A 57,671-nucleotide genomic window follows, 5' to 3' on the forward strand; every position below is an offset into this window, starting at 1 on the left:
TGATGCCTAAACTTTTACAAGATCTCTCCTTTCCTGCCATCATGGCGGGTTTTATTACCTGCATGATTGGGATCAGCGTATCCGCCGTACTGGTCATTGAAGCAGCCCAAAGCCTGGGTGCAAATGCAGCGCAAATCAGTTCCTGGTTATGGGCACTCGGTATAGGTATTGGGGTTTCCGGCTTGCTGCTTTCCTGGAAATATCGCTATCCGATTTCCACCGCATGGTCGACAGCCGGTCTGGCGTTAATTATTGCCTCCGCAGGCCATTACAGTCTGGCCGAAGCGATTGGCGCTTTTCTGATTTGCGGCATCCTGATTGCCTGTCTGGGATTTTTCGGAATATTTGACCGGATTTTTCAGTTTATTCCGCAAAGCTTGACCAGTGCCATGCTGGCTGGTGTCTTGCTGAAATTTGGTATTTCAGTATTTGGCAGCCTGCAACAATCCTGGAGCTTTGTGCTTACCGTACTGGCCATTTATCTCATTTCCAAAAAACTGAGTACCCGTTATAGCATTGTCATTACTGTGCTGCTTGCAATTGCACTCTGTCCGTTCTTTATCGATTTTACGCTTCCACATTTGGACTGGAGCATCGCTCAGCCTGTATGGACCACACCAGAATTTAGCCTGCAAGCTATTTTAGGACTGGCTCTTCCGCTGATGGTGATTAATCTGGCATCGCAATATTTACCAGGCCTGGCTGTAATTAAAAGTTATGGCTATCCACCCAAGGTGAATCCAATTTTAGGCTGGACGGGCCTCACTCAGGCACTACTCGCTCCCTTTGGCTGTTTCAGTGTTAATCTTGCCGCGATTAGCGCAGCAGTCAGTCTGGATGCACAGGCACATCCTGATCCGGCTAAGCGTTATATCGCAGGTATGAGCTGTGGTCTGTTTTATATCCTGATGGGTTTCTTCGCTGCGACCCTGACCAGCTTATTGATGGCTTTTCCAGGTATTCTGATTACGGTTCTGGCTGGCATTGCCCTGTTTGGCACCATTGGCCATAACATCGCACTGGCTTTTCAGGACAGTCATGACCGGGAAGCCGCACTGATGACCTTTCTGTTCAGTGCATCCAATATCCAGTTTTTTGGAATAGGTTCAGCTTTCTGGGGCCTACTGCTTGGTTTGATGGTTTATTTACTATTTAGGCTTAAACCTCAGCTGGCTTAGACTTATATCTATCTCTTTTAATGTCCTGCCGTTTGAGAAAACAGATTAATGACCACTACACCGGAAATAATCAGGGCAATACCAATAAAAGCAGGAAGATCCAGCGCCTGCTTAAATACAATATAACCGACAATGGCCGTGAGAATGATCCCGACACCGGCCCAGATCGCATAAGCAATGCCTAAAGGAATCACCTTAATCACCTGAGACAGCAAATAAAACGCGATACAGAATAAAACAACCACCGCTAAAGAAGGCCACAAACGGGTAAAGCCTTCAGATTTCACTAGAAATGTAGATCCAGTGACTTCAGCAATTATAGCCAAACCCAATAAGAGATGTGCCCAAGTTGCAGGATTCATTTTTTCACTCTCCAAATTTATCTTTCCTAGACCAAAACTTAGTTATGGTCTTAAGAAATAAATTTTTTATAAGTTTATGTTGAGGGGCGAAAGCTGATGCAAAAAATCCAGCGTCTTGATAAAAGTCTGCTGACTTTCTTTCTTGCCCATAAAGAACTGATATTCATGAATCAGCCAAGCTTTAGATTCGGGATAAAAAACTTCTGTTACTGGAACCTGCTGCGCTTTTAAAGCTTTGATAAAAGGCAAGGATTGGGTGTCGGTCAGAAAATCCTTGTTGCCCCCGCTAATGAATACTGGCGGATAAGATGGCGTAATATACTGGATTGGAGAAATACGTTTTAGAAACTCGGTATCATTTTTACGATCCCCTGTATAGGCCTGAATCAGGCTATATACTCCCCACTCTACGATCTTCATTTCATCAGGTGCGGTACTGGCAAATGACTCCAGGTCATAAATACCGCAGTGCAGAATCAGACCTTTAAGCTGGGATGGTTGCAGATAAGGCTGAAAATTAGATTGTTTGGCGAAGTCTGGATTTGTTAGAAGCGCAGCATAATGGCTGGCCATATTCGCTCCGGCAGAATCTCCGGCCAGATATAAATTTTCGGCATCAATCTGGTATTCGGCTGCATGTTGAGTAATGAACTCCAAGGCCTGATCAATCTGATGTAACTGGCTTGGATAAATGGCTTGAGGTGCAAACTGATATTGGACCGATACCACGTTATAACCTTGCGCAGCCAGAAGTTTAAAATAACCTCGGGCATGTTCTTTTGAACCAGAAATCCAGCCACCACCATGAATCCACACAATAGTTGGTTGAGGGCCAATACTTTCGATATTTTGTGGTTGATACAGATCCAGAGATAGTTTTTGCTGCGGTTCATAGACAATATTCTGATGCACGATGACCGAACCTGGTGCATAGCGATCCATCACCTTTTGCTGCATCCCTGTGGTCAAATTAAAAGCACTGGCAATGACCCGGCTGTTCTGTACAGTATTTTGACAGCCTGCCAGAATAATTGAACAGAACAACAATAAATGAATAGCAAAAAACCTCAAAACCTTCCCCCTCGATCAGCCCAAAAATAAGCTCAGGCAGTTTAAACCATCCCCAGAAAAACAGCGTCATTTATCCTGTTATTTTTGATCAATAAAACCTGAATCCCTAGTTTTTTGCTCTGTTTTTTCTTTCATCAAATCTCTGCATTTATGTGAAAATACCTGTAATTTAAAGATTTTTTGCCATTTTTCAGCTTTTTGCAATTGCACCCATGGGTACATTGTGCTATCAATAAATCAGAGCGTAAAAAACACACAACATACGGAGAAAAATCATGGCTTACCAACATATTTTAGTCCCAGTAGACGGTTCAGATATTTCCTTTTCTGCAGTTCGACATGCAGCCAAAATTGCCAAGGCATTTGGCAGTAAACTTTCCCTGATTAGCCTGATTGCAGAAGACCCTTTTACTGAAGCTGACTTCTACTACAGTTCAACGATTATGAAAGAGTATTTTGCTCAGGCTCATGCCAATGCAAAAAATGCCCTAAAAGAAGCCACTGCAATTGCAGGCAGTGAAGGTATAGAAGCAGATTCCCGCATTGTGACTGGCCTGGTGAATGCCGAACATATTGCTGAGACTGCAGAGGAAACCCAGGCTGATCTAATCGTCATGGGTTCACACGGCCGTAAAGGCTTCCAGAAAATGATTCTGGGCAGCTTTGCACAGGATGTTCTTGGCGCCAGTCAAATTCCGGTGTTAATCGTTAAAAAATAATCTGATTTGCGCATCTTCAAGGTGCGCAATTTTTTCAGGCAGTGTTTCTGTCTGAACCCTTCTACAGTAAACCTCCATTTTCTAAATGATCATTTCACTGCATATTCTAAAAATGAGGAAGCACCATGCAAAACTATGAACATATTCTTGTCGCACTCGATGAATCCTCGATGTCCTATGCTGCAGCTGAACATGCCCGTGAGCTGGCCAAAGCTTTTAATAGTAAGGTGACATTGGTCAGTATTATTGCTGTAGACCCATTTAAAGGCGTGGACTTTTATAAGGTTGCTCCCGCAGTCACTGACTATTTCATGCAGGCAGAACAACATGCACTGGATCTTTTAAATGAGATCAAGGCAAATTTTGTGCATGATGGTACCCAGGTCACGACCAAGATCATTCATGGTATGGCACCTTCTGAAGGAATTCTTCAGGCAGCGCAGGAAGTTCCGACCGATCTGATTATCATGGGATCACATGGCCGTAAAGGTCTGCAAAAACTGATGCTGGGCAGCGTGGCACAGAATGTCCTTTCCCAGTCCGAGATTCCGGTATTGATTGTGAGACCTTAACGTAACCCAGACAACAAAAAAGCCTGCGATGCAGGCTTTTTTTAGCGAACTTTTTGATTCAGTTCGTTCAGGAAGAGTTCAGCATCCAGCTGGCTATTAAATACTTTTTTGTATTCTCCAGCTTGCTGAATAGAATGCGGTGTATATTGAAGGGAGATTTCAAACAGACCAGTCGCAGCATTTCTGCTGACATGAACCGCAATAATATGCCGAGTATTTAAATAAAAACCATCTTCGATTTTCACTAACATCTTGAATAAGACCTCTAGTATATCAATTTGAAGATTTCTTCATGTTTAATAGAAAAGTATAGTTTTACTTTCCTGTCTAGCCTCTTACTGTAAACCTTTTATGTGACTGATTTCACATTATAGTATTTTAAATGCGATTAAATTCACCATTTAAAATAAGTCAATAATAAAAAGCCGGATCAGTTGATCCGGCTTTTTACATAACGATCTTATACGCTTAACATGCTGTTCAATGTCTCTGAGACATTTTTCGATTTCACCTGTGGTTTTAAAGCTTCAAGTTGTGCTTTGACTTCACTGCGTTGTGGTTCAATCAGGGTATACCAGCGTGAAAGCACCTGAAGTAGACGTGAACCGACAATCGGGTTTTTCTGATCCAGATATTTCGCCAGCTCGATATAATGCTGCACACCAAAGCTCCAGGTATTGACCGGATTGGCATTCAAACCGCCACTCACCGCACGGATACGGTTTGGCACTTTCAAGTCATAATCCGCATGCTCAGTGAGTGCTTTAATTGTTTCTGCAGTCGCTTTTGGATGAGCTGCTTGCAGCATGAACCATTGATCCAGTGCCAGTGCTTCATCTTTAAAGCGGTTATAGAAATCATCCAGGAATGCTTTAGCTTGAGGTGCATCATTCCATACCAATACACGCAAGGCCCCCAAACGTTCAGACATATTGCCTGTGTTTTGGTATTGCTGCTCTGCCAGTTCAAATGCACTTTCATCACCTTGACGTGCAATCAGCATTAGCATGATATTTTTCAGTGCACGAACACCCATCGCCTGAGAGAAATCTGACTGCAATTCAGGATCCAGACCCAGATAGATTTCTTTAGCTGTTGCTCCAAAAGCACGTGCCAATTTATGCAGCAAGGCATCACGTTTTTCTTGGATCATGGCCGGATTGTAGTCTGTATCAATCCGGCTACCCAGGTAACCTTCTGCCGGTACATCAAATAAGCGTGAAGCCAATAGCGGATCTTTTTGAATCAGATCAGGTAAGGTATTCAGCATTGCCTCGATATAGATTTCAGAAGGTTGATCATCCAGCAGAATGCGTTCTAATAAAGTCTGGGTCGCTTGCCACTGGTTAAAACCATTGGTTTCATATTGCAACAGGAACGCCAGTTCTTGTTCAGAGTAATCGAAATGAAGATCAACGGGTGCAGAGAAGTTACGCAGTAAAGAAACAATCGGCTTGCTGGTTATACCGCTAAACTCGATGGTCGCTTCATCTTGATCAAACAGATATACCCCATCTTTGACGCCATTTTCAAATAAGGCATCAGAGTTCAGGCTCAGCTGCTCGCCTGTAGCCGCATCAAACAAGGCCAAAGCCACTGGAATCGGAACAGCTTTCAGATTCGGATATTTCGGATGAGCTTTCAGGCTTTGCTTAAAGCTAAGACGATAAGTTTGTGCATCTGCATCATACTCACCTTTTGCGACCAGTTTCGGTGTACCTGGCTGGTTATACCAAGTCAGGAAGTTCGATAAATCTACCCCTGAACCGGCAGTCAAGGCAGCCACCCAGTCTTCAACCGTTACGGCCTGACCATCATGACGGCGGAAATACTCATCTGTACCTTGACGGAATTTTTCTTTACCGAGCAAAGTCGCCATCATACGGTTAATTTCTGCACCTTTTTCATACACGGTCGCCGTATAGAAGTTATTAATTTCTACAAAATGATCCGGACGCGGTGGATGCGATAAAGGGCCAGAATCTTCCGGGAACTGATGCGCTTTCAGGACTGCAACATCATCAATACGTTGTACGGCAGCAGATTGTAGATCTTCAGAAAAAGACTGATCACGGAATACGGTCAAACCTTCTTTCAGACACAGCTGGAACCAGTCACGGCAAGTAATCCGGTTACCCGTCCAGTTATGGAAATATTCATGGGCAATCACTGATTGCACACGCATGATGGCAGCATCAGTTGTATATTCTTCATCAGCCAATACACATGAGGTATTGAAGATATTCAGACCTTTGTTTTCCATCGCACCCATGTTAAATGCGCTGGTTGCTACGATCATATAATTATCAAGGTCGTATGGCAGACCATAATGCTCTTCATCCCAACGCATGGAATGTTTCAACGCTTCCATCGCGATTTTGCATTTTGGAATGTCTTTTTCTTCAGCATAGATTTCTAGTGCCACATCACGACCCTCTGATGTGGTATAGCGGTCTTTCATCACTGCCAGATCACCGATTACGCAGGCAAATAAATAGCTCGGCTTTTTGGTTGGATCTTGCCAAAGTGCATAGTGACGGTTTTCATCCACTTCGCCGGTTTCGATCAGGTTACCGTTAGCCAGTAGAACCGGATACTTTTTGTCAGCTTCGACACGAGTGGTAAATACAGACAATACATCTGGGCGGTCTGGATAGAACGTAATTTTACGGAAACCTTCCGGTTCGTTCTGAGTTACGAATAAATCTGAACTGGCCTGATACAGACCTTCCAGCATGGTATTGCTTTCTGGATGAATCTTGACCACTGTTTCAATAGTCGCCTGATCTGGAGCATTGCTAATCACCAGTTGCTCAGCATCCAAAATATAATCTGATGCATTTAGTGGCTGACCATTTAACTGGATCGATTGCAGTTCCAGGTCACGACCAAGCAATACCAGATCACCTGCTGTTTGGCGCTGCATCTCCAGTTTGCTGCTGACCAGCGTATGATCGTCATAGACTTGAATATTCAGGTCGATTGAATCTACAACAAAAGAAGGTTTTTGATAGTCTTTTAAATAAATGGTTTGATCTGCTTCGATCACCGGATTCGCCGCGATATTCATATAATGTCCTGATCCTTTATTGCACAGCTTCTAAGGCAAAAGATTGTCAATGCATTGATCATACGCCTTGATCTTGAACCTGTCTGTGCGTTTCATTTGTATTGTATATGGGAATAATTACTGATCTTTTCAATTGAGCTACATCAAAATATACGATAATCGCCTTATATTTGCCCGATATCTAAAATCCCCATCTCTAAAACAACTTAAAGATAAAATAAAAAAAGCTTTCATCTGCACTGTATGATTCCTCTATGCATGATTCCTGCACATGCAAAGTATTATTCCAATATGAAAAATTACTGCCTGGGTTCAGGACAACCTTATATCTAATTTAGATGCTGGGCGCTGCAAAACCTGACTTCTAAAAGATTAAGTTCTGGTTAATCTGCGTTCCAAATTTCATTTTAAATGCACAAATGACATGCACCAGTTTGAATGCATTTTGCATCACCCAACAGCAATGGCAGGATTCAAAGAAAGATATATGCCAAGTTTTCGGCTAATATCATATTTTTTTACATTTTCTTATGTGCTTGATTTAAAAATATATAATTTATGATTAATAGCAATTCCGAAATATTGATTAAAAAATGAGCATAGTTTTTGCTACAGTTTAAGTGTGTTTTCTCCAAGCGCAAAGACTCCAAGAATAACGACAACAAAGAAATTGAGGTGAGCTATGTATTTAAAACAGCATGTGGTACGGATTGAAAATCTTAAAACACTTCAGGTTCTGGATCAGGCCAATATTGATCATAAAGTTATTGCCCTGTTCATGAGTTCTGAAGGCGTTCAGCTACAGGCGCATGAGGTCAGTGCGATTCTGAATACTTATGATGCACTCGGTGCCAAAAAGGTTCCATCCAAAAAAGTGCAGGCGTTGATTCAAGCGAAACATCAAGGAGAGGAAGACGAAACATTACCCTGCCCCGTTTAAAAACGATGATCCAGTTTTCTTGAATACAGGGCTACTTCGGTAGCTCTGTTCGTTTAAAGGCTCTCTTCTTCTGAAATCTGCTTTATTAAAAATATTGTCAAATGACGCGTGACTTTGATGAGCTGTGTATAATCGCAGTTTCTCTTTATTCTGGAGTTGTGCGCAATCATGGTATTCAACGTTCTGCAAAAACAGCTTGATGAAAGTACGCAGTGCCCACTATGTAAGGCCTCCATGTACTGGATCGAGGCAGAACAGTATGATCAGGACATTACTTATCATGAATGCAGCCACTGCCAGCATCAGCTCTATACCGACCAGAAACATAACTGTTATTGCGATCAGTGTCTGGCTCAGCGTAAACGTATGCTGAAAGAAGTCCGTTTACAGGAAAACCGGAAATTTCATAAAAAACAGGATCGGCATGAATATGAGCTCAATCAGCTCAGCTTTATTAATAAACTGTTTCTGCTCTCGATTCTGGATGAACAGGTTCAGGAACATAGCCAGCATCAGGAATATATTGACTGGCATGCCATTAAATATTATTCCATCAGCCCGAATTACCTGTATCAACATGGTCTGGTCAAAAATCTGCTGAAAGACCAGATTCTAGTTCCTAGAGATATTCAACAAGAGAATCAGCAGTACTATATTAATGTACGTCTGGATGGCTATTCTGAGCCAAGCCTGTTTAGTATTACCCAGCAATTGCGTTACTGGTTCTATGAAAATCTGAGCAAAGGCGTACCTTTTAAAAGTGCGGATGAAGTCAAAGATGCACTGTATTGTCTGCTGTATCAGGAAGTCATTCAATTCGCTCAGTTCTATTGCCGTAGCTGGGGTATCCAGATTGCGGGCAATCAAAGTTTTCAGGCTTTCTGCTATCGCCTGCTCGATGTTTTGGCTGTGGGACAGATTTATTATCTGGTGCAATCGGCCCTCGAATATCTGTATCAGCAGAAAGCTTTAAAACCACGAAATGAAAATTTCATTAATACCAATTTACTGAAAAAGACCCTACAGCAATATCGGGAACGTTCAGTGAATGAAAAATGGGAAACCTCTATCCTGCCTCGCCCACCGCAATTGCCTTTGAGCAAAATGAGCAGCATCCTGTTTTTCCGTTTCCTGGGTTATGATGAAAATATTTTCTTCCAACCGGTCTGGCGTTCATGGCAAAAGATTGAACCACGCCTGAAATTTTATTCACAAAAACGCTGTATGCATTGCGGCTCACAAGAGCTTACTGTTGAATATGATGCCAGCGATTATGTCAGCCTGTTATGCCGTAACTGCAAACATCAAGACCATTATTTTACCCGCTAAGCATTTAGCAGCCCTATTCATATTTGAAAGATCAGGATGATGAATACTTCCGTGCAACAATTACAAAATACTTTTCTCGATCAGATCTGTGAAGCCTGGTCATTGCTTCAAGAGCAGCAACCCTTGGTGCATGTGATGACTAATGCGGTGGCCAGCAACTATGTGGCCAATATCTTGCTGGCTGCGAATGCTTCGCCCGCCATGATTGATAATCCTTTTGAAGCAGAGGGTTTTGTCAAAATTGCCGGGGCACTCAGTTTAAATTTGGGAACGCCGACTACTGAACAGGTTGAGGCAATGCAGATTGCTGCTAAAACAGCACACAGCATTCAAAAGTCATGGGTACTAGATCCTGTTGGTTATGGAAATGTACTGCATTGGCGTTCAGGTGTTGTGGATCAGCTCATGACCTATCAACCCACAATTTTACGGGGAAATGCTTCAGAAATTGGTGCCTTGGCAGGGAAAAATATTGAGTCCAAAGGCGTCAATAGCACTGTCGATAGCTCGGAAGTTTATCTACAGGCGCAGTCCTTACTGGAACAATGTGAATGTATTGCTATTTCAGGTGAGTCTGATTACATCATTTCCAGAGATTATCCGGTGATTCAGGTTTTAGGCGGTTCATATTTACAGCCGCGCGTCACAGCAACTGGATGTGCCCTAGGGGCCCTGATTGCAGCGTATAGTGCAGTAAGTTCTCCTGCGATCGCAGCGCTCTCTGCTCATGTTCATTTTGCAATCGCCGGTCAATTGGCTTTTGCCAAAGCACCGACCTTAGGCCAGTTTAATGCTGCATTTACCGATGAGATCCATCAATTGAATATAGAAACGATCCGTCAATATGCAGACTTTCGGATTTTGGCGGATTAAGCATCAGTCGGGTGTTTTATAATGAACACATAGAACACCCTATTACACTATTCAACTTATTTTTAGATAATTAAATTCAGCCCTAATCTGGCAAAAATAATTTTTCAAGCGCTCAAGCTGAGTATTGTGTAAGCTTTGGATGAGCTTTTGTATCTCGAATTTGACTAATATCTTTCAAAATTACGTGAAATATATATTTTACCACTTAGTCAAATTCACACTTATTTTTAAACTTTATTTAAATTTGTTTAATAATTCTAAATAAAGCATGTCTGGATTTTGATACTTCAGTAAGATTTATTACTTCTAAACCTGTAAAACCTATTACGCATTCTTGGCTTCCGAAATATTCAATACTCCATTTAGCCTGAAGAATAAGCTTAGGTGAGCATTAATATCTAAGTCATAAATAATATTCAATAAAAAAGTCAGTTGCCCTTAAGCAACTGACTCAAAAAAATAATCAAGACAGGCGATTAACCCTGATAATGGATACTCACCGACTTAATCCGGTTATTTTCGATTTCCATTACCTTGAATTGAATACCTTGGTAGTTCAGTTCAGTGCCTACCTCGACCACACTATTGGTTTTATCCAGAATCAGACCGGCAACACTGATATAGCCTGCATCTTCATCAATCAGATCCAGCATACCGAGCTCAAGTTCTAACTGGTACAAATCCAGCATACCAGATGCAATCCAGTGTGTATCATCAACTTTGACCAGATCCAGCTGCTCATCGGCATCCGGGAATTCACCGGCAATTGCCTCAAACACATCTAGCGGTGAAATCAGACCTTGTACATGACCAAATTCATCGCTCACCAGCACCAGAGAGCCTTTTGAGGTACGTAAGGTATTAATCGCGTCAATCACCTTCATTCTTTCAAAGATATAGATAGGGCGATGACGCTTGATCAAAGCTTTTAACTCTTCCGGTTCATCCAGTACATCTAACAGCTCTTTGGCACGAACGATGGTAATCACCTTATCCAGACTGCCCCGACAAACCGGAAACAGGCTGTGGGGTACAGACAGGATTTTTTCACGGATTTGTTCCGGACTATCCTCCAGATCGACCCAGGAAATCTGACTTCGTGGGGTCATGATCGATGCTACAGAACGCTCTGCCAAGGTCAATACCCCGCCAATCATATAGCGTTCTTCATCCGCAAAGGTTTCCTGTGCTTCATGCTGAGTAGTACTGGTGGTTTCAAGCTTAGCGCCCATCAGTTGGAGAATACTGTTAGCAGTGCGATGACGCAACGGAATCTTGGCTTCATGTTTCGCAGCATTGCGCTGACTAAACTGGTTAAAGGCTTCAACTGCAATTGCAACGCCAATACCAGAATAGATGTAGCCTTTCGGAATATGGAAACCAAAACCTTCTGCCATTAGGCTGATCCCGATCAGTAACAGGAAGCTCAAACACAGAATCACGACCGTAGGATGACGATTCACAAAGTTAGTCAATGGTTTAGACGCCAATAACATCACGGCCATCGCGATAATCATCGCCGCCATCATGACATAGATATTATCGACCATACCTACAGCGGTAATCACCGAGTCCAGTGAAAATACGGCATCCAAAATGACAATCTGAGCCACAACTGCCGTAAAGCCCGCATATGCCACCTTGGTCGTGACCTGTATTTCAGGCTTGCCTTCAATTTTTTCATGAAGTTCGGTGACAGCTTTATAAAGCAGGAATAAACCACCAAAGAGCAGAATCAAATCCCGTCCAGAGAAAGTCCAGTTAAATAATTGAATAAGCGGTTGAGTCAAGGTGACTAACCAAGAGATCGCAAACAGCAGACCTAAACGCATTAGCAAGGCCAAGGATAGACCAATCACACGGGCCTTATCACGCTGTTCAGGGGGAAGTTTCTCAGCCAGAATGGCAATAAAGACTAGGTTATCAATACCTAAAACGATTTCGAGAATAATAAGAGTAATTAAACCAACCCAAATTCCGGGATCTAATAAAAATTCCATTAGAACACCATCCCGTTTGAGTATGTAAGCAACGAATATGGAAGATCAACGCACGGCGAGGGATCCATTTAATTTAACCTTTTCGACTTAAGATGTATCCATTATGCATAAACTTATGATTTTTGAACAATAAAATTTATGAAAAACTGTTGCACCGCTTTGCCTCTCCTTATTCTAAAATCTTTTAATTTTCAAATCATTGGCCGAAATCTGTCATGTTCTACATAACTCATTACAAATTAAAGAAAATTTAAGCTTCTTTTTGACTTTAAGCACTTTAAATCTATGAGATAGAAGCCTGAGATATAAATTACTGTTTCTCTTAATATTCGTATCTATTCATACATCATAAAATATTGAATGATCCACTATCCTGCTAGGTCCATTAAATCCACTTATCTAAAGACATATTTTAAATATGGATTTTTTTATTAAAATGGTTCATACACGTTATGAATAGTTAGTCGTGAGATCAAAAAGATGCATAAGTTTCTCATCCAAAACGGTTTTATTCGATGAGTGACCAATTTAAATGTACTCGCTCTAGCTTTCGGTCAGATTTGAGAAATCCGCATCTGCATCGTGCTACAGATTAAAAATGTATCAGAGCATTCATTTAAACAGCATCGATTTTGAATTGTATTTCCGCATACTCACCAAAAGTAAGATATGCGCAGGTCGGCCATTTATCCATATGGTTTGCCAATCCAGCTCTTATTTAGACTCTAAACCTAATCTGGAGCCTTAAGATTTGCATGTCATATCAATGCCATTCATCTGGATAAAGACAGTTACAATTTGCCCCGATTGAGCTACAACATGTAAATCGCCTGATTTTTTGATGTTAAGAAGATCTAACAAATGCAATCTCGTTAACATTTTAAAAATAAAGGTTGAAACATGTATAAACTTTTACATAAAATGTCAGTGCCCTAGAAAAATAAATAAAAGGAACATTTCATGACTAAAAAATATGCAAAATTTTTACCTTGTGCAGAAGACTTTAATTTAGAAAACTTTCCATACTACTGGGTGACTCAAGTCCATGCCCAATATGTCCTAAATGTAGATCATGCACTAAAAAAGTATGGTGTCGATAATTCACGTCGCCGTATCTTGCTTGCTCTTAAAGCCAAACCACATGCCAGCGTTTCTGACCTGTCAGAAATGGTCGTATCTAAAATGTCGACAACCACCAAGATCGTTTATCGCTTAAAAGATGAAGGTCTGGTTGAAACCTATTCCTGTGAAGACGATGCTCGTATTACCCGTGTCGTGCTGACTGAAAAAGGAATGGAAATGACACATAAAATTAATGACCTGACCAATGTTGTACTGGAACAGTCATTTGAAGGGCTAACCCCATTACAAATTGAAAAAACTATGGAAAGCTTACGCCATATCTTTAAAAATTTGGCTCGTTAAGTATTTTTTCAATTTTGAATTTAGCTGGCGAGATCAATAACACCTTTTATAATAATTAACGATCCGCCATTGCTTTCTAGGTTTTAGGAATCAAAAAAGTTCAGCTGTGGACTGGCTTTTTTGATTCTTTCTTTTGGTACATGTGAACATTCGAACTCCTCCACTGGAAATCCCTGTACAAAGCTACGAATATTCGGTTGCGTGAGATTCAACCATTCATGTATACGCTCATGCGGAATCACAATGACTGAACGTTTAATATTTCCCGGCTCATGAAACTCTTTCATCATGGGATGGTCTATTGCATCCATCGTAATCATACTGGCTGAACGTACGATTTCATCCTGCACCCGTGCAATTTCATACAGTGCCGCAATAAAGGTCGCCTTTCCATCTTTACGTCTGACGCCCCAGCGTTGTGGTTTATTATCAAAATACTTTGACTCATAAAATTCCGAGACGGGAATTACCCCAAACTTGCATTTGACTGTCGCTTCTACAAAGGTTGGTTTTTGCAGCAAAGTTTCATTTCTGGCATTGTAGGTTTTTGTCCCAATCGTTTTATCCTCTGCCCATTTGGGAATAAAGCCAAAGTTAACCGAGCGCCATTCCAGACCTTGATCAGATTGAAATAACAAGGGGGTAGCATAATTCGGATAGACTTCTTCCGGATATTCAAAGGGAATTTCCGGCAAGCCCAGATCATGTATTTGCTGTGAAGTTAAAGGCTTAAAGTTGGCACACATGCTTAATCAGACAGATCACTTGATGTTCTGATTATAGCTTGATGCCAAGCTTAAAGCTGTATGGATTATGGATAAGTTTCTATCATTTAATATTATTCACTGGGTACAGTCAGCCAGTGAGTACGGGTGAATTCCTCAAAAATCCAGCGTCCATTAAAACGCCCAAGCCCAGAGTTTTTCTCTCCCCCAAACGGAGCATTAGCCTGATCTGCCACACTAATACCATTGATATGAGTCATACCGATATCCAGCTGTTCTGTAAAACTGATACCACGTTCAATATTCGAAGTACAAACCGCACTGGATAAGCCAAAACGGGTATCATTGGCCAGCTTTAAGGCATGTGCTTCATCACGAGCTTTCAGTACTGGCAGAATCGGTCCAAAACTTTCTTCCTGAGCCAGTGGAGATTCAGGTGCTACCCCAGTAAAGATATGTGGATAAACCAGATTACCTTCTATACCCCCTTCATATACCAGCTCTGCACCCTGCTCTTTTGCACTCTGAATAATCTGCTGATGTTTTTTGACCTGACTCTGATTGATGATCGGCCCAATGATGGTCTCTTCCAGATTTGGATCACCCACAGCAACAGTTTTCACTCGCTCTAAAAGCTTTTCCACATAGGCATCATGGATGGATGCATCAACAATGACCCGATTGGTGCTCATACAGATTTGCCCCTGATGCATAAAGCGTCCCATGATTGTCAGTTCTACTGCCAGCTCAAGATCAGCATCATCCAGAATCACCAGTGGCGCATTTCCGCCCAGTTCCAGCGCCAGACGTTTAATTCGAGGGCTGGCTAAGGCTTTACTTCCTACATTCTGTCCGACTTCAGTAGAACCCGTGAATGAGATCATTTTTGGTATCGGATGTTCGACAAAATAGTCACCAATTTCACTGCCTGCACCTGATACCACATTGAGCACACCTGCAGGTAAGCCAGCTTCTTCAAAAAGTTTTCCTAATAAGGTTCCACCTGTCACTGGCGTATCACTTGCTGGCTTGAGTACCACACTATTTCCACAGGCAATCGCTGTTGCTACCGAACGCATGGATAAATGAAATGGAAAATTCCATGGGCTAATGACACCAATCACACCCAAGGGTTTACGCAGTACCAGACTTTTACGTTGGGGATCTTTGCTCTCCAGCTGTTCAGTCTTGATCTGCTCCGGAAATTTCTGACTTTCCTGAATAATGGATAAAGCAGCGCCAACTTCCAGATCCGCTTTAAAACGGGTACTTCCAGACTCAAGAATTAACCAGTCAATAATTTCATCCTGGCGTGCCTGAATCACCTGTTGTAGTTTTTGCAGGATTTGCTGTCTTAACTCAACTGATTTAATAGCACCCTGCTGAAAGGCTTTATCAGCTGCAGCATAAGCCGCATCCACATCTGCTGTACTGGCAGACTGCAAAGTAAAGATCGTATCTTGGGTGTAGGGATTCAGATTCTGAATCATTTTCTGGGAACGGCCGGGTTGCCACTGACCCGCAATAAACTGCTGATCCAAATGTTGATATGCCATGCTGTTCTTCCCTGCAATTTATTGATTTGCTTTTACTTTAGCAGAGCCATTTCAGGATGGAAGTGACAGCGACGAATTGTTACGCTTTTATCTTTAGCTTTATAAGTAAGTGGAACTTACTGATGCATGATTCTCTTTTATCGCAGTTTAAATCTTCCAGTACATCAGCCAAAATACGATTCTTAGAAATTAAAAATTGCGAATTAAACTGAGTCTTAAATGTCATGATCCAAAGCTCTACAGCTACCCAGCATGAGGAACTGTAAACGTTCATAGGAATAGCGATTGGCAGATATAAAGCTACTGTTTAACAGATAATTATTATTAAAATTTTCTTCTGTGACATTGTTCTGTTTTAGGTGTTCAGTCAGTTAGTTTACCTTCCAAAAGAACATTTTTAACCTTAGAGATTATTTTAGAGCAATAAAAAAAGCCTCCGAAGAGGCTTTTTTTTAAGTTACAGGATTAGTCACCTGTATAACCTTTAAGTTTTAAACGCGCTGCGTGTAGAAGCGGCTCTGTATAACCTGATGGCTGTTCACCACCTTTGAAGATCAGATCAGAAGCAGCCTGGAATGCAATGCTGTTGTCAAAGTCAGCAGCCATTGGCTTGTACAGTGGATCATTCGCATTTTGCTCATCCACAATTTTCGCCATGCGTTGCATTACTTCTTCAACCTGTTCACGCGTTACAATTCCATGACGTAACCAGTTTGCAACATGCTGAGAAGAAATACGTAAAGTTGCACGGTCTTCCATCAAGCCCACATCATTGATGTCTGGAACTTTAGAACAACCTACACCCAGATCAACCCAACGAACCACATAACCCAAGATACCTTGACAGTTATTTTCAAGTTCTTTCAGTTTCTCTTCTTCAGTCCAATTGGTATCTGCTGCAAGTGGTGGTGTCAACAAATCATCAAGTGGTAATGCTTCAGTCGAAAGAAGTTCTTGCTGACGGTTTGCGACATTGATTTGATGGTAGTGAATCGCGTGAATTGCAGCACCTGTTGGCGATGGAACCCATGCACAGCTTGCACCTGCTTCAGGATGTTCAGTTTTGGTTTTGTACATGTCTAAAAGCATGTCTGGTTTTGGCCACATGCCTTTACCAATCTGTGCTTTACCACGTAAACCTGTTTGTAGACCAATCATCACGTTACGGTTTTCGTACGCTGGGAACCATTTTTGACCTTTGATTTCACCTTTACGAACGAATGGACCTGCTTCCATGAAGGTATGGATTTCATCACCAGTACGGTCCATGAAACCTGTATTAATGAAGATGGTACGATCTTTAGCTTGTGCGATACAGTTCTTCAAGTTGACAGATGTACGGCGCTCTTCATCCATAATCCCGATTTTAAGTGTTTTCGCAGGTAAACCAAGCGCCTGTTCAGCACGTTCAAACAGTTCAACCGCAAATGCAACTTCTTCCGGACCGTGCATTTTTGGCTTAACGATGTACATAGAACCGGTACGTGAGTTCTTGATCGTGTTCTCACCACGGATATCAGCCACAGAAAGCAATGGAGTGACCAATGCATCCATAATGCCTTCATAAATTTCTTCGCCATCTACAAGGATCGCCGGGTTTGTCATCAAGTGACCAACGTTACGAAGCAGCATCAATGAACGACCATGAACCTTGGTCTCACCGCCTTCAACATTTTTGAAAGTACGGTCAGCATTGAGTTTACGGGTAATGGTCTTGCCATTTTTCTCGATAGACTCTTCAAGCGTACCTTTCATCAAGCCTAACCAGTTACGGTAGCCTTCTACTTTTTCTTCAGCATCAACTGCTGCAACAGAGTCCTCCAAGTCTTGGATTGTTGTTACGGCTGCTTCAAGCACAACGTCTTTTACGCCTGCAGCATCTGTTTGGCCAATTGGGCTGTTTGCATCAATCTGGATGATCGCATGCAGGCCGTTATTTTTCAGTACGATTTCAGTCGGTGCAGAAGCTTCGCCATTGTAACCAACGAATTTAGAGCTATCCGCAACAGTTGTGGTAGAGCCGTCTTTCAGCGTTACAACCAGTGCATTACCTTCAACTGCATATTTGGTTGCATCAGCATGTGAACCTTGTGCCAGCGGGAATGTTTCATTTAAGAAGTTTTTCGCGAATGCGATAACTTTCTCACCACGTTTCGGGTTATAGCCTTTACCTTTTTCAGCACCATCTTCTTCAGAGATCACGTCGAAGCCGTATAAAGCGTCGTATAAAGAACCCCAGCGTGCATTCGCTGCGTTCAGGCAGTAACGTGCATTACGTACTGGAACTACCAGCTGTGGGCCAGCCAATAGTGCAATCTCTTCGTCTACATTTTCAGTGCTGATCTGGAAATCCTCTACTTCTGGTAATAAGTAGCCAATTTCAGTCAAGAAAGCTTTGTAAGCTTGTAATTCAAATGTGTTATTGCGATGCCATTCATCAATTTTAGCTTGAATATCATCACGCTTAGCCAAAAGTGCTTTGTTTTTAGGGCTAAGATCAACAACGACTTGTTCAAAGTTCTTCCAGTATGTTTCGCTGTCCAAACCAGAACCTGGTAGTGCTTCATTTTCGATAAAATCGTAAAGTTCTTTAGCAATCGCTAACTTGCCTTTTTGAATACGTGCAGTCATTGTCTTTCCTGATATTGCTACTTTTTATACAAGAGATTCTAGTATACCGATTAAAATCTAGCTGAATAGTACTATCACACCGCAAAATAATGAGCATTTTTCTAATAAGAATACCCTCATATTCTTATTAAATGATGTCACACACGATGCAATATCATCCTGCTAAATACCCTCATGACAGTGTATAAAGTTTTTGAAATGTAGAAATTAGACTTAAGTTCAGATTTTTGAATAAAAGTTGTCCGTTCTTTTTATACAAGGTCATATTTAGATCAAGATTAAGCCATGTTTGTGTGAACTTGTCGATCTTTGATGTAATGAAATGCATAAAAAAGCGCCGGTCATAACCGGCGCTTTTTGTATTTATTCAGGCTCGCTTGAAGCTATTTTCTCGATCTGGCGATGTTCAGAATGCAGATATTCATCTGATTGCATCTCTAGCAAACGTGAACGAGTCCGTTCAATTTCAAAAGCCAGTCGCTCACCTTTATAAAGATCAACGATATTATCTTCCGAAGTTAGCAGCAATTTGACTCCACGGTCATAAAATTCATCGACCAGATAAATGAAACGACGTGTGGCATCATTCAGGAAATCGGTTAAATGCGGCACATTGCTGACCAATACCGTATTGTAAATATTCGCAATTTCAATGAAGTCAGCTGGGCTACGCGGTTTTAGACATAGTTCAGAGAACTCACACCACAAGACATCTTCAGTATGAGCCACAGTTTCAACAATGCGGTTATTGATGATGATTGGTTCTTGAGAAGAGGTTTGGGTTTGAGTCAGTGCGGTATAGCGATGTGCCAACCAGTTTTTATTATCATGCGTTAGTGGATATTTGAATAATTGCGCCTGCTTTAAGACACGTAAACGGTAATCCACACCAGCATCTACATTCAGAATGACACAGTTTTTCTTGACCATTTCAATGGTTGGCAGAAAACGGTCACGGTGAATCCCGTTTTTATATAAACCATCCGGTGCAATGTTCGAAGTCGCTACTAGCGTAATGCCACGTTCAAACAGCTTCTGGAACAGATCACTCAGAATCATGGCATCTGTCACGTTAGATACAAAAAATTCATCAAAGCAGATCACCACAGCATCTTTATAAATCTGATCCGCTACGAGATCCAGCGGATTACGCTGACCTGAAAGCTTGTTTAACTCACGATGCACATGCTGCATAAAATGGTGAAAGTGCATACGGGTTTTGCGGCGAAATGGAATCGACTCATAAAACTGATCCATGAGCCAGGTCTTGCCACGACCTACTCCGCCCCACATGTATACACCCTTCGGCGAAGTCTGACGGCGGAAACGGCGAAAGGCTTTCTTAGACGCTTTAAAGCGCTGAATTAATTCCAGCCAGGTACGATTTAGCTCATGTACTGCCATGGCCTGTGCATCATCAGGCATAAACTGTCCTGAAGACAAAGCCTGTGCATAACGTTCTGCAGGAGAGATCGGACTAAAAGCGGTGCTGTGCTGTGAATTAAAATCGGACATAGGTTTCGTACTATTCAGGATCTGTTTAATTATAGCGGAGTTTAGAACGCACACTATAACACTTTGGCATTAACTAACTTAGGCTATTTTATATATTGCCGAGGACTTTGCCCAAACCAACGCTTAAAGGCATGGTTAAAAGCAGCCGGTTCGGAATAACCCAATAACTCTGCAATCATTTCAATCGAATACTGTTTATATTCAATGAGTCGCAAAGCTTTATCTTTAATAATCTCTTCGCGAATCTGTTTATAACTGGTATCGAACTGCTGTAATTGATGGCGTAAAGTACGTTCTGGAATATTCAGAGCCTGAGCCGTTTCAGCCATACTCGGCATCAAACCGGTTTGCAGCTCCAGATAATCCTGTACTCGCTGTACCACAGTCGGGACATCAGCATCTTCCGCCAGACGTTCCAGTTCAGCCAGACACTTTGCTTCATAGACTGCAAAGGTCTCCGCATCTGCTGAAGGAATCCGGATATCCAAAATGGCCTCATCAAACCAGAATGCAGCTCTTGCAGCACCCAACTGTACCTGTGTTCCATAATAATCATGATAGATTTTCTGGGTAGCAGGTTGTTCCGGTGCGGCGAAAGGCAGTTCAATCTGCAAGTCAGGCTTGGACAAACCCATCATCTTGTAAATATCGCGAATGAACTTGAAAGTACCTGAAATCTCAGCTTGCGCGACCAGCATTCCCAGATGATCTTCCGTTTTCTTGGGATAATAGCAAAGCGCACTGCGGTACTCACTTTGCTCCACTCCCAACTGACCGGTAAGATGCGTCAATTGCTGAAAACGAATCACCTGATGCATCGCATCACGTACGGTTGGACTGGTCACCAGCAACATCAGCAAAGGCCCATAACCTGCCAAAGCATAATGCTGGCCGATCAATAAACCCTGTTCTGGCTGGATATCCTGACCCACCACCTTGAGCACATCATATTCCACGCTTGGGTGAATAATTGAAGTCGGATCAAGCGCATCAATACGCAAGCCGATATTTTGCAGTTTTTGATCGACCTCTATGCCAGCCTTGCGCATGCCCTGGATCAGATACATCAGACTGAGAACAGAACGTTTCATAACCATACAAATACAATGTGATAGCTCTAGTTGTACTATAAAAATAAACCGTCGGCTATTGCCGTTTAGATCAATTTTATATCTAATAGCCAGTTAATAAATCAAGATAATTATCCATTATTAAAATAAGCAAGGAATGCGAAGATACTGGACAATACAAGCCCTACCCACAATCATCCTTATACCAAAGTGGCCATTATCGGTGCCGGTTTTGGCGGGATAGCGATGGCAATACGTTTACAGCAGCAAGGCATCCATGATTTTATTATTATAGAAAAAGATAGCGATTTTGGTGGAACCTGGCGCGATAATCAGTATCCGGGAGCGGCCTGTGATGTGCAATCACACATGTATTCCCTTTCTTTTGCCCCCAAAACTGACTGGTCAAAACGCTATGCCGAAGCACCGGAAATTTTTAGCTATATTCAAGATTTAGTCAGTGATTATAATCTTCGGGCTTTTGCTCGGCTGAATACCGAAGTACTTGGGGTTCATTACCAGCAAGACCGATGCTTATGGCAAATCCATCTGCATGATCAAAGCATTCTGGAAGCCCAGTTTGTAGTATTTGCCTCTGGTCCTTTACATGTTCCTCAAATTCCTCATATTACGGGCATTGAAAAATTTAAGGGTAAAATCTTTCACTCTTCTCACTGGGATCATCATTATGATCTCAAGGGAAAAAATGTTGCATCGATTGGGACTGGTGGCAGTGCAATTCAATATATCCCTGAAATTGCACCCGAATGCAAACAGCTCTATGTCTTGCAACGTACTGCGGCTTGGGTTATTCCACGGGATGAGCGCCTATATCATGACCTGGAAAAAAAGCTATTTTCCAAATATGAATGGTTCCGCAAGTTACACCGGATTCGCCTGTACTGGTCCAATGAATCACGCGTGGTGCCTATCGTTAAACCAACTGTCATGAAATATGCTCAGAAACTGGCTGAAGCTTATATTCGCTATCAGGTCAAGGACAAGGAAACTGCCAAGAAGTTAACTCCAGGCTACATCATGGGCTGTAAACGGATTCTGGTGTCTAATCAATATTTCCCTACCTTTAACCGTAAAAATGTGGAACTGGTTACTGAAGGCATTTGTGAAGTGACTGAAAACAGTATTATTACAGTAGATGGTAAAGAACGTCCGATTGACTGCCTGATCTACGGTACCGGATTTATTACTGATCCAAGAATTTATCTGAAAAATTTTGACTGCACTGGCCTGAATGGCATTCACTTAAATGATGTCTGGAAAGATGGTGCCGAAAGCTATTATGGAATCTGTGTGAAAGGTTTTCCGAACCTGTTCCAGTTATTAGGGCCAAATACTGTGCTGGCACATAATTCAGTCCTTTTCATGATTGAAGCGCAAGTAAGTTATATCCTGCAAATGATCGCCCTAGTGGATCAATCACATAGTGATGCAATTGTGGTCAAAGATCAGGTACAGGAAAAATTCAACCAGGATGTCCAACATATGCTGGACAATACGGTCTGGCAATCTGGCTGCGTTAGCTGGTATCAGCAGGAAGGTGGGAAAAATTTTGCCTTATGGCCTACCTATACCTGGAAATACTGGCTCAAAACCAAAACTCTTAATGCAGCAGATTATTATTTTTTAAATAAAGCCAGTTAAAAGCCCTTCACATTCATAGTGCTAGCGATGGCATAATAAAGACTGATTTATCATACTTTTTTATTATGCAATCGCTTTGGTTAGTATCCCAGCTTCTGGTCTGTTTAGTGCTTGGTTTTGTTTTTGCGAAACGGCTTCCTGCTCCCCTCACAAAAATCTGCTTTAAGGTTCTTCCGTATTTTAGTTATATTTTGCTGATTGCCATCGCTTTTGAGTTTTCTGAACTTTTAGCGGAATTACCTCATCCTGCTCAGATTCTAAATACCTCTATTACCATTGCTTTTCTCACCTCTATTGGGGCATTTGGCTGTTGTTATCTGCTCTTTAAATGGGCAGATTTCCAGCCTTCTTCTGGACGGGTATCCACTGAGCTAGTGATTAAATCACTGGTCAATATCAGTTATGCGTTCTTTGCCTTAGCCGCTGGATACTTGCTGCATTATAGTTTCACTCAAATAGGGCTTTCTGTTCAGATCAGCACTTGGCATTTATTACTGGTCTTTATGTTTCTAATTGGACTGGATCTCGCCTACTCACCACTTGATCGCTCATGGTTGAACTGGAAAATCCTGCTGGTTCCGACAGGTTGTATTGCTGGTTCATGCGTGGCAGCAATTGCCTATTCTTTCTGGAATCCAGATATTCATTTAAAAGACCTGATTATGTTGTCGCAAGGTTATGGTTTTTATTCCATGTCGGGTGTTGTCGTCACAGAACTGAAAAATGCAGAACTGGGCAGTATTGCCCTGATGAATGACCTGTTTCGGGAAATTTTTGCGATTTTACTGATGTATTGTGCCGGCTGGCGTTACCCAAGATCAGCAATTTCTGCTGCAGGGGCGACTGCGATGGATGTGACTTTACCCATGGTCAAACAGGCCTGTGGCAATGATTTTATTCCACATGCCATGGTGAGCGGTTTTATTTTATCTGTATTGGCGCCAGTAGCGGTAAGTGTGTTGGCGGTAATTTAAAAATCCCTCCCGACCTCCCTTTTTTAAAGGGAGGAGAAGTCCCCCTTTCATAAAGGGGGATTTAGGGGGATTCAATTAGAAATAAAATAAACTACGGAATATTAAAAATTCAAATCAACCCTACTCAATGAATCTCCTACTGTCTCCATCATCTCTGAAGCGAGTTCTACAATATCTATGCTATCAAGGCCTGACATCCAGTCCCATGAACCCGACTGTGCCTGTTGTTTATATTTTTCTTGCTGTTCGAATTGATCTGCTATTTTTTCCATCTCCAGCCTTTGTTCTAGCATCTTTTGTTCTGGTGTCTTTATTATTCTCATTTGAAATTCCTTTTTATTTTTATACAGCTTTTCTCAATGTATAAAAAAAGCCTTTCATATGAAAGGCTTTTTATCGGGTAGTAGAAATTACAATGTTGCCAAAATATCTTTTAGGGTTTGACGAGGATTTTCAGATTTGGTAATTGGACGACCAATCACCAGATGTGTTGAGCCATCCAGCATTGCCTGTTTTGGTGTCACAATACGTTTTTGATCATCTGCATTTGAACCTTCAGGACGAATCCCAGGAGTGACCAGTGCAAAGTCTTGTCCAATGCTTTCACGCAGCATTTTCGCTTCTTGTGCGGAACAGACTACCCCATCTAGGCCACTATCTTTGGTGAGTTGAGCCAGACGCTTTACATGTTCATTAGGCTCGATATCTAAGCCAATATCTTTCAGGTCTTCACGCCCCATTGAAGTCAACACAGTTACCGCAATGAGTTGAGTCTTATAGTTACCTGCTTTTAAACGCTCAACACAGATCTCCATCATTTTACGACCACCTGAAGCGTGGACATTGACCATCCACACGCCCAAGTCTGCCGCAGCACATACCGCTTGTGCAGTGGTATTCGGAATATCATGGAACTTCAGATCTAAAAACACGTCAAAACCTTTGTCTTGAAGTGCTTTTACAATGATAGGACCTTCATGAGTAAATAACTCTTTGCCCACCTTTACTCGACATAAGGCAGGATCGAGCTGCTCTGCAATCGTTAAGGCATCAAATTGACTTTTAGCATCCAGTGCAACGATGATACTCATGAGAAGACCCTTCAAATTGACAAAATTAAACCATTATACGGACTAGCCCTATAACAACCAAGAATATTTTCGCAAAAATGATTTTTTGATTCAAATTAAGTCATTTATTTATATAATTTTTATATATTTTTTCTAAATATAATTTAACAATAAAAAAACGCCTTAGAAGCTAAGCTAAAAGGCGTTTAATCAAAACAGGCGAAGTAAAAAAATCAGTAGATTACTTCGACTTCTCATTTTTGTCTAAAGCGGTGCCGATGGCCTGTCATTAGAATTAATATCTAATACTGTTTTCTCATGTCGTGTATGAGCTGCCGCTTCTGCTGCCATCATCTTAGCAGTATTCAACTGTTCCTTACGTAGATGCTCAATATCTTTACGTAGTCGTTTAATTTCCCAATTGCTCTGAAAAACGCGGAAAACCTGCACACCGAGTAACAAGCCAACCACTATTCCTAAGGAAAGAGTCAAAAGGAGCAATAACCCTAAGCGCATTGCAGGAACTTGAGTAAATAACAAGTCCACGGAGACCTCAGTCCCGTTTTGCAACACCAAAGCTAATGAATAGCCAAAGACGAGCAATAAAAGAATGACCAGAACGTAACGCATGAACACCCCGTAAATATCTTGTTTATTTGTTTGCAGATTCGTTTACTGCATCACGAAGTGCTTTACCTGGCTTAAAGTGTGGAACAGCTTTTGCTGCAACTTCAACAGATTTACCTGTTTTAGGATTACGACCCACGCGAGGCTCACGATGATGCAATGCAAAGCTGCCAAACCCGCGAATCTCAATACGGTTATCAGATGATAAAGCTTCAATCATTTGATCAATCATAATTTTAACTGCTTCTTCCACTAAAGGTTCAGCCAAATGCGGATTCTTTAGCGCGATGCGCTCTATTAAGTCAGACTTATTAAGTGCTTCAGTAGTCATCTGCGACCTCTTTAATTATCAAGCTACTCGGGATCTATTTTCCGATAATAACCTGTTTAAATACAAAACGGTAGCGCAATAATTAAATACTACGCTACCGTTTACAGTATTTGTGTAAAAAGTATTACTTAACTTACATTAACAATACAATTCACCATCTACTCTTAGTGATTCATTTGCGCTTTGATCAAGTCACCAATAGTTTTAGGACCATTGTCTTGACCAGCAGCAGCTGTTTTCAGATTTGCAACAGCTTCTTTCTCTTCAGCTTCGTCTTTCGCTTTGATAGACAAGTTGATAGAGCGAGATTTACGATCTACATTGATGATCTTAGCTTCAACTTCTTGACCAACTTCAAGGAATTTAGTCGCATCTTCAACGCGGTCGCGGTTGATTTCAGATGCTTTAAGAGTTGCTTCAACTTCATCAGCTAACTTAACAGTAGCGCCTTTAGCGTCAACTGCAGTTACAGTACCTTTAACAAGCGCACCGCGTTCGTTAGCAGCTAAGAAATCGTTGAACGGATCGCTGTTCAATTGTTTGATACCAAGGCTGATACGGTTGCCTTCAGCATCTACAGACAGGATAACTGCTTCAACAGTGTCACCTTTCTTGTAACGACGGATCGCTTCTTCGCCTTGTTCGTTCCAAGAGATGTCAGACAAGTGAACTAGACCATCGATACCGCCTGGTAGACCGATGAAGATACCGAAGTCAGTGATTGACTTGATAGTACCTGAAACTTTTTCACCTTTGTCGTGGTTCTTAGCAAACTCTTCCCATGGGTTAGCACGAGTTTGTTTAATACCAAGAGAAATACGACGACGCTCTTCGTCTACTTCAAGAACCATAACATCAACTTCGTCACCGATCTGAACTACTTTAGATGGGTGGATGTTTTTGTTAGTGTGGTCCATTTCTGAAACGTGTACTAAGCCTTCAACGCCTTCAGCGATTTCTGCGAAACAGCCGTAGTCAGTCAGGTTAGTTACGCGAGCTTTAACGATAGAACCTTTAGGGTAACGGCTCATAATCGCTAACCATGGATCTTCGCCTAATTGTTTAAGGCCTAAAGATACGCGGTTACGTTCGCGGTCGAATTTAAGTACTTTAACAGTAACTTCTTGACCCACTTCAACAACTTCTGATGGGTGCTTGATACGTTTCCAAGCCATATCAGTGATGTGAAGAAGACCGTCGATACCGCCAAGGTCAACGAATGCACCGTAGTCAGTAAGGTTTTTAATAGTACCAGTAACTGTTTGACCTTCTTCAAGCTGAGCAAGAAGCGCTTCACGGTCAGCTGAAGATTCAGCTTCCATAACAGCACGACGTGAAACAACAACGTTGTTACGTTTAGCGTCAAGTTTGATTACTTTGAATTCTAACTCTTTACCTTCCAAGTGAGTAGTATCACGGATAGGACGAGTATCAACTAAAGAACCTGGAAGGAACGCACGAACTGGACCGATGTCAACAGTGAAACCGCCTTTAACTTTACCAGAGATAACACCAGTAACGATTTCGCCGTCTTCAAAGATTTTTTCAAGTTTAGTCCAAGTCTCAGCGCGTTTAGCTTTTTCGCGAGAAAGAACTGTTTGACCCATACCGTTGTCAAGTGCTTCAACAACTACGTCTACAGTGTCGCCAACTTGAACTTCAAGTTCGCGCTGTTCATTTAAGAACTCAGCACGGTCAACAACGCCTTCAGATTTAAGGCCAGTGTCAACAGTTACCCAATCAGAGTCGATGCTTACTACAACGCCTTGGATGACTGCACCCTTTTCAACGTTGAGGTTTAATTCGCTTTCTTCAAAGAGGGCTGCAAAAGATTCGGTCATGATATATCCGATAAAGTCAGCGGTCTTGGATCAGACAAGGCCGGTTTAATTAAGCATCTACATAGTCCATATAAAACTGATCAAGCTATGCGTCTGCTGAAATAATAGGGTTATTGAGCTAATTGCTGATCCACATATGTGGTCATCAGCTTGAATACTTCATCGATATTCAGATCTGAACTGTCGATAATGTACGCATCAGCAGCAGGTTTGAGCGGAGCGACAGTGCGTTCCATATCTCGTTTATCCCGTGCTTCGATATTAGCTAAAATGTCGTTTATTTTAACATCCAGCCCCATACCCTGCAACTGCTTTACACGTCTTTGCGCGCGGGATTCAGCCGAAGCTGTCAAATAAATCTTGGCTTGTGCCTCTGGGAAGATACTGGTCGCCATATCGCGGCCATCTGCCACCAGACCAGGAGCTTGAGCAAAAGCATGCTGACGGGCTACCAAAGCGGTTCTAAGTTCAGGAATTGCAGCAACTTTTGAAGCATACTCACCCACCCGTTCGGTACGGATAGTTTGGGAGACATCTTCACCATTCAGCCATACCTGAACACCTGATTCAGTGCTGACAAATTGGATATCCAAATTTGTTGCAATTTGTACGCATTCAGCCAGTTTAGTATCCAGTTCATCGAGTAAATTATGGTGATGCAATGACAGTCCTAATAAACGATACAAAGCCCCTGAATCCAGTAAATGAAAATGGTAATGTGCTGCAAGTTTTGCAGCCAGTGTGCCTTTGCCAGATCCACTTGGACCATCAATGGTAATAATTTGAACTGTCATTACTTTCCCGTTATTTATACAGATTTTGCAAGTTTTGCGAGGCCTAGTTTAATCCCTGTCTTGAGCTGTGCAAGAATTAATTTACTGACAAATGGAAGACGTGCCTGCAATTCTATCGTATAAGTCACCAGACTTTTGTTATCGTCCAATGCTTCAAACTCAATAATACCCAAATGATGTTTAATCAAAGGATTCTTTACGATCTTGTATTCAATACGGGAGTTCGGCTCTAGCAAGGTAATTTGCTCTTTTAGCGGCTTGACTGGACCTAAACCCATGCTACGCACAGAACCCACACCATCTGGGCGCTCAGGGTCTGCCGAATCCTTAATCCGTTCCACCTGCATTGGTGCAAAAGCCACGTTATAAGCATCGTGTTTAGACAGCAATTCAAAAACCTTATCAATCGCTGCTGGGAATTCTTTTTTTACCTGAATCGCATTTTTCATTTTTCTTTTTCCTGAAAATAAATGATTTTAAAGTGAGCAAAGTTTAACGAATTAGATTCGATTTATTTATGAGCATTCAGTAATTTTTCTTGCAATTTCAGCTGGCGTTTTTGTTCACGACGCAACTTGAAAAATGCACTCAACTGCTCAGCACACTGCTGCTGCATACAACCCGAGTCAAATAGAAATACATGATTATAGTAGCCAGTCTCAAAAAGCTTACGTGCACTCACCAAAGAACCTGCTTTGGGCTCATTTGTACCAAAAACGACCCGTGAAATACGCGAATGCACCAATGCACCTACACACATGGTGCACGGTTCCAGAGTTACATAGAGGACAGCATCTTCAGGCAGGCGGTAATTTTTCAGGTTCTGACAGGCTTCACGTAATGCTACGATTTCAGCATGGGCAGTCGGATCATTTAAAGAAATAGGCGCATTGTAGCCACGGCCAATGACCTGATTTTGACTGACAATCACCGCACCCACAGGAATTTCACCGTGCTCAGCAGCAAGTGCAGCCTGCTCATAAGCAAGCTGCATCCAGTACTCATCGGTAAATTGTGTTTCGGACATTCAGATTTAAATCACACCATAGTGCTTGAGTAGCTCATTCCAGCTTTCAATAGTGGTTACTGGTGGATTCTGAGATAAAATACCTTTCAGGCTTAAATCATTGCCTTTTTGCCATTCTGGAGATAGATCTTTATCGACCAGACGTGCACGTACGCCTTCCACAAAATCAGGATGACGAATTTTCCAATCTGAAATCTGGGTTTCCAGTTCAAAAATTTCATTCCAGGAATGAACCTGTTTACCCCATTGCCATAATAACCAGCTTAAAGCTGCGGTTGCAGGAGAACCTTTTTGCAGGTTTTCACTGGCCTGACGCAACCAGTCACTGCGCGCATCACTTAAACCAATAATCGATTCATAATCGTGCTCGAAGTTTACGCCACGACATACACTATGGATTACATCTAGTGAGTTTTGCAGAGGACCCGGGCCTACCGGACGATGCATACTATTCAAGGTGTCATCAATCGCACGGAAATCCCCAGCTGGATAATGTTCCCAGTCTATATTTACGACCTTATCTAATACTGAATCACGCTGTGCATCACAGATATGAGTCGCCCAGCCAATACCGTAAGCACCCGCAGCAGTCATAATGGAACCCGTTAAACCTGTAAACAGGCCAATCGCTCCACGGTCTGCTAGGAAGCGGGTCGCACCCACATCTGGATATAAACCAATATTAATCTCAGGCATGGCCAGACGTGAATACGGCGTCACCAAGCGAAATGGAGCCGCCATAAACAGGCCTAAACCACCACCCATAACATAACCTTCACCCCACACCAATACCGGCTTGGCATAGTTATGCAGCAATAGATCTAGCGCATATTCCTGTTCAAAAAACTTATTAGCGGTTGCCACTTCATCATTAATTACTAACTGACGCAGCTTACGTACATCGCCACCGGCACAAAATGCTTTCGGGGTAGTTGAATCCAGCCAGATCGCTTTTACACTGTCATCTGTATGAAAGTCCTGAAAAACTTCCAGTAGTGCAGAAACCAGAGATTCATCTAAAGCGTGTAATGATTTTGGACGATTCAGGCGTACAATGCGCCAGCCATTGTTGGCTTGTTCAACAATCAGGTCCGGATGGTAAGGTTTAGTTACAGGAGAATAAGTCATGCGTCCAGCTGCCAATCTATAGGCTCAATGCCATGTTGTTTGAGATAATTATTCGTTTTCGAAAAAACTTTACAACCAAAAAAACCACCCCGGTTTGCTGACAAAGGCGAAGGATGTGCTGCCTTTAAGACCAGGTGTTTATTTTGATCAATGCGCTGTCCTTTACGCTGTGCGTATGCGCCCCAAAGAATAAAAACGATATGTTCACGTTGTTCATTCAATACATCAATGACGTGATCTGTGAATTCTTCCCAACCACGTTTCTGATGTGAAGTTGGCTGTGCTGCCTCTACGGTCAGTACAGCGTTGAGCAGAAGTACACCCTGTTCCGCCCAATGAGTTAAATCACCATGTTTAGGGATTTTTACGCCTAAATCATTATGTAACTCATGAAAAATATTACGTAAAGATGGAGGTAATGCAACCCCTTTTTGCACCGAGAAGCTTAAACCATGCGCCTGATTCGGACCATGATAAGGATCCTGACCAATAATCACCACTTTAACCCGGTCTAATGGCGTCGTATTCAAAGCATTAAAAATCAGGTGATTCGGTGGATAAATCACCTTGTCTGCTTTTTTTTCTTCAATTAAAAACGTTTTTAACGCATCCATTTTTGGACTCAATAAAAACTCACTGAGTCCATATTTCCAGCTGTCATCTAACTGAACTTTATTCAGTTTCGCAATTTGCTGTTCATTTAAAGACATGCTTCAATCCTAAATCTATGTCAGTCTGCGTTTATATTCGAATTTTTAAGGCTGGACTTGCAGATCCACAGCCGGATTATGAAATGGAAGACCCTGTTTCAGTTTCGCAAACATCTCTGGATCTGTCCACTCTGCCCGCACCTGCTCCGAGAATTCAATCTGTTCCAGGCTAAGTGGACCCATCTGTTCATTCTGGATATCTTCCAAGAAGCTTTGCGCATAGCCGGTATCAGTTTCATGAACAATCACAGAATAAACTTCAACATCCCCTTCACCATTCTGAGTAATGGTGGATGCCAATACCTGTTGAGCCAGGAAGAAGAAAATACGTGAAAACTGTTCTGCAGATGGCGAGACCGGCAAAGATACCCAGCGTGCACTAAAATTCTTACATGCCTGAATATATTCAGGATCATCTTTTTGCCAGAAGCAGATCGCATGGTCAAAAGAATCAAAGAAATCCTTAATCACCCCTTTGAGCAGACCAAAATCATATACCATCTGACCATGATCCAACTTCGACGCTTTCAGCAATAACTCGACTTTATAACTGTGACCATGGATCGAACGTTTGCAGCGATCCGAGGTGCAGTTACGCACAATATGAGCATTTTCAAACTTAAATAACTTACGAATTAACATATGCCGTAATGTCGTCAAAAAATAGGTGAATTAATTTCAATTATAAAGCAAAAGTAAACCTATGAGGATTAATTTTGCAGTTCGTCATGATAGGGAAAAGGGATTAAAGCGAAAACAGATTAAATTCAAGAAATGAGAGCATCCTTAAATGGCGGTATTTTAAAAAGGCGCCATGCTTCGATAGGCAATATAAACCTTCTTGTCCTGCCGCACCAGATCACTACTAAACTGACGTTTACGTTCACTCAGCATCACTTCGATACGTGCTTTAAAGTGATTGGATTGCACTCCAAGCAGGTTATTAAACAGGTTGTGTTTGGCTGCATCCACCTGAGCAAATGGTTCTAGTGTCCAGAGATCAGCCACATTGGAAAAATATTCCAGATTTGCCTGACGGCGATCCAGCAATTGCTGCACGGCATTCACATCCAGCTTTTCATCCATGCTCGCCAAAAGAAATGCAGATGCGGTATTAATATTGACCGTAGTATCTGCTACAGGCGCAGTACTTAGATAAGGTGCAATTAGTTTGTACTTGTTTTCTTCAAAGCCTCGTACCAGTTTCAGCTCTTCAACGCTATGAAATTTGGCATTCGAAGGTAGAGAACCATTCGGCAAGCCCTGATAATAATTGGATTCTGCGCCCATTGGTCCACTTGGCATTTCATCTTCATCCTGCCAGTCGATCACGGCTTCACTCAACTGCTCTGGCAATCCAGCACGTTTTAATATCAGCTCAAACCAGGCTTTAGCATTTTCATTCACCGTGCCTTCTGCTGTAATCAGGCTATTTAAATTAAACTTACCCGACTCATCTTGCAGTATTCCCGAGACATAACCATCTTCAACCGGAAAAGCCGGTATCGGCTGCGCCCAGGTTTCATTTAAATGATCAACTTCTGCTGCATTCTCTGCGTCATCGACCAGCAATTCAGAAAAAAACGCTTCAGCACTTTTGGCATACATCAAAGACTGGTTTTGTCGCATTAAATAAGCGGTACTTTCAACAGTTGCAGCCTGACGTTTAGCAATAGCCGCAGCCAAAATAGTTGCAAGCGCCACCATCACTAGAATGGTAATCAGAGCAATCCCCCTCTGCTGTTTGATCATCATTGCTTTGTTCATCTGCATTTTATTATTCTTTGTCAGGTTAACTTTTGGGTTTCAAGCAGGAAATCTGTATTCAATAAACTGAAAATCCACTCATAACTGACCCCATTAACCATTAAGTTAATTTTAATGCCTTTGGGTAAACGCTGTTTTTGCTCAATCTGATTTAAATCAAAAGATGAGTCTGGCCATTGGGTCATTTCATTTGGATTAAGTACTACGATCTGAAACTGCTCAATATCGGACAACAACACACTGGATTCAGGTTGATCACGCCCGGTCTGGTTTAAATTCCGGTATTTCAGGCGATAGAGTTTTTGTTCATCTGCCCGGTACTGATATTCAACCCGTTCATCTGGAGAAATCCCCTCTTCTAGAGGATCGGTGACCCCAGTCTTACTAAAGTTAAAACGTCCGTTTTGCAAAACCAGTGCCGGCTGAATATCACCATTAATATTGGCCGTTAAAGGCACCGCCTGTACAGTATCACGTAAGATCTGCTGATATGTATCTTGCAACTGACTTAAGCGCTGTTCATGCACCGCATTACGGTCTTTGGTTTGCACAATATAATCAAATACTTTCCAGCCGAGAGCAGATAGTACGGCGAAAATAGCAATAGCAACCAGTAGTTCGACCAGCGTAAATCCCTTAGACTTCATGGCGCTTCATTCATCCGGTGATTAAAGAACATCAAGCTGCTAATTCCATTTTCTGCCTGACCGGTTTCAGTGTTGACCAGACTCACCTGTAATTCAATGCGTTGTACATTAGGACTTACGGTAGGCTCACTGCGCTTATCGATTTGCCAGGTTTCGCCCTGTTGAGTGAGTTGTTTAGATTCTGTACCAGTAAGCCACTGCTGATTGATTTCCATTAGTGCTACTTCATTCAAGGCAACAAACTGGGCTTGGGTTCTCAAAATGGCATTCGAAGTCGATTGGGTATATTGCATAGCAACTTTAGTCAGGGTCATGGCTGCTGTGGCAAAGATCGCCAGCGCGACCATCACTTCCAGCAAGGTAAATCCTGAGGCACGATTAAGTCGAGTAATACTCGACCTGAGCGGCATTGTCGCGCAAGAAAGTCCGAAAGCTATGCTTGAGGAGCCGCGATGAGTGAAATGCTGTTTCACCGCTGCGCAAGACGAAGAGCTATGCCCGGAGTGCGCACGATCAGCATTTGACTTAAATGGCTTGATTACATCAGCCCCGGCACTCTGCTTGAAAACCCTAGCTTTCATGGACTTTACCCAAGTGATCAATTTCAATCGGATTGCCCACTTCACGATCTTCCAAATAGAACTGGATTCTGACCGGTTTAACTTCACCATTGCCTAACCAGATCAGCTTGGGTGCATTAACTTCAGTAAGATCCCGATTTTGGGCATTATTATAACGCTGCTCTAAAGGCTGAATTCGGAAAGACGCCTGCTCCGGTAAACTGCGCAGATTAAACTCCACATAATTTTGCCATTTCTGCTGATTTAAAGTCGATTCTGCCTGATTAGGTGAACGATATTCCACGATCCCGTAGCGAAACGGTGAAACATCAGTGGCAGCCTGAACATCAAGCGCAAGAATACGGGATTGATCATTAGCTTCCCGCAAGATTCTTTGCAAATCCAGTAACAGGACTTCTCGTGCCTGCATTGCCTTGCGCTGATCTACTCCACCAATATTCAATACAACTAGTGATGCCATAATACTCATAATCACAATCACCACCATCACTTCGATTAGAGTGAATCCACGAATGGAGGCGTGATGTGATCTGATCATAGGCAACTCTTAGGCGAACTGCTCGGCAGGATGGACCTGTTTCGGTAAAGCTAAAGCTTGATCAATAAGGGCAACGCGCAAGGTATCGCGTGAACCGAGATAGCGCTGATAAAAACTGGAGTTCAGAATCGCAGCTGCACCATGGGTCATCGACCAAATTGAGGCCAGATAATCACGCACCGACATGCTGCTATTGATTGAAGCCAAATAGCTTTCAGTCATACGGATAATCAAACGTAAGCGCTGTTTGCGCACCTGATAAAGTTCGCTAAACAGGTGCTGAATTCCAACACCTGTTGTAGAAAGACGTTCTTCAATCTGATGAAAAAGGACAGTACGTTCAGGGTGATGCAGATGATGCAACATAAAGAATGCCAGATGTTCAGGAAAAGCCTTATCACTATCCTGGATCATTTCCAGCAACATGCGCTCATTACGAATAATCAGCAATATGTACAATTCATCTTTACTCTGGAAATGCTTATAAAGAGTGCCTTTGGCCAGATCCAGTTCTGCTGCCAGTGCATCCAGGGTCATCCCTGCTTCACCATTTTCTAGCAGTAACTGTTCTGCAACTTGAAAAATCAAGGTTTCTCTTGCTCGAAACTGAGCCTGACGATCCATCTTCACCCTATAACTCTCTTGTACTCTTATCTAACTTTACTTACTTTGAATTCAGAAGATTCTCAAAGTTCTGCTTTGTGATATAAGCCATTTCTTCTAGCGACTTATCATATACATCGCAAAGCGCTTTGGCTACATAAGGAACGTATTTTGGTTCATTAGATTTGCCACGATATGGCATTGGAGCAAGGTAAGGACTATCCGTTTCGATTAAAACCCGATCAAGTGGAACCTGTTTGGCCACGTCACGCAAATCCTGGGCATTTTTAAAAGAAACAATACCGGAGAAAGACACATAATAACCGCAGTCTAAAACAGCTTTAGCGGTTTCCCAGTCTTCGGTAAAACAGTGCAAAATGCCATGGGTAGATTTCTCTGCACGGATAATATCAACAGTATCGTGCTTGGCAGAACGGGTATGCACGACTACAGGTTTTTTCACAATTTGTGAGGCATGGATATGACGGGCAAAACAGTCTTTTTGCTCGGTAATAAAATCGGTGCTGTGATAATAATCGAGCCCCGTTTCACCCAGCGCCCAGACTTTTTCTGGCTGTGCCAGTTCAACCAGATATTCAGTAGTCGCACGCGCCATCGTTGCCGCATCTTCGCAAGGATGTACACCGACGGTATAACCGACATCAGGATGACGGGCCGCGATTTTAGCCAACTCGATATGATCATCCAGATCCACCGAGATACTCATAAACTTGGATACGCCTGCTTCACGGGCCTGAGCGAGCGCCTGATCCAGATCACCGTTATAAGGTGTTAAATCAAGCAGCGTTAAATGGCAATGAGTATCTACAAACACAATGAGTTCCTACCAAAGGTAAATTAACTACATAGTGTAACTTTTACGTCCATCAGATTTAAGACCCGCAACCAGACGATCTGCTTCATTTTTGAAGAAAACGCCTTTTTCACCGGTGAGCTGAATCCCAAAACCTTGTGGCTTGATGCCATTCTGCTTTTGAGATATCCAGATTACTTTTCCGGTTAATGGAATTTTCTGCGTCTGTTCAGGTAAAGTCGTCAAAACAAAAACTTCTTCACCTAATTTTACTGGCTGCTTGGAAGGAATAAAAAGTCCACCACCTACAACATATGGCATATAACTGGCAAATAGTGTTTCAATATCCGGAATATTAGCCTGAATAATACCGCCCATACGTGGTTGCATCTTGTTTTCCCCTTAAGCTAAAGATTCATCAGCTTGATACACAATTCATCGAGCACCAGATTACTTTGTACGTTCTGCTCAAGATATTGTTTGGCTCGCTGAAAATCCTCATAAATTTTAAAAAGTGTTTCCAATGAATATTGTTCGGCCAATACATTAAAGTCCAGATCAATGTTTTTTACGGCCTGATTTAGCTTGACACAAATTAAATCGGACAACAAGTATTCAAACATTTGACCAAATTCACCAAAACTCAGGCTTTTATTCCATTTGGTCGCAATTGCCATTGGCATATTTTTTTGAATGACCAGTTTTTTCCAGTCTTCCATGAATTCCTGACGTAATGGCAACCAGGAACTTTGTGCAACCTCAATCGCTTGCAAAGGCATCTGATTGGATAAATTCATTAATAGCTGCTGCTGGCTCGAACCTGCTTCAGGTAACTGCGCCTCTACATATTCACTAAATTGCGCTGATGAAATCCGGTCCAAGGCAAAATGCTGTAAACGGCTGCGAATAGTTGCAGGCAATTTCAGATAATGATCCGCAAGCAGAATAATGACAATATTTTCACCCGGTTCTTCCAGAGTTTTCAGCAAGGCATTAGAAGAAGCAATATTTAATGCTTCAGCGGGTTCAATGACAATGACACGCCAGCCATCGACGGTCTGCTGTACAAAAGGCAGAAGATCACGGATCTTTTCAATTTTAATTTTGGCATTCTGTTTTTTATTGTCTTCATCAGTGCTGATATAGACGTAATTCGGATGGGTATCCGCTTTCAGCCACTGACAACTGCCACACTCACCGCATGGCCCCTTAGGCTGACGGTTCAGGCATAAAACCCAGGCCAGAAACTGCTGGGCAAAGGCTTCTTTACCACAGCCTTTTTTTCCATAGAACAATAAACCATGCCCAAGCTTAGGAAAACGCCCGGTTAGCGTATCCCAAACCTGTTGCTGCCATGGATAAATCTGTGCATTGACATCAAGCGGCATGGAGAATTCTCAAATTAAGCAAAAGAAGATGGATCCATCTGGTTCAAGCGATCTAGATCTTCCTGCGTATCGACACCTGGCGGTAAATTGGCTTCTGCCACAGCAATGGCAATACGGTGACCATTTTCCAGTACACGTAACTGTTCTAAAGATTCCAGTTTTTCCAGCACACCCATTTCCCAGGTCACATATTCCTGTAATAGTTTCACGCGGTAAGCATATAAGCCCAAATGGCGATAAGCCTGATCATGCAGTTTCTGTTCAGCCAGCTTGGCACCATCACGGTCATAAGGAATCGTAGCACGACTAAAATACAATGCCTGATTGTGCTTAGACATCACAACCTTAACAATGCTGTCACGCTTGAATTCCTCTAAATGATGGATTGACTCACACAGAGTCGACATTGAGCAAGCTGGTTGATCTTCTAAGAGTTGCGCGACCTGTTTAACTAACTGGGCTGGCAATAAAGGTTCATCACCCTGTACATTCACAATAATGTCATCACTCGCCCAGCCCTTGATTCGAGCTACCTCGCTTAGACGATCGGTACCTGATGGATGATCTGCTGAAGTCAGGACCACATCAACACCTTCAGCACGGCAAACTTCGGCAATACGTTCATCATCTGTTGCCACACACAGGTCATCAAAGCCCTGTACTTTTTTGGCCTGATCCACGACACGCAGAATCATCGGACGACCATGGATTTCCAGCAAAGGTTTACCCGGCAAACGTGAACTGGAGAAGCGTGCAGGAATAACTATATGTTTCATCGTAAATAAACCTTAGGAAATAGAAATACCCTGTTGCTCTAATTGCTGCTGCAATATTGTATAACAGGCAGGTGACAAGACTGCATCGACCGGCACCACCCAGATATCCCGCTGATAATCTGGATACTGTTTGAGTAATGCCATAATTTTAACTGCATCTTTTTCAGTAGTAATGATCGGACTATTGTCATCGAATTGCAGATCTTCAATTTCATAATCATGATGATCTGGAAATTCATGACACTGAAATTGCTGCAGCCCCAGATGTTCTAGTGTTTGATAAAAACGCTGTGGAAAACCGATGCCGACTACTGCATAGAAAGCCGCAGTTGGATCAAAGCTTTTGATAACATCCTGATTTAATAAATACGGCTGAGAGGCTGCAAGATGCATATGCAAAGGCGAAACTGGATTTGCTGCATGTTCAATCACGGTACCTTTTTCCAACCGGGTAACGGGTTCACGCAGATAACCTTCTGGTAAAAGTTTCTGGTTGCCCAAGCCTCGGTTATTATCCAGCACAATCCATTCAATCTGACGATTTAAAGCCCAGTGCTGCAAACCGTCATCACAAATAATTAAATCCAGTGCATGCTTTTCTAGCAGAAGCTCAATGCTCTTTTGACGATTTGGCCCTACAGCCATCGGCACACCAGTCGCTTGGACAATTAAGGCTGGTTCATCACCTACCACTTCAGGCAAGGTATTTAAATCTACATAAGCAGGAAAAGGACCTTTACCACCATAACCTCGACTGATTACACCAATCCGTAGGCCTTTTTCAGTGAGGTAATCCACCAGATGAATCAGTAAAGGTGTTTTACCACTCCCACCTACGGTAATATTTCCAATCACCATTACTGGAATAGGTGCGGTATAGCTTTTTTTAATCCCTTTACGGTAAAGCCAGTGGTTACTGACAAAACCCAAGCGGTAAAGCCAGGACAAAGGACGCAGCACAACCAGCCACTTTGCCTGTGTATTCCAAGCATCCTGAATGATCTGTGCCAAAGCCATGACTTAATGTTCCTCGAAATTACGTTGGTGCAGCTGATAATAAGCACCTTGACGTGCAATCAGCTCAGCATGATTACCCTGCTCTATAATACGACCTTGATCCATCACTACAATGCGGTCGGCATTTTCAATTGTTGATAGACGGTGGGCAATCACAATCGTAGTCCGATCTCGCATCGCCTGATCAAAGGCACGCTGAATAAAGTATTCAGATTCATTATCCAGCGCACTGGTCGCTTCATCCAGAATCAAAATCGGTGCATTTTTCAGAATAGCACGGGCGATCGCAATACGCTGACGCTGACCACCTGACAGATTCAGACCTTGAGCACCTAGTGGCGTATCATAACCTTGTGGCAAGGCCATAATGAAATCATGTGCATAGGCAGCTTTTGCCGCTGCAATGATTTCTTCATCACTCGCATTTTCTAGCTGGCCATAAGCAATATTTTCACGAACAGTACGGTTAAACAGCACTACCTGCTGGTTTACCATCGCGATCTGGGTACGTAAAGCAGTCAACTCATAATCAGTAATCGGTTTTTGATCCAGTAAAATTTGCCCGGATGAAGTTTCCTGATAACGTACCAACAGATTCACCAGCGAGGTTTTACCTGCTCCTGAACGCCCAACCAATGCTACAGTCTCGCCCGCTTTCACTTCTAGGTTAAAGTCATGAATCGCATGGTGACCATCGCCATAAACCAGATTGACATCTTTAAATTGAATGTTGCCTTTTAAGGCATCATTGAGTTTGCCGGTATTATGCTCTTCAGGCATATCTAGCAATTCAAACACAGAATGTGCGGCCGCCATACCACGCTGAATTTTTTCATTCACATCAGTTAATGTCTTGATTGGTCGCGCCAACATGCCAGCAGCTGTAATATAAGCAACAAATTCACCCGCAGTCGTATCTCCCAAAATTTGTGGGCGCAATGCAATATACATTACGATACTGAGTGAAACTGACATGATCAGCTGTACCACTGGACTGTTCAGCTGCTGTACTGCCACCATTTTCAAGCCACGGCGTAGATTTTCCAAAGAATTCTGTTTAAAGCGTTCCTGCTCATAAATCTGACCACCAAAACCTTTGACAATCAGATTGGCATTTACCGTTTCCTGAACCACATGGTTCACATCACCCATAGTGTCCTGAACCTGTTGTGATAGCTTGCGCATCCGTTTTGAAGCTTTACTGATCACAAAACCAATCACGGGTCCAAAGATCAGAATACACATGGTTAAACGCCAGTTGGTATATAAAAGATATCCCAATAAGGCAATTGTGATCAGACCTTGCTGAATGATCGTTCTAAGTGCTTCAGTTGAGGCTGCGGTGAGCTGCTCAACGTTATACATAATTTTGGCCGTAATATGACCGCTGGTATTGTCCAGAAAATATTGCGCAGGCAAACGCAATATTTTGGCAAAGACTTCCTGACGAATATTAAATACCAGATTACGGGAGATGACCGCCGTATAATACCCACCGAGGAATAGACCTAAGCCCCGGAAGAACATCAGTACTACCACTAAGAATGGGAAAAGTAAGGTGAAACCCTGGTCTCTGTTTTGTATCGCCTCAATGATATATTCCAGTAATTTGGCTACAGAAACTTCTGTGGCCGCATTCATAGAAAAACCAAGCAGGACAATTAAGGCTGTGCCCCAAAATGGTTTTAAATAGCTTAAAAGGCGAAGATAGACCTTAAAATCGTGCTTCACTAATAACCTCGAGTTGGTACTTTCGTACTGATGTTGACATTGACAAAGCCAAGTTGCCCTGCAACGTCCATGACACGAATAACATCCTGATGTGTCGCTTTTGCATCAGCGGCAATGACAAACATTAAATCACGACGTTCATTCGAAATCTGTTTAATTGCCGTATTTAAATCTGCTGCATCTTTACTGGCAATAGACTGACCATTCACGGCATAGTGGCCATTGGAATCCACAATCACTTCAATTTTCTGATCAAAATTCTTGGGCGGTACACCTTGCGCATCTGGAAGCGTCAGGTTCATTCGGCTCATCTGGTTAAACGTGGTTGAAAGCAGCAGAAAGACCAAAATAAATAGCAGGCAATCAATCATGGGCGTCAGATTGATATGTACATCTTCCACCTGGTTACGTTTAAATTTCATGCCCCTGCTCCTAACTTGCTTTCTTGATGCGTTCTTCTACATCATCTGAAGCATTTAAATAGAACAGGTTGGCATGAAATAACGTTGCTTGCTGTTCAAGTTCCGCCACATATTCCTGAACCAGACGCTGGAAATAACGATGTGCAAATAAAGCAGGAATAGCAATCAGCATACCCGCTGCTGTCGTGATCAGTGCTTTGGAAATACCGGGCATCATTAAAACCGGGTCACTATTAGTACCGACATCAATCATTAAGAATGATTCGATAATCCCAATGACTGTACCCAGCAAACCGAGTAAAGGCGCTACTGCACTCAAAGTACCCAAAAAATTAATATTCTTTTCCAGATAGCCAATTTCCTGTGAAGCTACCACTTCCATCTGGGCACGAGCATATTGCTCAGACTGGTGATGCGCTTCAAAACCAGCAGTAAATACACGACCCAAAGTACTGTTTTTTAAAGCTGAACTTTGTTGCAACTTTTGCATGGCTTGGTCTGCATTTTGTGCAGGACCCATCAGAAGTGAGTTGGGCAGTACCAGACTCTTTTTTAAACGAATAAAGCGCTCAACTGAAATCGCCAACATAAATATCGAACACAATACCAGCGGCAGCATCAACCAGCCGCCTGCTTTAACCAATTCCCACATCTGATTTATTCCCCAATAAAAACAAATTTTAAATTAATTATTCATTGCCCAGGATTGAAAGAATCCCGTCCAGCTCTTCTAAAGAATGATAGCTAATAACCAGCTTGCCTTTCCCTTGCTTGTTGTAGTCAATTTTAACATCCGCACTAAAGCGCTCAGACAGACGCTGAGTCAACTGCTGAATGTCTGGCGCAATCGCTGCTTTTGGTTTTTCTGTTTTCGGTGCATTGTAGTCGCGTACCAACTGTTCGGTTTGGCGTACTGACAGACTCTTTTCAATGACCATCTCAGCAACTTTAAGCTGATCTTTAGCCTTCAAAGTCAGGATGGCACGTGCATGTCCCATATCCAGCAAGCCTTGCTGCATAAAGTCTTTTACTTCTTCAGCCAGAGTTAGCAGACGCAGTAGATTACTTACTGTAGTACGTGCCTTACCGACGGTATCGGCAATTTCCTGATGGCTTAAACCAAACTCGTCATGGAAACGCTGCAAAGCCATCGCCTGATCAATCGGATTCAGGTCCTGACGCTGAATGTTTTCGATTAAAGCTAATGCAATTGCGACCTGATCATTCAGCTCACGCACAATCGCAGGAACTTCAGTCAGACCTGCTAACTGTGCCGCACGCCAACGACGTTCACCCGCAATAATCTCGTATGGATAGCGTTCATCATCGACCGGACGGATCACAATTGGCTGCATGATGCCATGCTTTTCAATCGATGCGGCCAGTTCCTGCAGATCCTGCTCATTAATATAACGACGTGGCTGATATTCACCACGTTTCAGCAGATTGACATCAATCTGTTTCAACTGACCATGATCAAGACCTTGTGCTTCGAGTTGTAATTTTTCTTTTTGAATTGATCCCAGCAAGGCATCTAAACCACGACCTTTGGCGAGTCCACGTTTCTTGACGGTCATGCTTTACTTCCTTTTTTCACTTTGCTTTTCTTTAATACTTCAGCTGCCAGATTTAAGTAAGCAACTGCACCCTTTGAACTTTTTTCAAAATAAATAACCGGTAGACCATGTGCCGGCGCTTCAGCCAGACGGATATTACGTGGAATCACGGTTTCATAAAGTTTTTTACCAAAATATTGCTCTAACTCTTCTGAAACATCACGGGTCAAGGCATTTCGTGCATCATACATAGTACGCAATACACCCACGATCTGCAGGTCTGGATTAAGTGCCTGCTGAATCCGGTCGATGGTTTGTGTCAGATCAGCCAGACCTTCGAGAGCATAATATTCGCATTGCATCGGAATAATCACGCCATCCACCGCTGCCAGTGCATTTACGGTGATCAGGCTTAAGCTTGGTGCACAATCGACAATGATATAGTCGAATGAGGATTCAATTTCCTGCAAAGCTTCACGCAAAATAAATTCACGGCCTTTTTGCTCAGCAATCGCCAGCTCCACACCAGCCAGGTCACGGTTTGCCCCTAAAACCTTGTATCCAACTTCAGCCTTGGTGATCGCAGTTTCAATCGGCACTTCACCCAGCAATACATCAGTCACTGAATACAGCAGGTCATTTTTCTGAATCCCCGACCCCATGGTCGCGTTACCTTGAGAATCCATATCCACAAGCAAAACGCGTTTTTTTAGCACAGCGAGAGATGCCGCCAAATTTACTGCGGTTGTGGTTTTACCGACACCACCTTTCTGGTTGGCAATCGCAATAATTTGTGCCATGTTGACCCCGATCCTTCAAAAATTTTAAATACGTTTTAATAGAAGTAAATGACGTTGTTCGTCCAAGCGCGGAACCTTCAGTTCAATAATCTGACAGCTAAATTCATCTTTTAATGCTGCCACTTCCTCTTCAGGAATCAAACCTTTCATGGAAGCAATAATACTCTGCTCATGCATATACGGTTTAGACGCATTCACAAAATCTGTCAATGAAGCAAATGCACGACTGGTAATCACATCAAACTGACCCAGCTCATTGATACTGTCTTCATTTTCCACACGGGTTTGTACTGCAATGACATTTTTTAATTTTAGGTCTGCAATAAACTGCTTGAGGAAACGAATTTTTTTACCATTTGAATCCAGTAGTACGCAATCACGCTCAGGCTGACATAAAGCAATGATCATGCCCGGCATACCACCCCCAGTCCCAATGTCGAGCAAACGACCTGCAGGCAAATCCTTCAAAATACTCAGACTGTCAAGCAGATGCTTAACCAGCATTTCTTTAGGATCACGGATTGCAGTCAAATTGTATGCTTTATTCCACAGTACCAAAGCGTCTTGGTACTTGAGTAATAAATTTAAAGCTTCATCCGACAGCTCTAAACCTAAAGCCTGGCTACCCTGCTTTAGTTCTTGAAAAAACGTGTGCATAAACAATCAACGCTCGAAAAAGTTAAGTGGAAGTATACCGTTTTCTCTATATTGGCACAGTAGGGAGTGCTTAGTGAATATTCACTTAAGCAGACTTCCCTTCTCGGATCATTAAATCCAGCGCATTCAAACGCTCAGGCGTTCCCACATCCACCCAAATACCTGTCAATTTAGAAGCAGCAATCTTGTCTTCCAGCATTGCTACTTTTAATAGTGGTGCTAAAGGACGTTTTCCAGCTTCTAAGTCTGCAAACATTTTCGGGTGAATTACTGAAACACCGCTAAAAGTCAGGTTTTCACCCGCCACCTGCTGATCAAAGGTATAAGCCTTGCCGTCAGCAAGTGTGAAATCACCGTTTGGATGCTGTTCCGGGTTTTGTACCAATACCAGATGTGCCAGATTTTCACCCAGCTCAACATTCAATAAAGGTGCAAAGTCCATAGTCGTCCAGACATCGCCATTGACCAAAATGAAAGGCTCATCACCAAGCAGTGGTAAAGCATTAATAATGCCACCGGCTGTTTCCAGACCTTCACCTTCATGTGACCATAAAATCTTGACACCAAACTGTGAACCATCACCCAACGCCTGAGCCAGTTTTTCACCTAACCAAGCCGTATTAATGACAACTTCATTCACGCCCATCGCAGCCAGTTTTTCAATATGCCAGACAATTAGCGGCTTACCACCCACTTCTAGTAAAGGTTTTGGGGTATGCAAAGTTAAAGGACGCATGCGGTTGCCCAAGCCAGCCGCGAGAATCATCGCTTTCATTTAGGCCGCTACCTCGTATGAACCATATTTTGCTTCAAAAGCTGGCATCACTTTTTCATGAATGAACTGCATAAATGGCTGTAATTCAGGATAGTCTTTGGTTTCTTCCAGCAGATACCACATCACACGTGGCAGGTCTTTTAGATAGCCAGATTTACCATCTCGCTCAAACAAGCGGACAAAAATACCTAAAATCTTGATATGGCGCTGAATGGCCATCATATCCGCATCTTTTTTGAACTGTTCGAAATCACGGTCCTGTTTTGCCGCTGCTGGTAACAGGTCATAGAACACTTTAAACCAGCGATACACCCGATCTGCATTCCACTGCACATAGGCATCACGGGTAATCGAAATCAGGTCATAGGTATCAGCACCGATTACTGCATCCTGAAAATCAATCACACCCAGTTCGGTTTCATTTTCGATTTTCATCAGGTTACGGCTATGGAAATCACGATGCACAATGACTTGTGGTTGTGCCAAAGCAGCATTCGCCAGTATCGCAAATGTGCGCTTGATCAGAGCGGACTCTGATTCTGTTGGCTGAATTTTTAGAGCAGGCAGCATCCAGTCAGTCAGCAGCTCCATTTCAGAAATAAGCTTCTCATAAGAATAAGCAGGAAACTGACCTTCTCCAGGAATGGACTGCAGCTGAATCAGCTGTTTAAAACTTTGCTCATAATAGGCATCAACCGTCTGATCATTCAGCAGATTTGATAACAGCACATCACCAAAATCTTCGAGCAGCAAAAAGCCATTTTCCAGGTCTTTGGCCACGATGTGTGGAACACGTACGCCATGGGCATCAAAAAATTCATCAATCGTCACAAAAGGCACACAATCTTCTTTTTCTGGTGGTGCATCCATGAGCATAAATGTTTTATTATTCAGTTTGATTCGTGCATAACGACGAAAACTTGCATCGCCTGCTAAAAAATGTGTTTCAAATTGATCTGAACCGAGTACAGAAGCAATCCAAGATTGTATCAATTGTTCGCGTTGAGTATTCATTTGCAATAAATTCTAGTACAGGCTGAGTTTTTAAAGTGCTAAGTGTAGCTACTTATCAACTTTTTCTCTATGATGCGACAATAATTAATTGCGATAAAAGCATGATTGGTTAATGAGACAAATGAAGCATCACTTTAAAATAAACCCTCTAGCGACTGCGATCTTAACCCTTTTATGTAGTAGCTCGGTCTCAAGCTATGCTGCATCAAATGACTCATCCAATGTAAATGCGGAACAACTCAAACAGCGCATTAATGAGACCTATCCCGGTGAAGCATTCTTCTCACAATATTATGTGGATAAATCTTCACCAGAAGCACAGCAGCGTCAAGGTAAATACCTCAGTTCAGCCTATTGTGAAGGTGCCTGGGTCACTCCAATTGCACCTGATGCACCAACAATTGACCCTGAACAGGCAACTTCAACTATTACTGCAGACTATGGTCATTATAATCCGGCCGGTGATTCCTACTTAGAAGGCAATGTGGTCATTGATCAGGAAGGTCGCCAGATTCGTGCGGAACGCGTGACGATTGATCAGACTCAAACTTATGCTAAGGCAGAAGGTCAAGTCCAATTGGCTCAAGGTGGCTTGATTTCGCAAAGCGATGATATCAATTACAACCTGAAAACCCAGCAAGGTGACTTAAACAACAGTTTCTTCATTGCCGAAGAACAGCATGCGCATGGTCGTGCTGAAAAGATTGCCAAAACCTCTGACGATACGCTTGAACTGGAAAATGCCACCTATTCCACCTGTCCACCTGAACAGAAACCGACCTGGAAAATTCAGGCAGATCAAATCAAGCTGAATCAGGAAACCGGTCGCGGTGAAACCCGTAATACCAAGCTCTATGTGAAAGATGTTCCGGTACTCGCTGTTCCTTATTTTAACTTCCCAATCGATGATCGCCGTACCACTGGGATTCTGACGCCAACTTTCGGATTTACCAATGATGGCGGCCTGGAATTAGGTGTGCCGGTTTATCTCAATTTGGCACCACAATATGATGCGACCATTACGCCACGTTATATTAGTGACCGTGGTGCGATGCTGGATGGCGAGTTTCGTTATCTAACAGAAAACTATGGTGAAGGCCGGATTTGGGGTGGCTACCTGCCATCTGATGAAAGTTATAGCAATAAAGACCGTAAAGACCTGCACTTCCTGCATAACTGGCAAATCAACGATCAGTTCTTAACAAATCTTGAATATAATTACGCATCAGACAAGGACTTTTTTGCCGATCTGGATAATAACCCAGATTCAAAAACAGACCTGAACTTGCGCCGTGCTTGGGAAGTTAATTATAAAAATGGTATCCCCGGCTTAAAAGCTCAATTTAAAGTTGAAGATTTCCAGACGCTTGATCCTGCCGTTCTGGATGAAGACCGCCCTTATGCGCGTTTGCCGCAGCTTTTGGTGAATTATAAGACCGGTAACCCACTGGGTTTACAATACGAATTTAATAACGATACAGCTTATTTCCAGAAAGACATCAGAAATATCGAAAATATTGATACCGGTGATGAAGCCATCTATCAACCAAGTGGTACACGCATCTATAATGATTTCTCGGTACGCTATAATCACTTTACCCCTTGGTCATTCTTCATTCCTCAGGCAACATTACGCAATATCAATACTTTCTATGATCAAGATACTATTGATCGTATTAATAATAATCAAACCAGCTCATCAAGTGAAAATCATTCTATCGTAGTGCCACAATTTACGCTGGACACCGGTTTAATTTTTGAAAAAGATGGTCGCTATTTACAGACCTTGACGCCTCGCCTGTTTTACGCTTATTCACCGTATGAAAATCAGCGCAATCAGCCAAACTTTGACTCTGTCGTAGCCTCAATTAATTATGACCAATTATTTAGTGCACGCCGCTTCTATGGTAATGACCGCTTAGAAGACAATAACTTCGCTTCTTTAGGTCTTAGTTACAGTTTATTTAATGAAGAAGGTTTAGAGCGATTACGCGCCAGTGTGGGACAAAGTTTCTTCTTTGAAGATCGCCGTGTCACATTAGATCGTGAAGCAGATAAATTTGACCGTGAAAGCCATACTGGTCCAGTTATTCAGCTTAGAAGTCAGTTAAACAAAAACGTGCATGTCAACCTAAATTCTAGCTGGATGTCGAATGGCTCCAATGCCCAGCGTGATGTACAGGTTTATTATACGGGCGATCAGGGCAATCTATATAACGTAGGCTATTTCTATCGTAAAGATATTCCAAACCGCCAGGAAAGTTATGATCAGGTGGTTGGCTCATTTATCCAGCCAATTGCCAATAACTGGCGTCTGGTCGGCCATGCGCAATTTGACCTGGATAATAGTGTCGCACGTGAATATTTACTTGGCGTAAACTATGAGTCATGCTGTTGGGGAGTATCTGTCTATGGCCGCTCATACTACAATGACTTAGACGATATCAATGACCCAGATGTGAAAGCGAAACGTGCAGTAATGGCTGAAGTAACGCTTAAAGGTCTTGGCGGGTTAAGCAACAAGCTAACCTCATTACTAGAAAATCGTATTCTAGGTTTTAACAATATCAATCAAACTTGGACAGAACGTTAATGAAGACAAAACAGTTAAAACAAATTTTTAAAGCGACCGCACTTGCGCTATGTCTTTCTTCAGCGATGACGACTTTTGCTGTTGCCCAACCTAAAGATGAAGTTGTAGCTGTTGTCGACAATAGCGCTATTCTGCGTAGTGATCTGGCACAAAGCGTTGCTGAAATTTCTCACCAGTTACAAAAGCAAAACAAGCCTGTTCCACCGCAACCTTATCTTGAACAACAAGCACTTGAACAGCTAATTGTACGTCAGGCTCAACTGGAACAGGTCAAACGCTACAATATCCGTCCAGATGAAAAATCTTTAAATGAAGCAGTGCTTAAAGTAGCACGTGAGTCAGGCTCCCCTAGCTTAGAAGCTTTTCAGCAAAAACTGGATGCTATCGCGCCGAATACTTATGCCTCTTTACGTAACCGTATTGCTGAAGATCTGGCACTTAGCCGTTTACGCCAGCAAGCCGTAAATTCACGTATTCAAATCAGTGATCAGGATGTGAAAAACTTCCTGAATACACCGCAAGGTCAAGCTTTGTTAGGCAGCCAGGTACATGTTCTGCATTTACGTATAACCGGAGAAAATGCACAACAGGTTGCAGCACAAGTAAGAAATGATTTAAGCAGCAGCAATGATATTCAGGCGATCAGCAAAAAATATTCAACTGGCGATATTAAAGTAGATGCGTCTGATATGGGTGTTCGGAACCTGTCAGAAATTCCTGGAGAACTCGCTGCACGTGTTTCTACTTTGCAAGCGGGTCAAACATCTGAACTGATTCCTGCTGCAGATGGCGTGCATGTCCTGAAACTTCTAGAGCGTAAAGGTGGTGAGCAAAAAGCACTGGTTCCTCAGTACCAGACCCGTCATATTCTGATTCAAACATCAGAAGTGGTTAGCCCAGAAAATGCCAAACAGATGATTGATAGCTTGTATACGCGTCTTAAGCAAGGTGAAGATTTTGCAGTATTGGCATCTACTTTCTCTAATGACACAGGTTCAGCACGTGATGGCGGAAGTTTGGGCTGGGTCAGCCCAGGTGTCATGGTACCTGAATTTGAACAGCGTATGAAAAGTACGCCAGTAGGTCAAATTAGTGAACCGTTCCAGTCACAATTTGGCTGGCATATCCTGCAAGTGACCGATACACGTCAACAGGATATGACTCAGGAATATCAGGAACGTATGGCACGCCAGATCCTGGGTGAACGCCAGTTTGATGCTGAGCTAGATAGCTGGTTACGTGAAACCCGTAGCAATGCCTATGTAGAAATCAAAGATCCTCAGCTAGATCCTAAACGCGCTCGTTAATTTAAGAAAAGAAAGCCAGCATAATGCTGGCTTTTTTAATGGCTCAATTTTTTAAGCAATAAAAAAGCCTCTTATTAAGAGGCTTTTTTATTTCAGATCCGATTAACGATTGTTTTCGTCGTCAGAAGAATCTTCAAATTTTGAATCGTTGTCAAAACCAGCGCCTTGACCACCAAAACCAGCACCTTGACCACCAAAACCAGCACCTTGACCACCGAAGCCACCTTGACTACCGAAGCCACCTTGACTACCGAAGCCGCCTTGACCGCCGAAGCCAGCGCCTTGACCGCCGAAGCCAGCGCCTTGACCGCCGAAGCCACCTTGACCGCCGAAGCCACCAGCAGCGCCTTGACCACCGAAGCCACCTGCGCCGCCTTGACCACCGAAGCCAGCACCTTGTGGACCAGCAGAAGCACCAGCTGGACGAGGGTTACGTGCAGGTACAACTGTAGAAATCGCGTGTTTGTAAACCATTTGGCTTACTGTATTTTTTAATAATACAACGTATTGGTCAAAAGACTCGATGTGACCTTGTAATTTGATACCGTTTACCAGGAAGATAGAAACTGGAATACGTTCCTTACGGAGAGAATTCAAGAATGGATCTTGTAAAGTTTGACCTTTAGACATGTTATAACTCCAAAAATTTAAAAATCAGCGCAAAAAACTATCTCTATTTTTCAATTAAAAATTATAAAAAAGATAGTACTCAAATTTTGCTTTATCCGTGACAGTTTCGCAAGTCTTCTTGGGCCTGCTCGAGCGTAAAATATGTTGTAAATTTATGCTTTTCTTGCAAAGATCTCAACCAGGTATATTGACGTTTGGCAAGTTGTCGTGTCGCAAATAAAGCCTTATCCTCCATTTCCCGTTGTTTTTCATGACTTAGGTCACCTTTTTTTAAGAATTCTATGGCTTGGCGGTAACCTACTGAACGCATTGAGGGTAAATTTTCGTCAAAATCGTATTTTCCCATTAATCCTTTAACTTCATTTAAAAATCCGTTTTTCCACATAATTTCAAGACGTTTTTCAATACGTTTGTGCAATTCTAACCGATCGGGCATTAAGGCATAATTATGGAAACTGTAACGATATGGTAAATTTTTTGGTTGTTCTGCTTGTAGTTTTGTAATCGGCTCACCTGTTAGCTTAAAAACCTCTAATGCACGGATAATTCTCTGTTTATCACTGACTTTAAATTTCTGGCCTGCTAAAGGATCTACCTGACATAATTCAGCATACACCGCTTCCCACCCTTCACGAGCGGCTTTCTCTTCGATCTGGGCACGTACTGCGTAATCTGCACTTGGCAAATTGTCAGATAAGCCTTCAAGTAAGGCCTTAAAATACAGCATGGTGCCACCCACCAAAATTGGTGTTTTACCATGCGCATGAATATCATCAATCAGACGGCAAGCATCTTCGACAAAGTTTGCTGCAGAATAGACTTCGAGCGGGCTAATAATATCAATCAGATGATGCGGATAGCGCTCTAATTCCTCTTTAGAAGGTTTCGCTGTACCAATGTCCATTTCCCGATAAACTAGCGCAGAATCGACAGAAATCAGCTCAAAATGACCTTGCTCGTATAGTTCACATGCCAAAGCAGTTTTACCGCTTGCAGTTGGTCCCATTAAATTGATGACCGGCAGTTGATTGGACATGTAAGGCTACTCTCCTCGAGCGAAAAGTTTATCAAGTTGAGACAATGGAAATGCTCGCCAGGTTGGACGACCATGATTACATTGGCTCGCAAATTCAGTTTGTTCCATCTGGCGCAGCAAAGCGTTCATTTCTGACAGACTCAACATTCGATGTGCACGTACTGCACCATGACAGGCCATACCTGCAAGAATCTGGTCACGTTTCTGCATTAAACCCTGTCCCTGATCATTAGGATCCAGATCATTCAATAATTCAGGGATCAAGGCATCAAAATCAGCTTTATGCAAAATGGCCGGTACGCCCCGTACAATGACCTGTTCATCACCATACTGGTCAATTTCCAGGCCTAAACGAGCGAGTTGATCTTTGAGCTCGTCAACACGCATGGCTTGCATACGACTAATGCTCACCACTTTAGGAATCAGCAATTGCTGGGATATCCAGAATTCCGGTTTATCCCAAGCCATTTTCATCTGTTGCAGCAGAATACGCTCATGCGCCGCATGCATATCTACGATGATTAGGCCTTCGGTATTTTGCGCCAGAATATAAATACCATGCAGTTGAGCGATCGCAATCCCCAAAGGATGCTCATCTACTTTACTTTGTAAATGTGACTGAAATGTATCCGATGCTGAATTATTGATTTCCGGTTCAGTTTCTCTTAACGGCGCGAGATAACTTTTCAAGGCATTATTCAGCTGCTGTGAACCCGAATATGACTTATTATAATCCTGCGCATAATGCACAGTTTGTGGACCTGATGACTCGAAATCCGTTAACACATCAGAAGCTTCTTCTTCATGCTGACGATACGGAGATGTGACTGGAATAACCGGTTGAGTGGCTACGGACTGATGCAGGCTAAACTGCTCTTGATAGCGCGGCTGAGGTGTTATCGCAACAGCTTCAGACTCAGTTTTCATCGCCTCAGCCAGATCAGCACTCGCAGTCTGAAATTGCGCCAGAGTTTCCTTGGCATAGTGACGTACAAATTCATGTACTTCACGCTGGTTCAGGAAACGAATTTCGTGTTTGGTCGGATGTACATTGACATCGATGCTTTCTGGATCGATTTCCAGAAATAGTAAATAAGCGGCATGCTGATGGCCATGCAGGATACCATCATAAGCCATACGCAAAGCGTGCGAAATAGTCTTATCTTTAACGATCCGGCCATTCACATAGACATACTGCAAATCGGCTTGAGCCCGTGCATCCGAAGGATGTCCGAGCCAGCCTGATAAACGCATATTGATACTGTCTGCATCAATCCAGTAAGCATTTTCAGTAAACTGACGGCCAAGTAATTGTTGCACACGTTGAAAACGCAAAGCTCCACTATCTGCAACCGGCAAATTCAGCTTGATGGTTTGGTTATGTTCCAATACAAAGCGAATATCGAAATGCGTTAAAGCCATACGGCGAACAATTTCTTCGATATGTCCAAATTCAGTGCCGGGCTTTTTCAGGAATTTGCGCCGCGCCGGGACATTGAAGAATAAATCCTGCACCCGGATCTGAGTTCCTTTGGATGCTGCGACCGGTTGAATATCCTGATGATCAAAAGCCGTACCGTTCACTTCGACCTGATAGCCAATGCCATCTTCATTCTGGCTACTGGTTAAAGTCAGGCGTGACACTGCAGCAATCGAGGCCAACGCCTCACCACGAAAGCCCAAACTGGTAATCGCATGCAGCTCTTCAGCCGTTTGAATCTTACTGGTCGCGTGACGCATCACGGCTAGTGGCAAATCCTCATAATGAATGCCTCGGCCATTATCAATGATTTCAATCAGCGTACTGCCGCCCTGTTCCACCCGGATGATCAGCTCGGTCGCACCTGCATCAATCGAGTTTTCCAGCAACTCCTTGACCACAGATGCAGGACGTTCAATCACCTCACCTGCGGCAATCTGGTTCGCCAGCGCAGGATCAAGTGCACGGATACGGCGTATGCTTAAATCATCAACCATTTGGGAATTCACGCTCCAAAGCTTGCTGTAATGCCAGATTAGAAGAAATCAGACTTGCAGTACGGGTCAGCTCATCTTCTGATTTTAAAATTTCAATAATTAAATCGGCTTGCGGGATTTCATCACCCCCCTTAGAAGGCCATTCAAATAGAAATAGCGCATTGAGAGTTTCTAAATAATCCCGGATTCCCATCAATTCAAGTTCATAAGGGTCATTGAGACGATATAAATCAAAATGAAAGATATCCTGACCATTCACCTGATACGGTTCCACCAGCGTATAAGTCGGACTTTTTACTGAGCCTTTATGACCGAGTTGTTGTAAGTAATAACGCGTCAGCGTGGTTTTCCCCGCACCCAAGTCACCAATCAGATATATAACGCCCGAAGAAAAATTATTTGCCAGAACTTTGGCCAGATTTTGGGTGTCATCTTCATGTTTTAAAGTGACATTAAATGAATAAGGCATATTACTCACGACATGATGAAAAAGAATAATTATGATAGCATCGCAACGCTTTAAAAGCCTATTCACCTCTGTGAGAAACTGTATTTTTTCACAGCATCCGTTCCAGACCAGAGATAGATCCACGTTGTGATGACTTCGACTGTTGAATTTAGCCCACCCATGCTGAATGGAGTTACGGCAAGTAAAGTATTCCTGCAAGTGACATCAGATTCACCCAAGACAGTCTATGCTTATCTCTGTGCACAATTTCCACATATTGAGTCGAGCGAATGGCAATCCCGTTTCGATAATGGTCTGGTTTATGATGCTCAGGGCAACACCTTAACCATCGAAAGTTCTTTTCAAGCAAATACTCATTGTTTTTATTATCGTTTTTTGGCACACGAAGTGCATGTTCCTTTTCAGCATCAGATTCTGTTTGAGAATGAACATCTGCTGGTCGTTGATAAACCGCATTTTCTGACCATGAGTCCTACTGGGCAATATGTACAGGAAACCTTGCTGGTACGCCTAAAACAGCAAACCGGAAATGAACATCTCACTCCAATTCATCGCTTAGATCGTGAAACGGCAGGTGTGGTGCTGATTTCAAAATGTGTGCAATCGCGTGGCGTTTATCAGCAGATGTTTGCGACTCGGCAGGTACAAAAAACCTATCATGCGATTGCGGCTTATCGTGATGATTTAAGTTTTCCGCTCATCACAAAGCTGAAAATGGAGAAAGGCCAGCCCTTTTATACCATGCAGGTGGTAGAAGGAGAGCCTAATAGCGAAACCGAAATTCAATTGCTGCAACATGATCAGCAATGGGGCAAATATGAGCTAAAACCACATACAGGAAAGCAGCATCAGTTAAGGGTACACTTAAGTCATTTGGGGATTCCGATCCAGAATGATCCTTTTTATCCGCAGGTTTCCCATAAGGCGGATGATGATTTTTCTGCACCGTTACAGCTACTGGCCAAACACATTCAGTTTACGGATCCAGTTACCCAAAAGCAGATGCAATTTAGCTCTAAACTTGAATTGACACTGTAAATCTCTTGTCATTACAGATTATTTTCTAAAAACGGCAACTTGAGGATTGAAATCCCGAAGTTATCGATTAGAATAAGGCGAAAAGTTAAGTAATTTAAAGCTTTGAAAATATTATGAGAAAAACTGAAGTTTATCAAATTCGCCTGGATTCCCAAGAAAAGAAACAGGCATTTGCAGTATTTAAACAATTGGGGATTACGCCGGCTCAGGCAGTTCGTCTTTTTTTTAAACAGGTGGTTCTGACCAAATCAATCCCCTTCTCGATTGAAAATCAGAATATTAATCTGGAACAGCTGATCAAGTTACGTAAGCAGAAACAGAATGAAATTAAGGCAGAACAAAGCTCAAGTCCAAGTGCTACAGCGATTCCAGCAGATCATCAGGAAATGAATCTGGATGATGATCATTTTGATTTATTTGAAGAACTGAATGCTATTTTAGGTGAAAGCGACAAAATTTAACATTGTTGCATTTACGAACAATTCTTAAGTTTCTCTCCTTTCAAACTTCGCTATGCTTGATGTTAATGATAAATAATAAAATTAACATGGAGTAAGCCGATGATCGTGCGACGTGCCCAGTCAGAAGATCTACCTAACCTGGCCGTTTTATTTGATGAGTACCGTCAATTTTATGGTACTTCTTCCAATCTGGATTTATCTTACGAGTTTTTGAAACAGCGTTTTGAAGATGGTCAAACTGTCATTTTTATCAACACCAAGGATGATATTTTTACCGGATTTATTCTGCTGTATTTAAGATTTTCCTCAGTCGCATGTTCTACCTATTATGTGCTGGACGATGTCTATATTAGCCCGCCTTATCGTCGGCATGGTGCAGCCAAACAACTAATTGATACTGCTATTTTATTTGCCCGGCATGAAAATGCGCTTCGAATCAGCCTGGAAACGCAAAAAACCAATTATCAGTCACATAAACTTTATGAGTCACTTGGGTTCATTCAGGACAATGAATTCGTAACTTTTCATTGTTTCCTGAAATAAATCCCAGACTTTATTCGGTACGGAATTTTGCCTGTGCCACTTGTTCTGCGTCCAGATAGGTCCATTCTCCTATTGCTAGTTCATTCAAGGCCAATGCACCAATCTGGGCACGATGCAGCTGCTCCACTTTATTGCCAACAGCTGCCAGCATACGTTTCACCTGATGATACACACCTTGATGAATGGTCATTTGCAGTCGATTGTCATTCAGACGAACAATATCTGTAGCAGCAAAGGTGCCTTTTTCATTTCTCAATTCCACACCCAGTTCAAGCTGTTTAATCTGCTCATCCGTCACGGGATCAGCAGTAGTCATCTGATAGACTTTCGCTACATGTTTTTTAGGATGGGTCAACGCTTGTAGAAACTGACCATCATCGGTCAGCAATAACAGTCCAGTTGTATCTTGATCGAGACGACCTACACATTGAATTCCACGGTTTAACAAGGTGTCATCAAACAGATCAAATACACTGAAATGATGGGTAGCCTGATGTGAACACTCATAATCTTGAGGCTTATTGAGCGCAATATATACTTTTTCCCGATAGCGATATTCATGACCATAGACGCTAAAGGTCAGATCTTGCAGATTCAGCTTATGCTTGGGATTATCAATGATTTCATTCTGAATCGAAACAGCACCATTTTTAATCAGTTGCTGACAATGTTTTCGTGAACCGAAACCTTGTGATTGCAACATTTTTTCCAATAGCATCTGTCTGAACCTGTTTATACGAACGATAGGCGCATTCTATACTGAAAACTAGCCAGATTCATTTCTTGTAGAGCATTCTCCCTTTAAATGGCTAAAAAGCCTATAATCCTGTGACTTTTCATTTTTTTATCTCCTCATGTCCCAACTTGATTTGAATCTGCTTGTTCTTCTAGTTCTACTAGCTTGCGGTATTTTTAGTCATAATACTGCTGTGACCATTGCTGCGGCCGTGTTGATCGTATTAAAAATCACGCCTCTCAATGAACTCTTACCTTATGTACAGCAACATGGCCTAAATATCGGGATTATTATTTTAACCATTGGCGTATTGACTCCGATTGCTAGCGGGAAAATTCCTGGTGACAGTATTCTTAAATCATTTCTGAGCTGGAAATCTTTACTGGCAATTGCAATCGGTCTATTCGTTGCCTGGCTTGGTGGACGTGGGGTGAAACTGATGTCGAGTCAGCCTGATGTCGTTGCAGGTCTATTAATTGGTACAGTCGCAGGTGTCGCGGTACTTCGTGGTGTCCCTGTCGGGCCATTAATTGCGGCCGGGATTTTATCGTTATTGATTGGAACGCAATAAGCCTTTAACTATGATTGTGCAATA

General features: G+C 42.5%; 60 protein-coding genes. 15 read left to right on the forward strand and 45 right to left on the reverse strand.

Annotation, left to right across the window (positions count from 1 at the left end):
• Positions 1-2: 2 nt before the first annotated feature.
• Entirely contained in the window at positions 3-1,178 is a 1,176-nt protein-coding gene (locus tag FTV25_RS03490; RefSeq protein WP_180002247.1) for a benzoate/H(+) symporter BenE family transporter, read from the forward strand.
• Positions 1,179-1,195: 17 nt separating this feature from the next.
• Here the strand turns inward: FTV25_RS03490 and FTV25_RS03495 are convergent, their stop codons facing one another.
• The 3 genes from FTV25_RS03495 to FTV25_RS03505 all read right to left on the reverse strand — a co-directional run bounded on the left by FTV25_RS03495 (position 1,196) and on the right by FTV25_RS03505 (position 2,833).
• The gene (locus tag FTV25_RS03495; RefSeq protein ID WP_180002212.1) at positions 1,196-1,540 is read right to left on the reverse strand and encodes an SMR family transporter; all 345 of its coding nucleotides are present in this window, start codon (positions 1,538-1,540) and stop codon (positions 1,196-1,198) included.
• Between the two features lie 66 nt (positions 1,541-1,606).
• Positions 1,607-2,611 (reverse strand): alpha/beta hydrolase, encoded by a 1,005-nt coding sequence (locus tag FTV25_RS03500; protein WP_166135016.1) that lies wholly within the window; start codon positions 2,609-2,611, stop codon positions 1,607-1,609.
• Between the two features lie 78 nt (positions 2,612-2,689).
• On the reverse strand, positions 2,690-2,833 hold the full coding sequence (locus FTV25_RS03505; protein ID WP_166135019.1) for a hypothetical protein: 144 nt from the start codon (positions 2,831-2,833) through the stop codon (positions 2,690-2,692).
• A gap of 53 nt (positions 2,834-2,886) precedes the next feature.
• Here FTV25_RS03505 and FTV25_RS03510 point away from each other — a divergent pair, with 53 nt between their 5' ends.
• A complete protein-coding gene (locus FTV25_RS03510) occupies positions 2,887-3,330 on the forward strand; it encodes a universal stress protein (protein WP_125279008.1) in 444 nt (147 codons plus the stop codon).
• Positions 3,331-3,455: 125 nt separating this feature from the next.
• Complete coding sequence (locus tag FTV25_RS03515; protein ID WP_104425970.1) at positions 3,456-3,902, forward strand: universal stress protein; 447 nt, start codon at positions 3,456-3,458, stop codon at positions 3,900-3,902.
• Between the two features lie 41 nt (positions 3,903-3,943).
• Here FTV25_RS03515 and FTV25_RS03520 read toward each other — a convergent pair whose 3' ends face one another.
• Positions 3,944-4,153: a hypothetical protein gene (locus FTV25_RS03520; RefSeq protein WP_004783945.1), complete on the reverse strand. Its 210-nt coding sequence runs from the start codon at positions 4,151-4,153 to the stop codon at positions 3,944-3,946.
• Between the two features lie 209 nt (positions 4,154-4,362).
• On the reverse strand, positions 4,363-6,972 hold the full coding sequence (gene pepN, locus FTV25_RS03525; protein WP_180002211.1) for an aminopeptidase N: 2,610 nt from the start codon (positions 6,970-6,972) through the stop codon (positions 4,363-4,365).
• Positions 6,973-7,654: 682 nt separating this feature from the next.
• On the opposite strand from pepN, the gene FTV25_RS03530 reads away from it, so the two are divergent.
• The 3 genes from FTV25_RS03530 (at position 7,655) to thiM (ending at position 10,114) form a co-directional block, all read left to right on the forward strand.
• Positions 7,655-7,912, forward strand: a complete 258-nt coding sequence (locus FTV25_RS03530; protein WP_004783954.1) for a hypothetical protein — start codon at positions 7,655-7,657, stop codon at positions 7,910-7,912.
• Positions 7,913-8,080: 168 nt separating this feature from the next.
• Complete coding sequence (locus FTV25_RS03535; protein ID WP_179992448.1) at positions 8,081-9,241, forward strand: hypothetical protein; 1,161 nt, start codon at positions 8,081-8,083, stop codon at positions 9,239-9,241.
• Between the two features lie 39 nt (positions 9,242-9,280).
• A complete protein-coding gene (thiM, locus tag FTV25_RS03540) occupies positions 9,281-10,114 on the forward strand; it encodes a hydroxyethylthiazole kinase (protein WP_125279013.1) in 834 nt (277 codons plus the stop codon).
• A 476-nt stretch (positions 10,115-10,590) separates the two neighbouring features.
• Here the strand turns inward: thiM and FTV25_RS03545 are convergent, their stop codons facing one another.
• Positions 10,591-12,114, reverse strand: a complete 1,524-nt coding sequence (locus tag FTV25_RS03545) for a TerC family protein (RefSeq protein WP_004783960.1) — start codon at positions 12,112-12,114, stop codon at positions 10,591-10,593.
• 960 nt (positions 12,115-13,074) lie between these two features.
• On the opposite strand from FTV25_RS03545, the gene FTV25_RS03550 reads away from it, so the two are divergent.
• The gene (locus tag FTV25_RS03550) at positions 13,075-13,539 is read left to right on the forward strand and encodes a MarR family winged helix-turn-helix transcriptional regulator (RefSeq protein ID WP_179992445.1); all 465 of its coding nucleotides are present in this window, start codon (positions 13,075-13,077) and stop codon (positions 13,537-13,539) included.
• An 83-nt stretch (positions 13,540-13,622) separates the two neighbouring features.
• Here the strand turns inward: FTV25_RS03550 and FTV25_RS03555 are convergent, their stop codons facing one another.
• The 5 genes from FTV25_RS03555 to FTV25_RS03575 form a co-directional block, all read right to left on the reverse strand.
• On the reverse strand, positions 13,623-14,285 hold the full coding sequence (locus FTV25_RS03555; RefSeq protein ID WP_180002210.1) for an SOS response-associated peptidase family protein: 663 nt from the start codon (positions 14,283-14,285) through the stop codon (positions 13,623-13,625).
• Positions 14,286-14,377: 92 nt separating this feature from the next.
• A complete protein-coding gene (locus FTV25_RS03560; RefSeq protein WP_180002209.1) occupies positions 14,378-15,820 on the reverse strand; it encodes an aldehyde dehydrogenase family protein in 1,443 nt (480 codons plus the stop codon).
• Between the two features lie 465 nt (positions 15,821-16,285).
• On the reverse strand, positions 16,286-18,451 hold the full coding sequence (locus tag FTV25_RS03565) for a malate synthase G (protein WP_180002208.1): 2,166 nt from the start codon (positions 18,449-18,451) through the stop codon (positions 16,286-16,288).
• A gap of 363 nt (positions 18,452-18,814) precedes the next feature.
• Entirely contained in the window at positions 18,815-19,966 is a 1,152-nt protein-coding gene (gene zapE / locus FTV25_RS03570) for a cell division protein ZapE (protein WP_166135048.1), read from the reverse strand.
• An 83-nt stretch (positions 19,967-20,049) separates the two neighbouring features.
• Positions 20,050-21,057 carry an AraC family transcriptional regulator gene (locus FTV25_RS03575; RefSeq protein WP_180002207.1) on the reverse strand — a complete coding sequence of 336 codons (1,008 nt, stop codon included), beginning with the start codon at positions 21,055-21,057 and terminating at the stop codon, positions 20,050-20,052.
• Positions 21,058-21,201: 144 nt separating this feature from the next.
• Here FTV25_RS03575 and FTV25_RS03580 point away from each other — a divergent pair, with 144 nt between their 5' ends.
• Together FTV25_RS03580 and FTV25_RS03585 are read left to right on the forward strand one after the other, a co-directional pair.
• Positions 21,202-22,698 (forward strand): NAD(P)/FAD-dependent oxidoreductase, encoded by a 1,497-nt coding sequence (locus FTV25_RS03580; RefSeq protein WP_180002246.1) that lies wholly within the window; start codon positions 21,202-21,204, stop codon positions 22,696-22,698.
• 65 nt (positions 22,699-22,763) lie between these two features.
• Positions 22,764-23,672, forward strand: a complete 909-nt coding sequence (locus FTV25_RS03585; protein WP_180002206.1) for a lysine exporter LysO family protein — start codon at positions 22,764-22,766, stop codon at positions 23,670-23,672.
• Positions 23,673-23,773: 101 nt separating this feature from the next.
• On the opposite strand, the gene FTV25_RS03590 is transcribed toward FTV25_RS03585, so the two are convergent.
• The 29 genes from FTV25_RS03590 to FTV25_RS03730 all read right to left on the reverse strand — a co-directional run bounded on the left by FTV25_RS03590 (position 23,774) and on the right by FTV25_RS03730 (position 46,286).
• A complete protein-coding gene (locus FTV25_RS03590; RefSeq protein ID WP_005236122.1) occupies positions 23,774-23,995 on the reverse strand; it encodes a hypothetical protein in 222 nt (73 codons plus the stop codon).
• An 87-nt stretch (positions 23,996-24,082) separates the two neighbouring features.
• Positions 24,083-24,763, reverse strand: a complete 681-nt coding sequence (gene pyrF, locus FTV25_RS03595; protein WP_373683618.1) for an orotidine-5'-phosphate decarboxylase — start codon at positions 24,761-24,763, stop codon at positions 24,083-24,085.
• 243 nt (positions 24,764-25,006) lie between these two features.
• Positions 25,007-25,372 carry a lipopolysaccharide assembly protein LapA domain-containing protein gene (locus FTV25_RS03600; protein ID WP_005236124.1) on the reverse strand — a complete coding sequence of 122 codons (366 nt, stop codon included), beginning with the start codon at positions 25,370-25,372 and terminating at the stop codon, positions 25,007-25,009.
• 22 nt (positions 25,373-25,394) lie between these two features.
• On the reverse strand, positions 25,395-25,700 hold the full coding sequence (locus tag FTV25_RS03605) for an integration host factor subunit beta (protein WP_005097312.1): 306 nt from the start codon (positions 25,698-25,700) through the stop codon (positions 25,395-25,397).
• A 164-nt stretch (positions 25,701-25,864) separates the two neighbouring features.
• Positions 25,865-27,541 carry a 30S ribosomal protein S1 gene (gene rpsA, locus FTV25_RS03610; protein ID WP_004783987.1) on the reverse strand — a complete coding sequence of 559 codons (1,677 nt, stop codon included), beginning with the start codon at positions 27,539-27,541 and terminating at the stop codon, positions 25,865-25,867.
• Between the two features lie 110 nt (positions 27,542-27,651).
• On the reverse strand, positions 27,652-28,335 hold the full coding sequence (cmk, locus tag FTV25_RS03615; protein WP_180002204.1) for a (d)CMP kinase: 684 nt from the start codon (positions 28,333-28,335) through the stop codon (positions 27,652-27,654).
• 14 nt (positions 28,336-28,349) lie between these two features.
• A complete protein-coding gene (locus FTV25_RS03620; RefSeq protein WP_004783989.1) occupies positions 28,350-28,784 on the reverse strand; it encodes an SRPBCC family protein in 435 nt (144 codons plus the stop codon).
• 62 nt (positions 28,785-28,846) lie between these two features.
• Entirely contained in the window at positions 28,847-29,362 is a 516-nt protein-coding gene (gene tadA, locus FTV25_RS03625) for a tRNA adenosine(34) deaminase TadA (protein ID WP_180002203.1), read from the reverse strand.
• Between the two features lie 6 nt (positions 29,363-29,368).
• On the reverse strand, positions 29,369-30,490 hold the full coding sequence (locus FTV25_RS03630; protein ID WP_180002202.1) for an enoyl-CoA hydratase/isomerase family protein: 1,122 nt from the start codon (positions 30,488-30,490) through the stop codon (positions 29,369-29,371).
• A complete protein-coding gene (ung, locus tag FTV25_RS03635) occupies positions 30,487-31,200 on the reverse strand; it encodes a uracil-DNA glycosylase (RefSeq protein WP_004783992.1) in 714 nt (237 codons plus the stop codon). The genes FTV25_RS03630 and ung overlap by 4 nt, the downstream gene beginning before the upstream one ends.
• A 45-nt stretch (positions 31,201-31,245) precedes the next feature.
• Positions 31,246-31,842, reverse strand: a complete 597-nt coding sequence (locus FTV25_RS03640) for a 6-carboxytetrahydropterin synthase (RefSeq protein WP_159123992.1) — start codon at positions 31,840-31,842, stop codon at positions 31,246-31,248.
• A gap of 159 nt (positions 31,843-32,001) precedes the next feature.
• Positions 32,002-32,973 (reverse strand): type II secretion system minor pseudopilin GspK, encoded by a 972-nt coding sequence (gene gspK, locus FTV25_RS03645; protein ID WP_180002201.1) that lies wholly within the window; start codon positions 32,971-32,973, stop codon positions 32,002-32,004.
• Positions 32,974-32,987: 14 nt separating this feature from the next.
• On the reverse strand, positions 32,988-33,614 hold the full coding sequence (gspJ, locus tag FTV25_RS03650) for a type II secretion system minor pseudopilin GspJ (protein WP_180002200.1): 627 nt from the start codon (positions 33,612-33,614) through the stop codon (positions 32,988-32,990).
• Positions 33,611-34,195, reverse strand: coding sequence for a type II secretion system minor pseudopilin GspI (gspI, locus tag FTV25_RS03655; protein WP_257218905.1), 585 nt, complete (start codon positions 34,193-34,195; stop codon positions 33,611-33,613). Before gspI ends, gspJ begins: the two co-directional genes overlap by 4 nt.
• Positions 34,185-34,733, reverse strand: a complete 549-nt coding sequence (locus FTV25_RS03660; RefSeq protein WP_180002199.1) for a Tfp pilus assembly protein FimT/FimU — start codon at positions 34,731-34,733, stop codon at positions 34,185-34,187. The genes gspI and FTV25_RS03660 overlap by 11 nt, the downstream gene beginning before the upstream one ends.
• 9 nt (positions 34,734-34,742) lie before the next feature.
• Positions 34,743-35,357 (reverse strand): TetR/AcrR family transcriptional regulator, encoded by a 615-nt coding sequence (locus tag FTV25_RS03665; RefSeq protein ID WP_125279027.1) that lies wholly within the window; start codon positions 35,355-35,357, stop codon positions 34,743-34,745.
• 40 nt (positions 35,358-35,397) lie between these two features.
• Positions 35,398-36,171, reverse strand: a complete 774-nt coding sequence (locus tag FTV25_RS03670) for a TatD family hydrolase (protein ID WP_180002198.1) — start codon at positions 36,169-36,171, stop codon at positions 35,398-35,400.
• Between the two features lie 27 nt (positions 36,172-36,198).
• Entirely contained in the window at positions 36,199-36,540 is a 342-nt protein-coding gene (locus FTV25_RS03675; RefSeq protein ID WP_005236142.1) for a PilZ domain-containing protein, read from the reverse strand.
• Positions 36,541-36,557: 17 nt separating this feature from the next.
• Positions 36,558-37,538 (reverse strand): DNA polymerase III subunit delta' C-terminal domain-containing protein, encoded by a 981-nt coding sequence (locus tag FTV25_RS03680; protein WP_180002197.1) that lies wholly within the window; start codon positions 37,536-37,538, stop codon positions 36,558-36,560.
• 14 nt (positions 37,539-37,552) lie between these two features.
• Positions 37,553-38,314: a 3-deoxy-manno-octulosonate cytidylyltransferase gene (gene kdsB, locus FTV25_RS03685; RefSeq protein ID WP_159123998.1), complete on the reverse strand. Its 762-nt coding sequence runs from the start codon at positions 38,312-38,314 to the stop codon at positions 37,553-37,555.
• A 12-nt stretch (positions 38,315-38,326) separates the two neighbouring features.
• The gene (gene lpxK / locus FTV25_RS03690) at positions 38,327-39,331 is read right to left on the reverse strand and encodes a tetraacyldisaccharide 4'-kinase (protein WP_125279030.1); all 1,005 of its coding nucleotides are present in this window, start codon (positions 39,329-39,331) and stop codon (positions 38,327-38,329) included.
• A 3-nt stretch (positions 39,332-39,334) separates the two neighbouring features.
• Positions 39,335-41,062, reverse strand: coding sequence for a lipid A export permease/ATP-binding protein MsbA (gene msbA / locus FTV25_RS03695; protein ID WP_166139429.1), 1,728 nt, complete (start codon positions 41,060-41,062; stop codon positions 39,335-39,337).
• Complete coding sequence (locus tag FTV25_RS03700; protein WP_159124000.1) at positions 41,062-41,484, reverse strand: biopolymer transporter ExbD; 423 nt, start codon at positions 41,482-41,484, stop codon at positions 41,062-41,064. The genes msbA and FTV25_RS03700 overlap by 1 nt, the downstream gene beginning before the upstream one ends.
• A 10-nt stretch (positions 41,485-41,494) precedes the next feature.
• Positions 41,495-42,136, reverse strand: coding sequence for a MotA/TolQ/ExbB proton channel family protein (locus tag FTV25_RS03705; protein WP_180002196.1), 642 nt, complete (start codon positions 42,134-42,136; stop codon positions 41,495-41,497).
• Between the two features lie 37 nt (positions 42,137-42,173).
• Positions 42,174-43,061, reverse strand: coding sequence for a ParB/RepB/Spo0J family partition protein (locus tag FTV25_RS03710; protein ID WP_180002195.1), 888 nt, complete (start codon positions 43,059-43,061; stop codon positions 42,174-42,176).
• On the reverse strand, positions 43,058-43,840 hold the full coding sequence (locus FTV25_RS03715; protein ID WP_004784019.1) for a ParA family protein: 783 nt from the start codon (positions 43,838-43,840) through the stop codon (positions 43,058-43,060). Before FTV25_RS03715 ends, FTV25_RS03710 begins: the two co-directional genes overlap by 4 nt.
• A gap of 24 nt (positions 43,841-43,864) precedes the next feature.
• Positions 43,865-44,497: a 16S rRNA (guanine(527)-N(7))-methyltransferase RsmG gene (gene rsmG / locus FTV25_RS03720; protein ID WP_166139427.1), complete on the reverse strand. Its 633-nt coding sequence runs from the start codon at positions 44,495-44,497 to the stop codon at positions 43,865-43,867.
• An 85-nt stretch (positions 44,498-44,582) separates the two neighbouring features.
• Positions 44,583-45,272 (reverse strand): N-acetylmuramate alpha-1-phosphate uridylyltransferase MurU, encoded by a 690-nt coding sequence (gene murU, locus FTV25_RS03725; RefSeq protein ID WP_180002194.1) that lies wholly within the window; start codon positions 45,270-45,272, stop codon positions 44,583-44,585.
• Complete coding sequence (locus FTV25_RS03730) at positions 45,273-46,286, reverse strand: aminoglycoside phosphotransferase family protein (protein WP_159124004.1); 1,014 nt, start codon at positions 46,284-46,286, stop codon at positions 45,273-45,275.
• A gap of 121 nt (positions 46,287-46,407) precedes the next feature.
• On the opposite strand from FTV25_RS03730, the gene lptC reads away from it, so the two are divergent.
• Entirely contained in the window at positions 46,408-48,879 is a 2,472-nt protein-coding gene (gene lptC / locus FTV25_RS03735; RefSeq protein ID WP_166139457.1) for an LPS export ABC transporter periplasmic protein LptC, read from the forward strand.
• The gene (locus tag FTV25_RS03740; RefSeq protein ID WP_180002193.1) at positions 48,879-50,186 is read left to right on the forward strand and encodes a peptidylprolyl isomerase; all 1,308 of its coding nucleotides are present in this window, start codon (positions 48,879-48,881) and stop codon (positions 50,184-50,186) included. The genes lptC and FTV25_RS03740 overlap by 1 nt, the downstream gene beginning before the upstream one ends.
• 102 nt (positions 50,187-50,288) lie before the next feature.
• Here FTV25_RS03740 and hfq read toward each other — a convergent pair whose 3' ends face one another.
• The 4 genes from hfq to tsaE form a co-directional block, all read right to left on the reverse strand.
• Entirely contained in the window at positions 50,289-50,816 is a 528-nt protein-coding gene (gene hfq, locus FTV25_RS03745; protein WP_180002192.1) for an RNA chaperone Hfq, read from the reverse strand.
• A gap of 91 nt (positions 50,817-50,907) precedes the next feature.
• Positions 50,908-51,852 (reverse strand): tRNA (adenosine(37)-N6)-dimethylallyltransferase MiaA, encoded by a 945-nt coding sequence (gene miaA, locus FTV25_RS03750; RefSeq protein ID WP_180002191.1) that lies wholly within the window; start codon positions 51,850-51,852, stop codon positions 50,908-50,910.
• Between the two features lie 6 nt (positions 51,853-51,858).
• Positions 51,859-53,829 carry a DNA mismatch repair endonuclease MutL gene (mutL, locus tag FTV25_RS03755; protein WP_180002190.1) on the reverse strand — a complete coding sequence of 657 codons (1,971 nt, stop codon included), beginning with the start codon at positions 53,827-53,829 and terminating at the stop codon, positions 51,859-51,861.
• Positions 53,822-54,298 (reverse strand): tRNA (adenosine(37)-N6)-threonylcarbamoyltransferase complex ATPase subunit type 1 TsaE, encoded by a 477-nt coding sequence (gene tsaE, locus FTV25_RS03760; RefSeq protein WP_180002189.1) that lies wholly within the window; start codon positions 54,296-54,298, stop codon positions 53,822-53,824. Before tsaE ends, mutL begins: the two co-directional genes overlap by 8 nt.
• Before the next feature lie 129 nt (positions 54,299-54,427).
• Between tsaE and FTV25_RS03765 the strand changes: the two genes are divergently transcribed.
• The 3 genes from FTV25_RS03765 (at position 54,428) to FTV25_RS03775 (ending at position 56,340) form a co-directional block, all read left to right on the forward strand.
• Entirely contained in the window at positions 54,428-55,336 is a 909-nt protein-coding gene (locus FTV25_RS03765) for an RluA family pseudouridine synthase (RefSeq protein WP_180002244.1), read from the forward strand.
• Positions 55,337-55,449: 113 nt separating this feature from the next.
• The gene (locus FTV25_RS03770; protein WP_159124009.1) at positions 55,450-55,797 is read left to right on the forward strand and encodes a type II toxin-antitoxin system RelB/DinJ family antitoxin; all 348 of its coding nucleotides are present in this window, start codon (positions 55,450-55,452) and stop codon (positions 55,795-55,797) included.
• Positions 55,798-55,896: 99 nt separating this feature from the next.
• Entirely contained in the window at positions 55,897-56,340 is a 444-nt protein-coding gene (locus FTV25_RS03775) for a GNAT family N-acetyltransferase (RefSeq protein WP_004784033.1), read from the forward strand.
• Between the two features lie 10 nt (positions 56,341-56,350).
• Here FTV25_RS03775 and FTV25_RS03780 read toward each other — a convergent pair whose 3' ends face one another.
• Positions 56,351-57,058 (reverse strand): pseudouridine synthase, encoded by a 708-nt coding sequence (locus tag FTV25_RS03780; RefSeq protein WP_180002188.1) that lies wholly within the window; start codon positions 57,056-57,058, stop codon positions 56,351-56,353.
• Positions 57,059-57,194: 136 nt separating this feature from the next.
• Here FTV25_RS03780 and FTV25_RS03785 point away from each other — a divergent pair, with 136 nt between their 5' ends.
• Positions 57,195-57,647, forward strand: coding sequence for a DUF441 domain-containing protein (locus FTV25_RS03785; protein WP_159124011.1), 453 nt, complete (start codon positions 57,195-57,197; stop codon positions 57,645-57,647).
• The last annotated feature ends 24 nt before the right edge of the window (positions 57,648-57,671 follow it).

Origin of the sequence: Acinetobacter sp. YH12249, from assembly GCF_013417475.1 — a bacterium.
Classification (GTDB): Bacteria; Pseudomonadota; Gammaproteobacteria; order Pseudomonadales; family Moraxellaceae; genus Acinetobacter.

Bases quoted from the DNA above. Each gene is read 5' to 3' on its own strand.
- FTV25_RS03530 (WP_004783954.1), top strand. From the start codon at position 7,655: ATGTATTTAAAACAGCATGTGGTACGGATTGAAAATCTTAAAACACTT.
- FTV25_RS03565 (WP_180002208.1), bottom strand. From the start codon at position 18,451: ATGACTGCACGTATTCAAAAAGGCAAGTTAGCGATTGCTAAAGAACTT.
- FTV25_RS03740 (WP_180002193.1), top strand. From the start codon at position 48,879: ATGAAGACAAAACAGTTAAAACAAATTTTTAAAGCGACCGCACTTGCG.
- lpxK (WP_125279030.1), bottom strand. From the start codon at position 39,331: ATGGCTTTGGCACAGATCATTCAGGATGCTTGGAATACACAGGCAAAG.
- FTV25_RS03730 (WP_159124004.1), bottom strand. From the start codon at position 46,286: ATGAATACTCAACGCGAACAATTGATACAATCTTGGATTGCTTCTGTA.
- FTV25_RS03780 (WP_180002188.1), bottom strand. From the start codon at position 57,058: ATGCTATTGGAAAAAATGTTGCAATCACAAGGTTTCGGTTCACGAAAA.
- FTV25_RS03605 (WP_005097312.1), bottom strand. From the start codon at position 25,700: ATGACTACTGAAGCACTTAATAAGTCTGACTTAATAGAGCGCATCGCG.
- FTV25_RS03630 (WP_180002202.1), bottom strand. From the start codon at position 30,490: ATGACTTATTCTCCTGTAACTAAACCTTACCATCCGGACCTGATTGTT.
- FTV25_RS03765 (WP_180002244.1), top strand. From the start codon at position 54,428: ATGACTTCGACTGTTGAATTTAGCCCACCCATGCTGAATGGAGTTACG.
- FTV25_RS03715 (WP_004784019.1), bottom strand. From the start codon at position 43,840: ATGGCACAAATTATTGCGATTGCCAACCAGAAAGGTGGTGTCGGTAAA.
- gspK (WP_180002201.1), bottom strand. From the start codon at position 32,973: ATGCAGATGAACAAAGCAATGATGATCAAACAGCAGAGGGGGATTGCT.
- hfq (WP_180002192.1), bottom strand. From the start codon at position 50,816: ATGTCTAAAGGTCAAACTTTACAAGATCCATTCTTGAATTCTCTCCGT.
- pyrF (WP_373683618.1), bottom strand. From the start codon at position 24,763: ATGAGTATCATCGTTGCACTGGATGCTAAAAGTCAATTTGATGCCTTA.
- FTV25_RS03660 (WP_180002199.1), bottom strand. From the start codon at position 34,733: ATGATCAGATCACATCACGCCTCCATTCGTGGATTCACTCTAATCGAA.
- thiM (WP_125279013.1), top strand. From the start codon at position 9,281: ATGAATACTTCCGTGCAACAATTACAAAATACTTTTCTCGATCAGATC.
- FTV25_RS03770 (WP_159124009.1), top strand. From the start codon at position 55,450: ATGAGAAAAACTGAAGTTTATCAAATTCGCCTGGATTCCCAAGAAAAG.
- zapE (WP_166135048.1), bottom strand. From the start codon at position 19,966: ATGTCCGATTTTAATTCACAGCACAGCACCGCTTTTAGTCCGATCTCT.
- FTV25_RS03555 (WP_180002210.1), bottom strand. From the start codon at position 14,285: ATGTGTGCCAACTTTAAGCCTTTAACTTCACAGCAAATACATGATCTG.
- FTV25_RS03675 (WP_005236142.1), bottom strand. From the start codon at position 36,540: ATGCAACCACGTATGGGCGGTATTATTCAGGCTAATATTCCGGATATT.
- FTV25_RS03710 (WP_180002195.1), bottom strand. From the start codon at position 43,061: ATGACCGTCAAGAAACGTGGACTCGCCAAAGGTCGTGGTTTAGATGCC.
- FTV25_RS03585 (WP_180002206.1), top strand. From the start codon at position 22,764: ATGCAATCGCTTTGGTTAGTATCCCAGCTTCTGGTCTGTTTAGTGCTT.
- tsaE (WP_180002189.1), bottom strand. From the start codon at position 54,298: ATGCCTTATTCATTTAATGTCACTTTAAAACATGAAGATGACACCCAA.
- FTV25_RS03590 (WP_005236122.1), bottom strand. From the start codon at position 23,995: ATGAGAATAATAAAGACACCAGAACAAAAGATGCTAGAACAAAGGCTG.
- gspI (WP_257218905.1), bottom strand. From the start codon at position 34,195: ATGAAAGCTAGGGTTTTCAAGCAGAGTGCCGGGGCTGATGTAATCAAG.
- FTV25_RS03620 (WP_004783989.1), bottom strand. From the start codon at position 28,784: ATGAAAAATGCGATTCAGGTAAAAAAAGAATTCCCAGCAGCGATTGAT.
- tadA (WP_180002203.1), bottom strand. From the start codon at position 29,362: ATGTCCGAAACACAATTTACCGATGAGTACTGGATGCAGCTTGCTTAT.
- FTV25_RS03520 (WP_004783945.1), bottom strand. From the start codon at position 4,153: ATGTTAGTGAAAATCGAAGATGGTTTTTATTTAAATACTCGGCATATT.
- FTV25_RS03665 (WP_125279027.1), bottom strand. From the start codon at position 35,357: ATGGATCGTCAGGCTCAGTTTCGAGCAAGAGAAACCTTGATTTTTCAA.
- lptC (WP_166139457.1), top strand. From the start codon at position 46,408: ATGAAGCATCACTTTAAAATAAACCCTCTAGCGACTGCGATCTTAACC.
- gspJ (WP_180002200.1), bottom strand. From the start codon at position 33,614: ATGAAGTCTAAGGGATTTACGCTGGTCGAACTACTGGTTGCTATTGCT.
- rpsA (WP_004783987.1), bottom strand. From the start codon at position 27,541: ATGACCGAATCTTTTGCAGCCCTCTTTGAAGAAAGCGAATTAAACCTC.
- cmk (WP_180002204.1), bottom strand. From the start codon at position 28,335: ATGACAGTTCAAATTATTACCATTGATGGTCCAAGTGGATCTGGCAAA.
- FTV25_RS03560 (WP_180002209.1), bottom strand. From the start codon at position 15,820: ATGGCATATCAACATTTGGATCAGCAGTTTATTGCGGGTCAGTGGCAA.
- FTV25_RS03775 (WP_004784033.1), top strand. From the start codon at position 55,897: ATGATCGTGCGACGTGCCCAGTCAGAAGATCTACCTAACCTGGCCGTT.
- mutL (WP_180002190.1), bottom strand. From the start codon at position 53,829: ATGGTTGATGATTTAAGCATACGCCGTATCCGTGCACTTGATCCTGCG.
- kdsB (WP_159123998.1), bottom strand. From the start codon at position 38,314: ATGAAACATATAGTTATTCCTGCACGCTTCTCCAGTTCACGTTTGCCG.
- ung (WP_004783992.1), bottom strand. From the start codon at position 31,200: ATGTCTTTAAATGAACAGCAAATTGCGAAACTGAATAAAGTTCAGTTA.
- FTV25_RS03640 (WP_159123992.1), bottom strand. From the start codon at position 31,842: ATGTTAATTCGTAAGTTATTTAAGTTTGAAAATGCTCATATTGTGCGT.
- FTV25_RS03575 (WP_180002207.1), bottom strand. From the start codon at position 21,057: ATGAAACGTTCTGTTCTCAGTCTGATGTATCTGATCCAGGGCATGCGC.
- murU (WP_180002194.1), bottom strand. From the start codon at position 45,272: ATGAAAGCGATGATTCTCGCGGCTGGCTTGGGCAACCGCATGCGTCCT.
- FTV25_RS03550 (WP_179992445.1), top strand. From the start codon at position 13,075: ATGACTAAAAAATATGCAAAATTTTTACCTTGTGCAGAAGACTTTAAT.
- FTV25_RS03680 (WP_180002197.1), bottom strand. From the start codon at position 37,538: ATGCCGCTTGATGTCAATGCACAGATTTATCCATGGCAGCAACAGGTT.
- miaA (WP_180002191.1), bottom strand. From the start codon at position 51,852: ATGTCCAATCAACTGCCGGTCATCAATTTAATGGGACCAACTGCAAGC.
- pepN (WP_180002211.1), bottom strand. From the start codon at position 6,972: ATGAATATCGCGGCGAATCCGGTGATCGAAGCAGATCAAACCATTTAT.
- FTV25_RS03510 (WP_125279008.1), top strand. From the start codon at position 2,887: ATGGCTTACCAACATATTTTAGTCCCAGTAGACGGTTCAGATATTTCC.
- FTV25_RS03495 (WP_180002212.1), bottom strand. From the start codon at position 1,540: ATGAATCCTGCAACTTGGGCACATCTCTTATTGGGTTTGGCTATAATT.
- FTV25_RS03705 (WP_180002196.1), bottom strand. From the start codon at position 42,136: ATGTGGGAATTGGTTAAAGCAGGCGGCTGGTTGATGCTGCCGCTGGTA.
- FTV25_RS03535 (WP_179992448.1), top strand. From the start codon at position 8,081: ATGGTATTCAACGTTCTGCAAAAACAGCTTGATGAAAGTACGCAGTGC.
- FTV25_RS03600 (WP_005236124.1), bottom strand. From the start codon at position 25,372: ATGCGTTACGTTCTGGTCATTCTTTTATTGCTCGTCTTTGGCTATTCA.
- FTV25_RS03505 (WP_166135019.1), bottom strand. From the start codon at position 2,833: ATGTACCCATGGGTGCAATTGCAAAAAGCTGAAAAATGGCAAAAAATC.
- rsmG (WP_166139427.1), bottom strand. From the start codon at position 44,497: ATGCACACGTTTTTTCAAGAACTAAAGCAGGGTAGCCAGGCTTTAGGT.
- FTV25_RS03545 (WP_004783960.1), bottom strand. From the start codon at position 12,114: ATGGAATTTTTATTAGATCCCGGAATTTGGGTTGGTTTAATTACTCTT.
- FTV25_RS03515 (WP_104425970.1), top strand. From the start codon at position 3,456: ATGCAAAACTATGAACATATTCTTGTCGCACTCGATGAATCCTCGATG.
- FTV25_RS03490 (WP_180002247.1), top strand. From the start codon at position 3: ATGCCTAAACTTTTACAAGATCTCTCCTTTCCTGCCATCATGGCGGGT.
- FTV25_RS03700 (WP_159124000.1), bottom strand. From the start codon at position 41,484: ATGAAATTTAAACGTAACCAGGTGGAAGATGTACATATCAATCTGACG.
- FTV25_RS03785 (WP_159124011.1), top strand. From the start codon at position 57,195: ATGTCCCAACTTGATTTGAATCTGCTTGTTCTTCTAGTTCTACTAGCT.